The sequence below is a fragment of the Pseudomonas sp. GV085 genome, from assembly GCF_003050925.1.
In the GTDB taxonomy this organism is placed as follows: Bacteria; Pseudomonadota; Gammaproteobacteria; order Pseudomonadales; family Pseudomonadaceae; genus Aquipseudomonas.
The window spans coordinates 339,280-394,964 of the sequence record NZ_QAOV01000005.1 but is presented as its reverse complement, the minus strand read 5'-3'; the positions used below and the strand labels follow the sequence as shown (position 1 = coordinate 394,964).

Genomic DNA, 55,685 nt, shown 5'->3' with positions numbered 1-55,685 from the left:
AGAGAGATCACCATGCTCGAAAGTTGTCAGAATGCTCAGGAACGCTGGGGTGGAGTGCACCTGCTGATCGATCGCTGGTTGCAGGAGCGCAAAGAGCTGATCGATGCATACGACAAGCTCGGTGCCGATCCAGAGGCACTGTCCACGAATCGCAAGCCATTGCAGGAGTTCTGCGGCGTGCTGGTCGATTATGTATCGGCCGGGCATTTCGAGATCTACGAACAGCTGACGGGGGAGGCCAAGGCCTTCAACGACAAGCGTGGACTGGAGCTCGCCGAGACCATCTACCCGCGCATCGATGTCATCACTGAAAAGCTGCTTGCGTTCAATGACCTTTGCGACGAAGGCAAATGCGTTGCGCAGAAGTTCAAGGAACTGGGTGGCCTGTTGCACGAACGCTTCGAACTGGAAGACTGCCTGATCGAAGTGCTGCACACAGCCCACAAGGAAGTCGATTCGGTTCAGGCCTGAAGCACTTCCTGCAAGACCCCGAAACGGCGTGCCAAGGCACGCCGTTTTTCATTTCCACTGTCAGTTGGTTGCGCCACGCAATTCAACCTCGAACACCAATGGGGTGAACGGTGCGATCACGTCGCCGGCACCGTCGGCGCCATAGGCTTGGGCCGATGGAATCACCAGTCGCCATTTCGCCCCGACCGGCATGTTTTGCATTGCGCTGCGCCATCCGGCGATCACGCTGTCGAGACTGAACCATTGTGGCTGGCTGTTCTGATCGAACACCGTGCCATCGGGCAAGCGACCGATGTACAGCACCTGCACTTTGCCGTTCGGTCCGGCCTTGGCACCAGTGCCTGGCGTCAACTCCTTCAGCAGCACGCCATCAGCCAGTTCGCGCACGCCGGGCCTGGCTTTTTCTGTGGCGAGAAAACGCTGTTCCTTTTCCAGCGCCATTTCGCTTTGCGGCTCGGCTGACTGCATGGCGATCCGGGCTTCATGCTCGGTCAATATCTGCTGGATCTGCTCGTCCTTCAGCGCCAGCGGTTTGCCCTGATAGGCCTGCTGCAATCCTTCGACCAGTGCCTTAAGTTGCAGGTCGGGAGCCTCCTGGTGCAAGCGTTCGCCAAGGCTTGCGCCCAGGCTGTAAGCGAGATCACGGGCTTCATTTTCCTGCGTTTTTTCGGCGGACTGGGCCACCGAAAAAAACACGCACAGCGATAAAAAAAGGTAGCGCGACATGGGCACTCTCCGACCTGAATTGCGGGCGATTATGCCAGTGAGAATGCACGCAACGGTGAGCTGCTTTTGCGTCGAGGCAGAAGTTTTTCGATCCTTTGCAACGCGGGGCTTTCGATAGTGTCAACATGCCCTAGCGGCGGTTGCAGCAGAGGTCTAGTATGAGCCGCACTCACTTCAGCCAGGAGGTAAACCATGTCGGCCACCAAGAAGCCAGTAAACACTCCATTGCACCTGCTCCAACAACTCTCGAGCAGCCTGCTCGAGCATCTGGAAACCGCTTGTTCCGAAGCCTTGGCTGATGCTGAAAAACTGCTCGCCAAACTGGAAAAGCAGCGCGGAAAAGCGCAAGAAAAACTGCACAAATCCCGCACCAAATTGCAGGACGCTGCGGCAGCCGGAAAAGCCAAGGCACAAGCCAAGGCCAAGGACGCAGTGGTCGACCTTGAAGAGCTGCTCGATGCCCTCAAGGATCGTCAATCGGAAACCCGCGGCTACATTCTGCAACTCAAGCGCGATGCTCAGGAAAGCCTGAAACTGGCCCAGGGCGTCGGTCGTGTACAAGAGGCTGTCGGCAAGGCGTTGTCCCTGCGTGCAGCCAAACCTGCTGCGGCACCTGCGAAGAAAGCCGCTGCCAAACCGGCTGCTGCAAAAGCACCGGCCAGGCCTGCTGCTGCAAAACCGGCAGCTGCCAAACCAGTAGCGAAAACTGCCGCAGCCAAACCGGCTGCGAGAAAACCGGCTGCTGCCAGCGCCGCAAAACCTGCAGCTAAAACCACGGCTGCCAAACCAGCCGCTGCACGACCTGCCGCTGCAAAAGCCGCTGCTGCCAAACCAGCGGTGACTAGAACCGCCGCTGCAAAACCGGCTGCAAAACCAGCCGCTAAACCCGCTGCCCGTACCGCTGCTGCGAAACCTGCTGCCAAGCCGGCTGCAAAACCTGTCGCTGCAAAACCAGCAGCCAAAACAGCAGCCAAAACAGCAGCCAAGCCGGCTGCAAAACCTGCGGTAAAAGCGGCTGCAAAACCAGCCGCAAAACCAGCTACCGCAAAACCAGCCGCTGCCAAACCGGCAGCTGCCAAACCGGCAGCTGCAAAACCAGCGGCCAAACCTGCGGTGAAAAAACCGGTTGCCGCCAAGCCAGCCACAGCATCGGTTGCCAAGCCAGTCGCTCCGGCTGCTCCAGCAGCACCTCCCTCGACAACCGCGCCAGCGCCAACGCCTGCCGCAACTTCGAGCGCTGTAACCACCCCAACCAGCGCTTCCTAAGTGCCGGTTACCGCGACGCGCAGCTGATGCAGCGCGTCGCGGTGCAGGTGGGCGGCCTCAGCCGCCGCACCTTCCAGCCAGGCCGGTAGATCGGTCTCGGCATTTTGCGGCCAACTCTGCGCCGCTCTCTCCAGCCGCAACAACAGATGCCGTTCGGCTTCCAGCTCCAGTGCCTTCACTTGTTCACGCAGGGTATGCAATCCGGCGTCTTCCGAGGCTGCGGTTTTCCATTGCGTACGCAAGGCCCGTAACGGCCGCACGACATCGGCTTCCCAGGCGACGGCCACGCTACGCAGTTGCTGCAAGCGCTGTTCATCGCAGGCCACACCTCGCTGTCCCAGCCACGCACAGCACAGCAACAGGCACACATTGACTCCCGCCGACTGCAATTGCAGGCATGCCTGCTCAACGCCCGGGCGGGCGTAAATGGTCAGGGAAAAGCTCCACAGGTCAGAGGACATAGTGCTACTCGCGCCAGTTGCGAGCGAAGCTGGTAGACTCCGCCGCCATTATGATTCGACTTCAGAACCTGACTTTACAGCGTGGCCCGCAACGTCTGCTAGAAGACGCCGAGCTGACGCTGCACGCCGGCCAGAAAGCCGGCCTCATCGGTGCCAATGGCGCCGGCAAATCGAGCCTGTTCGCCTTGCTTCGGGGCGAACTGCACCCGGACTCGGGTGATTGCTTCCTGCCGGCCGACTGGCGTATCGCCCACATGCGCCAGGAGGTCGACACCCTCGAACGCCTGGCGGTCGACTACGTGCTCGATGGCGACCTGCGCCTGCGCCAGGTGCAACGCGACCTGGCGGCAGCCGAAGCGACCCATGACGGTGCCGCACAGGCCCGCCTGCACTCCGAACTCGACAGCGCCGACGGTTACACCGCCGATGCCCGGGCGCGCAAGTTGCTGGCCGGTCTCGGGTTCACCAATGAGCAGATGGATCGTCAGGTCGGGGATTTCTCCGGTGGCTGGCGGATGCGTCTGAACCTGGCGCAGGCCTTGATGTGCCCATCGGACCTGCTGCTGCTCGACGAACCGACCAACCACCTGGACCTCGACGCCATCATCTGGCTTGAGGAATGGCTCAAGAGCTATCCGGGCACCCTGATGCTGATCTCCCACGACCGCGACTTCCTCGATGCCGTGGTCGATCACGTGGCCCACGTCGATCAGCGCAAGATCACCCTGTACCGCGGTGGCTACAGCGCCTTCGAGCGCGCCCGTGCCGAACGTCTGGCCCAGCAACAGCAGGCCTACGAGAAGCAGCAGGTGCAACGTGCGCACATGGAAAGCTACATCGCCCGCTTCAAGGCCCAGGCCACCAAGGCCCGTCAGGCCCAGAGCCGGATCAAGGCACTGGAGCGGATGGAAGAGCTGACCGCGGCCCACGTCGACTCGCCGTTCGATTTTGTCTTCCGTGAATCACAGAAAATCTCCAGCCCGCTGATCGACCTGTCCGATGCCCGTCTGGGTTACGGCGACAAAGCCGTGTTGGAGAAGGTCAAGCTGCAACTGACCCCGGGTGCGCGGATCGGTCTGCTCGGACCTAACGGCGCTGGTAAATCGACTTTAATCAAGAACCTCGCCGGTGAGCTCTCGCCATTGGCCGGGCGCTTGACCCGTGGCGAGAACACCGTGGTCGGTTACTTCGCCCAGCATCAACTCGATTCTCTGGATTCCAAGGCCAGCCCGTTGCTGCACTTGCAGCGTCTGGCACCGACCGAGCGCGAGCAGACCTTGCGCGACTTCCTCGGCGGCTTCGACTTCCGCGGCGCACGAATCGACGAGCCGGTGTTGAATTTCTCTGGTGGCGAGAAGGCGCGCCTGGCTTTGGCATTGATTGCCTGGGACCGGCCGAACCTGCTGCTGCTCGACGAACCGACCAACCACCTGGACCTGGAAATGCGTCTGGCGCTGACCATGGCCCTGCAGGAATTCAGTGGTGCGGTACTGGTGGTCTCCCACGACCGGCATTTGCTCAAAAGCACCACCGACAATTTCTATCTGGTGGCGGACGGCAAGGTCGAAGAGTTCGATGGCGACCTGGAGGACTACACCCGTTGGCTGGTGGACTACCGTCAGCGCAATGCACCGGTCAGCAACACCCCAGTCAACCCGGACAAGACCGACAAGAAAGCCCAGCGTCAGGCCGCTGCTGCGTTGCGCCAGCAACTGGCACCGCACAAGCGTGAAGCTGACAAGCTTGAAACCGAGCTGGGCAAGCTCCACGAGAAGCTGGCGAAAATCGATGCCAGCCTCGGCGACAGTGAAATCTACGAACCGGCACGCAAGAACGACTTGCGTGATCTGCTGGCCGAACAGGCCAAACTGAAGGTGCGTGAGGCGCAACTGGAAGAAGCGTGGATGGAAGCCCTGGAATTGCTGGAAAGCATGCAGGCGGAGCTGGAGGCGCTGTCCTGATGGACGCCTTCAAGCTGCCGTTGCCGGCGGTGTGGGTCGAGCCGATCTGGCTTGGCGTGCAAATCCTGCTGATCCTGCTCGCCGGTTACTTCGCCCAGCGCTTTGTTGCCAAATGCCTGACTCGTCTCGGTGAGCGCTACCCGTTTCCGCCGCAGTTGCTGATGCCGCTGCGCGGGGGCCTGCGCTGGCTGATCATGGGCAGTGCGTTGATTTTCGTGCTGGAGCGCCTCGGGGTTTCGGCCACGGTGCTCTGGACCGCGTTATCCGGTTTTGTCGCGGTCGCGGCGGTGGCGTTTTTCGCCATGTGGAGCGTGCTGTCGAACCTGCTGTGCGCGATCCTGATCTTTACCGTCGGCCCGTTCCGCATCGGTGACGTGGTCGAGCTGGTGGACACCACTGACAAGCCCGGTGTCAAAGGTCGGGTGGTGGCGATCAATCTGCTTTACACCACGCTGATCGAGGCCGAAGAACTCGGCACTGGCAGCGCCATGGTGCAAGTGCCTAATAGTCTGTTCTTCCAGCGTTCTGTTCGGCGCTGGCGCGGCACGGATGTGTTTCCTTCCAGCGGGTTTGAAAAGTAGTAAGCCAGTTCAAGATCTTTGCTTTTGGCTGTTGGCAGTCGCCATGTCCTGTAAAAAATCGGTAGTCATCCAATCAAAGCCGCATTAGCTTAGACATCTGTCATGAGTCTGAGTCGAGGTGTGAAATGGAGCTTCAAACATGGCTGGCTTTTTTTGCCGCCTGCTGGGTGATCAGCCTGTCCCCCGGTGCCGGCGCCATTGCGTCGATGTCCAGCGGTCTGCAATACGGATTCTGGCGCGGCTACTGGAACGCCCTGGGTCTGCAATTGGGCCTTGCAGTGCAGATCGCCATTGTCGGCGCCGGTGTGGGCGCGATTCTGACGGCGTCGGCCACAGCCTTCTATGCGATCAAATGGTTCGGCGTGGCGTACCTGGTCTACCTCGCGATCAAGCAATGGCGTGCGCTGCCCAGCGATATGAGCGATGACGCGGCTGTGCGTCAGATCGGCAAGCCTCTGGCCCTAGTGTTCCGTGGTTTTCTGGTGAACATCAGTAACCCCAAGGCGCTGGTGTTCATGCTGGCGGTGTTGCCGCAGTTCATCGACCCCCATGCTCCACTGCTGATTCAGTATCTGGTGATCGGCGTGACCATGATCTGCGTCGACTTGATCGTCATGGCTGGCTACACCGGTCTGGCGTCCAGGGTGCTGCGTCTGCTGCGCACACCGAAACAGCAAAAACGCATGAATCGGACCTTTGCCGGACTGTTCATCGGTGCGGCAGCATTCATGGCGACGCTGCGCAAAGCTGCGATCTAAGCTCGCGGAAATCCAGGAGGGCGACCCATGAGGTCGCCTTTTTCATTGGTGTATCAATACCTTGGAGAACCCGTGATTTCACCGGAAGTCCCGACAATGCTTGAGCGAAACCCGTTGGGCGTTAACAATATGTAACTTCGTTTTTCCAACTGAGATTCATTCATGATTGCCCCCTCCCGTTTGCTGGCTTGGTTGCTGCTGCCGCTGTTCGCGGCGTGCAGCGTTCAACTGCTGGCCGCCCCTGCCGAAGGTGCGCCGCAGGCGCTGCACTTGCTCGATTACATCGGCGCGGATTACCCGGACACGGTGCAGGCGGGCAGCATCACGGACCAGGCCGGATTTCGCGCGCAGCAAGAGTCGGTCAAGACGCTGGGAAGCCTGATGGCGGCCATGCCGGCCAATCCGGAAAAAGCCGCGCTGGAGCAAAGCCTGACCGCGCTGGGCAATTCCATCGGCGCCCGTCAGGACGGTGCTGATGTCACTCGCCAGGCCCGGCAACTCGGTGCAAAGCTGGCCGTGGCCTATGAAGTCAGCCAGGCCCCGGTCATTACGCCGGACCCGGCGCGTGGCGCGCCGCTGTACGCTCAGCATTGCTCGGTCTGCCATGGCGATACAGGGGCCGGCGAGGGCCCGGCGGGCGTCGGCATGACGCCACCGCCTTCCAATCTGCGTGACACCACACGACTGGATCGACTGAGCCTCTACGCGATCTACAGTACCTTGGGCTTGGGCGTCGAAGGGACTGACATGCCGGCCTTTGCCGATCAACTGGATGATCGTCAGCGTTGGGACTTGGCCACCTATATCGCCAGCTTCAGTGTTGACCCGACGACGGCCAAGGCTGAAAAGACCTACGGCATCGCCGACCTGGCTCGTCAGACCCCGGCTGAAGTGCTGGCCGCCGAAGGTCCGCAAGCCGCCGCGACCTTCCGTGCCCAGCGGGCGCAACCGCCGCAGGTCAAGCGTGGCCCGGCGCAACTGCTCGACTACACCGCAGCCACTCTGGACAAGAGCATCGCGGCGTATCGTGCCGGTGAGCATGATCAGGCTTATGACTTATCCGTAGCGGCGTATCTGGAAGGCTTCGAGCTGGTTGAGAGCTCGCTGGATAACATTGACGCCAACGTACGTAAAGACACTGAAAAATCCCTGATGGCCTACCGTCAGTCGTTGCAAGATGGCCTGCCGGTGAGCGAGGTCGAGCAGCGCCTGAACGTCGCCAAGGCCAAGTTGAAGGCATCGGCCGGCCTGTTGGGCAACGAGGGTTTGAGCTGGTCGCTGAGTTACATTTCCGGCCTGCTGATTCTGCTGCGTGAAGGTCTGGAAGCGATTCTGGTGCTGGCGGCGATCCTGGCTTTCCTGCGCAACACGGGTCAACAGGCGGCGGTGCGCAGTGTCAACGCCGGTTGGGGGTTGGCGTTTCTGGCGGGGCTGGGTACCTGGGCGCTGGCAGCCTATGTGATCGATGTCAGCGGTTCGCAGCGCGAATTGCTGGAAGGCGCGACGGCGTTGTTTGCCAGTGTCATGGTGTTGTGGCTGGGTGTGTGGATGCATGACCGTCGTCACGCGGCGGCCTGGCAGGATTACATCAAGACCAGCCTGGTGGGTGGCGGTGGGCGTTTCGGCTTTGCGACCCTGGCGTTTTTCTCGGTGTATCGCGAACTGTTCGAAGTGATTCTGTTCTACGAAACCCTGTGGTTGCAGGCAGGTCCGGCGGGGCATAACGCGGTGCTGGCCGGTGGGGCCACGGCGCTGGTGCTGCTGGTCGGCCTGGCCTGGGTGATTTTGCGCGGTTCGGCGAAGCTGCCGCTGGCGCTGTTCTTCAGCATCAACGCCGGTCTTTTGTGCGCCTTGTCGGTGGTGTTTGCCGGGCATGGCGTGAAAGCGCTGCAAGAAGCCGGGATCTTCGGCACTCGACCGGTGCCGTTCTTTGACTTTGAATGGTTGGGGATCCATGCCGATGCGTATTCGCTGAGTGCCCAGGCTGTGGCGATCATTGCGATTGTCGTGTTGTATGGCCGTAGCCGGGTGGTTGAGAAGCAGCGGGTGCAGGTTTCTTAAAAGGCATTCGCTTCGCTCACTTTCGCGGGCAAGCCACGCTCCCACAGGTTTAGCGTTAACCTGTGGGAGCGTGGCTTGCCCGCGATTCTTTTTGGAAGAGGAAAAACCGATGCGTGTGTGGATCGATGCCGATGCCTGTCCGCGGGCAGCCAAGGATCTGGTGGTGAAGTTCGCCCTCAAGCGCCAGTTCGAAGTGGTGCTGGTGGCCGGACAGCCGCAGACCAAGCCGGGGCTGGCACTGGTCAAGTTGATCGTGGTGCCGAGCGGTCCGGATGCGGCGGACGATTATCTGGTGGAACACGCGGTGCCCGGTGAGCTGGTGATTTGCAGCGATGTGCCGCTGGCCGATCGTCTGGTGAAGAAGGGCGTGGCGGCGCTCGATCCGCGGGGCAAGGAGTTTGATGCGCAGAACATGGGAGAACGGCTGGCGGTGCGCAACCTGTTCACCGATTTGCGCGAACAGGGGCAAATGGGTGGGGGGCCAGCGCCGTTCGGCGACCGTGAGAAGCAGGCGTTTGCCAATGCGCTGGACCGGATTTTGACCAGGTTATCCCGCAACGTCTGAACAGATCGCAGCCTGCGGCAGCTCCTACAGGTATACACCGCCCCCTTGTAGGAGCTGCCGCAGGCTGCGATCTTTTGATCTTGTTTTTACGCGTCGTCTTCGTGGGTCAGTTCCAATACCCGGTCGACCAGCTTGTTGATCCCCGACGCCGCTTCACTGATCGATTGCGCCAGCATGTAAGCCGGTGTGCTCACCAGTTTGCGTGCCTTGTCCTCGACGATGTCACTGACCGCGCAATCGGCATGGGTGGCGCCCATTTTGTTCATCGCGGCAGCGGTGTCGGTGTCATTGCCGATGGTGCAGGTGACGCCGGGGCCGTAGATCTTTGCCGCCAGGGCAGGTGAGATACACATCAACCCCACCGGCTTGCCGGCCTCGGCAAAGGCTTCGGTCAGTGCCAGGACATCCGGTTGAACGGTGCAGCCAGCGCCTTCGATGGCGAAGTTGGACAGGTTCTTGGCCGAGCCGAAGCCGCCGGGCACGATCAGCGCATCGAACTCATCGACGTTCGCGTCACGGATATCCTTGATGTTGCCCCGGGCTATCCGTGCCGATTCCACCAGCACGTTGCGCGATTCAGGCATTTCTTCGCCAGTCAGGTGATTGATCACATGCAACTGCGCGATGTTCGGTGCGAAACACTGCACCTGGGCACCGCGCTGGTCCAGGCGCAGCAGGGTGATGACGCTCTCGTGGAGCTCGGCGCCGTCGTACACGCCACAACCGGAAAGGATCACTGCAACTTTTTTGCTCATGGGCTTTTCTCCAGATTCATGGCGTTAAATGTCCACTAATTTGTCACTCGTTGCCATAGGGTTAATTCACGGCTACACATAGCATCTGTCCTCAAGATTCCGGTCAGGGCGCGTCATGGACTTCATTCTGTATGCGGTGCCGTTTTTCTTTGTGCTGATCGCCGTCGAACTGCTGGCCGACCGTTGGCGCGGGGTCAGTAATTATCGGGTGGCGGACGCGATCAACAGCATCAGCACCGGCGTGCTGTCGACCACCACGGGGCTGCTGACCAAAGGCGTGGGGCTGGTGACCTACGCGTTCGCCCTCAAGTACCTGGCGCTGTTCGAACTGTCGGTCGACAGTGTGTGGGTCTGGGTGTTCGCTTTTGTCTTCTATGACTTCTGCTACTACTGGCTGCACCGCATGGGCCACGAGCGCAACATCCTCTGGGCCGCCCATTCGGTGCATCACCAGAGTGAGGACTACAACCTGTCCACGGCGTTGCGCCAGACCAGTACCGGATTCCTGCTGAGCTGGATCTTCTATCTGCCGATGGCGGTATTCGGCGTGCCGCTGCTGATGTTCGTCAGCGTCGCGGCGCTGAACCTGCTCTACCAGTTCTGGGTGCACACCCGGCACATTCCCAAGCTTGGCTGGTTCGAATGGTTCTTTGTCACGCCGTCCAATCATCGGGCTCACCATGCACAGAATGCTCTCTACATGGATCGCAACTACGGCGGCGTGTTCATTATTTGGGACCGTCTGTTCGGCTCGTTCCAGGAAGAAGACGACAACGAGCCAGTGATTTTCGGTGTGACCACGCCGCTGGCGAGCTGGAATCCTGTGTGGGCAAACGTGCAGTTCTACGCGCAGTTGTGGGCAGATGCACGGCGTACCGAAAGCACCTGGGACAAGCTGCGGATCTGGTTCATGCGCACCGGCTGGCGCCCGGCGGACGTGGCGGCCAAATACCCGATGAACAAGCCGGACCTGAACCAGTTCCGCAAATTCGAGGTGCCGCTGGACGGACGTCAGCAGCTCTACGTCTTGTTGCAGTTCTGCGCCTACGTCGCGCTGGGCAGCTACTTGATGAATCTTGAGCCGAAGCTGCCGGTCGCCGCCCTGATGTTGGGTTGGGGGGCGGTGGCGTTCGGTCTGTTTGTGCTGGGCGTGGCCCTGGAGAGTCGCCCGTGGGCGTTGAAGCTGGAGTGGGCGCGGCTGGCGTCGAATCTGCCATTGGTATGGCTGGCCCCGATGGTGGGGTTGTGGCCGGCCAGCGCGGTGGGCTGGGTCGGCCTGCTCAGTTACAGCCTGTTGAGCGGCATCGGTCTCTACTGTTGCAGAAACCGCATTACTCGATTGGCGTCGTAGGGCCTTCGATTTTTGTTCGTTCGGCCTTCATGGCTTGCTCGTCGGCGTAGACCTGCTTGGCCAGGCGGGCATTCTTGAAGCGCCGGCGCAGCCATAGCACGAAGCCCAGGACCAGCAGGGCGCCGAGTACCCAGAGTTCGTACTTCTTCACACTGCCGAGCATGCCTTCGAGCACCGCGCCGAAATGGTACGCGGCCGCCGCCAATGCGGCGGCCCAGATCGCCGCGCCAATGCCGTTGAGCAGCAGGTAGCGGCCCGGCGGATAGCCCGACAACCCGATGGCCACCGGCATGACCGTGCGCAAGCCGTAGACGAAGCGGAAGCTCAATACCCAGATGTCCGGGTGCCTGCGAATGTGTTCCAGCGCCCGGTCACCCATCATCTGCCAGCGCGGTTTGCGCGCCAGCAGCTTGCGACCGTGCTTGCGTCCCAGGAAGTACCACAGTTGGTCGCCGGCATAGCTGCCGAAGAAGGCCACGACCACCACCAGGTTGATGTCCATGTATCCACGGAACGCGAGGAAGCCTGCGAGTACCAGAATGGTTTCGCCTTCGAAGAACGTGCCTAGAAAAAGGGCAAAGTAGCCGAAGTCATGCAGAAATTGTTGGAGCATTGTCTGGGTGCTGGCGAAATGAACGCGCAGCCTAACCCTTCGGACACATTCAGGAAAGTGTCCAAATGTGTCTCGACGTGAACATTTCCTACAACGACAATGGAATGCGGCTACCTGTCGCAGCGTGCACATAACTGTCACACGTTCGTCATAATGGCCGCTTATAACTGTCACGCTCGCACGTCTGCGGGCTCAGGAGTCTGCCGTGAGCTTTACCCCCGCCAATCGTTTGTTCCCCGCAACCCGCCTGCGCCGCAACCGTCGTGATGACTTCTCGCGTCGTTTGGTCCGTGAAAATGTCCTGACCGTCGATGACCTGATCCTGCCGGTATTCGTGCTGGACGGTGAAAACCGTCGCGAAGCGGTGGCCTCGATGCCGGGTGTCGAACGCCTGACCATCGACCTGTTGCTGGAAGAGGCGGCCAAGTGGGTCGAGCTGGGGATTCCGGCGCTGGCGCTGTTCCCGGTAACACCCTCGCAGCTCAAGTCGCTGGACGCCGCCGAAGCGTGGAACCCAGAAGGCATCGCCCAACGCGCGACCCGTGCGCTGCGTGCGCAATTCCCTGAGCTGGGCGTGATCACCGACGTCGCCCTGGACCCGTTCACCACCCACGGCCAGGACGGCATTCTTGATGAAGAAGGCTACGTGCAGAACGACATCACCGTCGACGCACTGGTCAGGCAAGCCCTGTCCCACGCCGAAGCCGGCGCCCAGGTCGTGGCGCCATCGGACATGATGGACGGCCGCATCCAGGCGATCCGCGAAGCCCTCGAGGTGGCCGGTCACGTCAACGTGCGGATCATGGCCTACTCGGCCAAGTACGCCAGCGCCTATTACGGCCCGTTCCGCGATGCAGTCGGTTCGGCGCTGAACCTGGGCAAGGCCAACAAGGCCTCCTATCAGATGGACCCGGCCAACAGCAACGAAGCCCTGCACGAAGTGGCGGCGGACTTGTCAGAAGGTGCAGACATGGTCATGGTCAAGCCAGGCATGCCGTACCTGGACATCCTGTGCCGGGTAAAAGAAGAATTCAAAGTGCCGACGTTTGTTTATCAAGTCAGCGGCGAATACGCCATGCACATGGCGGCGATCCAGAATGGCTGGTTGAGCGAAGGGGTTATCCTCGAGTCCCTGACCGCTTTCAAACGTGCAGGGGCTGATGGCATCCTGACGTACTTTGCCGTTCGTGCCGCTCAATTGTTACGAGAGCAAAAATAGCCCTCCCAGGAACATTCGATGAATACCGAAGTGCTCACTGAAGTTGCCGTAAAAGACGCTCAACCTGTGGTGGAGCAAGTCGACGAGACCCCGCCGGAGCTGGAGCCAGCTCCGCCCGCAGCGGTCGTCGAAACCGCTACGCCAGCGCCAGCGCCAGCGGTGGCCATTCCCGGTCTGGATGACAGCAGCCTGTACATCCACCGCGAGCTCTCGCAACTGCAGTTCAATATCCGCGTGCTGGAGCAGGCGCTGGACGAGTCCTACCCGTTGCTGGAGCGGCTGAAGTTTCTGCTGATCTTCTCCAGCAACCTGGACGAGTTCTTCGAAATTCGTGTCGCCGGCCTGAAGAAGCAGATCACTTTCGCCCGTGAACAGGCTGGCGCCGATGGTCTGCAGCCGCACCAGGCCCTGGCGCGCATCAGTGAGCTGGTTCACGGTCACGTCGATCGTCAGTACGCAATCCTCAATGACATTCTGTTGCCGGAGCTGGAAAAGCATCAGGTCCGCTTCATCCGTCGCCGCAATTGGACGACCAAGCTCAAAACCTGGGTCCGCCGCTATTTCCGCGACGAGATCGCCCCGATCATCACCCCGATCGGCCTCGACCCGACGCACCCGTTCCCGTTGCTGGTGAACAAGAGTCTGAACTTCATCGTCGAACTCGAAGGTATCGATGCGTTCGGTCGCGACTCCGGCCTTGCGATTATCCCGGCACCGCGTCTGCTGCCGCGCATCATCAAGGTGCCGGAAGAAGTCGGCGGCGCAGGCGACAACTATGTGTTCCTGTCGTCGATGATCCACGCCCATGCCGATGACCTGTTCCAGGGCATGAAGGTCAAGGGCTGCTACCAGTTCCGCCTGACCCGGAACGCCGACCTGGCGCTGGACTCCGAAGATGTAGAAGACCTGGCCCGTGCCTTGCGCGGCGAGCTGTTCTCCCGGCGCTATGGCGATGCGGTACGTCTGGAAGTGGCTGATACCTGCCCGAAACACCTGTCCGACTACCTGCTCAAGCAATTCAACCTGAGCGAGTCGGAGTTGTATCAGGTCAACGGTCCGGTGAACCTGACGCGGCTGTTCAGCATCACCGGCCTGGACAGTCAGCGCGAGCTGCAATACCTGCCGTTCACCCCGCAGATCCCGAAACTGCTGCAGAACAGCGAGAACATTTTCAGCGTGATCAGCAAGCAGGACATCCTGCTGCTGCACCCGTTCGAGTCGTTCACCCCGGTGGTCGACCTGCTGCGTCAGGCTGCCAAGGATCCGCACGTGTTGGCGGTGCGCCAGACGCTGTATCGCTCCGGCGCCAACTCGGAAATCGTCGATGCGCTGGTGGATGCTGCGCGTAACGGCAAGGAGGTCACCGCGGTGATCGAACTGCGTGCGCGGTTCGACGAAGAATCCAACCTGCAACTGGCCAGCCGTCTGCAAGCGGCCGGTGCGGTGGTGATCTATGGCGTGGTCGGCTTCAAGACTCATGCCAAGATGATGCTGATCCTGCGTCGAGAGGCGGGCGAAATCGTGCGTTACGCGCACCTCGGCACGGGCAACTACCACGCCGGCAACGCCCGCCTGTACACCGACTACAGCCTGCTGACTTCCGACGACGCTTTGTGCGAAGACGTCGGCAAACTGTTCAGTCAGTTGATCGGCATGGGCAAGACGCTGCGCATGAAGAAATTGCTGCACGCGCCGTTTACCCTGAAAAAGGGCATGCTCGACATGATTGCCCGCGAAACCCAGTTCGCCCTCGACGGCAAACCGGCGCATATCATCGCCAAATTCAACTCGCTGACCGATCCGAAGATCATCCGCGCGCTGTACAAGGCCAGCCAGTCAGGCGTGCGCATCGATCTGGTGGTGCGTGGCATGTGCTGCCTGCGGCCGGGTATCACTGGGGTTTCCCACAACATCCACGTGCGTTCGATCATTGGCCGCTTCCTGGAACACACCCGGGTCTTCTACTTCCTCAACGGCGGCGACGAGCAGATGTTCCTGTCCAGTGCAGACTGGATGGAGCGCAACCTCGACAAGCGCGTCGAGACTTGCTTCCCGGTGGAAGGCAAGAAGCTGATCATGCGGGTCAAGAAAGAGCTGGAGATGTATCTGACCGATAACACCCACAGCTGGAGCCTGCAGTCGGACGGTCGTTACGTCCGTAACACACCGACCGGCAACCAGAACCCGCGCAGTGCCCAGGCGACATTGCTGGAGCGTTTGGGCAGCCCGATCCTGGCTGTTCGTTAACGCAGCGACCCTAAAAAGGGCGATCCATATGGATCGCCCTTTTTTTTGTATCAACGCGGTCCCCTGTAGGAGCGAGCTTGCTCCGGGCGGCGCTCCGACGAAAAACGTGAGGGCAACGCGTATCCAGATAACACGCGTTATCGTTAGCCTCCATCGCGAGCAAGCTCGCTCCTACAGGGGGGAATCAGCGTGCGTTCAGCACAATATCGACGCGAGTGAGCCATTCCGCTTCGATGGCGAAGTCGGCCTGGGTCAGCTGGTTTTCGTCCAGCCAGTTCTCCGGGAACACCACTTCCAGGCTATTGCCATAGGCGTTCAGTACCACCTGGGGCATTTGCTGGGTGCCACGGATGTGGTGGAACAGGATCGCAAAGCGCAGCAGCACGCACAGGCGAATCAGCTTGATGCCGTCGTCGCCGAAATCGGCGAACTTGTCTTTGGGAATATTGCGGCGGTGGCCGCGCACCAGTAGCGCGAGCATCAACTGGTCTTCGCGGGAGAACCCGGCGAGGTCGGAGTGCTCGATCAGGTAGGCGCCGTGCTTGTGGTACTGATAGTGAGCAATGTCCAGGCCCACTTCATGGACCTTGGCCGCCCAGCCGAGCAGTTCGCGCCAGACGCCGTCTTCCAGATCCCAGTCCGCGGCCACCTGATCGAACGCATGCAGCGCCTTGCGCTCGACCCGTACCGCTTGCTCTTGATCGACGTGGTAGCGCTCCATCAGCGAAGTGAGGGTGCGCTCGCGCACGTCCTCGTGATGATGGCGGCCCAGCAGGTCATAGAGTACGCCTTCGCGCAGGGCGCCTTCGCAGTGATCCATGCGTTGCAGCTCGAGGGCGTCGAAGATCGCTTCGAGGATCGCCAGGCCGGCGGGGAAAATCGCCCGGCGATCCGGTTTGATTCCTTCGAAATCGATTTTCTCGACGTCACCGAGCTTGATCAGTTTGCGCTTGAGCCAGGCCAGGCCTTCGGCATTGACCTCGCCGGTGCCGTGACCGCCAGCCTTCAACGCCAGACCGATGGCGCGGATGGTGCCCGAGGAGCCGATGGCTTCATCCCAGGTCAGGCGGTGCAAGGCGTGCTCGATGCTCATGATCTCCAGCCGCGCCGCGGTGTACGCCTGGGCGTAACGGGCCGGGGTGATCTTGCCGTCCTTGAAATAGCGCTGGGTGTAACTGACGCAACCCATCTGCAGGCTTTCGCGCAGCAGCGGTTCGAAGCGCTGGCCAATGATGAACTCAGTACTGCCGCCGCCGATGTCGGCCACCAGGCGCTTGCCCGGGGTATCGGCGAGGGTGTGGGACACGCCGAGGTAGATCAGGCGCGCTTCTTCACGACCGGAAATGACTTCCACCGGGTGGCCGAGGATTTCTTCAGCGCGACGGATGAATTCGGCGCGGTTGCGAGCTTCACGCAAGGCGTTGGTGCCGACGATGCGAACGGCGCCGGTGGGCATACCGCTGATCAGTTGGGCGAAGCGCTTGAGGCAGTCGAGCCCGCGCTGCATCGATTCTTCGTTGAGATGGCGCTCTTCGTCGATGCCGGCGGCCAGCTGAACCTTCTCCCCGAGACGTTCGAGAATACGGATCTCGCCGTTCTGGGCCTTGGCCACGACCATGTGAAAGCTGTTGGAGCCCAGGTCGATTGCGGCGATCAGGGACAGATTCTTGGCTTGGGATTGCGGCATGGTCAGGGGTCTCGGTCGATAACCTCGACATCGTGCCACGATCAAAGGCTGCCGCCAACGCGTAGGTGACCGCTTCGCGGTCAATCGCGAGCAGGCTCGCTCCCACAGGGGCCCAGGTTGCCTCTAATCCCACGACCGACACACAACCAATGTAGGAGCGAGCCTGCTCGCGATGACGGCCTGAGCGGCGCCGAAAATCTTTCAGGCCACAGACTCAACCGTCCCGATGAAATTCGCCAGCTCCGCCGTCTGCGGATTGGCGAACAACACCTTCGGATCGCCTGTTTCATGCACCTTGCCCTGGTGCATGAACACCAACTTGTCCCCAACCTCCCGTGCGAAGCGCATTTCGTGGGTGACCATGATCAGCGTCATGCCTTCCCTGGCCAGTTGCCGAACCACGCTCAGCACTTCATTGACCAGCTCCGGGTCCAGGGCTGAGGTGATTTCATCGCACAGCAGCACTTTCGGCGACATCGCCAGGGCACGGGCAATCGCCACCCGCTGTTGCTGCCCGCCGGACAGTCGATCCGGGAAGGCATCGAATTTCTCCCCCAGCCCGACCCGCTCCAGCATCTGCCGCGCCAGTTCGGCGGCCTTGGCTTTTGGTGCTTTCTGCACCACTTGCGGCGCGAGCATGACGTTCTCGCCCACGGTCAGGTGCGGGAACAGGTTGAACTGTTGGAACACCATGCCGACTTTCTGCCGCAGGCTGCGCAGGTCGGCGCGGGCGGCGTCCAGGTACTCGCCGTCGACTTCGATCACGCCGTCGTTGATCGACTCCAGGCCGTTGAGGGTGCGCAGCAAGGTCGATTTGCCCGAACCGCTGCGGCCGATGATCGCCACCACCTGGCCTTCCTCGACACTCAGGTCGATGCCTTTGAGCACATGGTGATCGCCGTAGTATTTATGCAGGGCGGAAATTCTAAGCAGAGGCATGCAGTCTCCTTTCCAGGTAGCGCGCACTGAGCGACAAGGGATAACAGAGCAGGAAATAGCCGAGAGCGACGAGGCCGTAGACCATGAAGGGTTCGAAGGTGGCGTTGGCGAGCATGCCGCCAGTCTTGGTCAATTCGGTGAAACCGATGATCGAGGTAACGGCGGTGCCTTTGACCACTTGCACGGAGAAGCCCACAGTCGGCGCCACGGCGATACGCAGGGCTTGTGGCAGGATCACGTAGCGCAGTTGCTCCAGCGGGTTCAGCGCCAGGCTCGATGAGGCTTCCCACTGGCCGTTGGGAATCGACTCGACGCAACCGCGCCAGATCTCCGCCAGGTAAGCGCTGGTGAACAGCGTCAGAGCGATCGCCGCCGCCATCCACGGCGAAATCTCCACACCGGCCAGCGCCACGCCAAAAAACACCAGGAACAGCTGCATCAACAGCGGCGTGCCCTGGAACAGTTCGATGTAAGTACGAGCGAAACTGCGCGGCAGGGATTTATCCGAGATGCGCATGACCATGATCAGCAAGCCGATCAATCCGCCGCCAATGAACGCCACCAGCGACAGCGCCAGCGTCCATTGCAGGCCGGTGAGCAGGTTGCGCACGATGTCCCAGAAGGTGAAATCGCTCATTGGCTGTTCCTCGCGATAAACCGATGCCCGATCCAGTTCAGCAATTGGCGGATCAGCAGCGCCATGCACAGATAGAGCAGCGTGGTCAGGGCATAGGTTTCAAAGGCCCGGAAGTTGCGCGATTGAATGAAGTTGGCCGCGAAGCTCAGCTCTTCAGTGGCAATCTGTGAACACACCGCCGAGCCGAGCATCACGATGATGATCTGGCTGCTCAGGGCTGGCCAGACCTTACCCAGCGCCGGCAGCAGCACCACGTGACGAAAGGCTTCGAAACGTGTCATCGCCAACGCCGCCGCGGCTTCCAACTGACCCCGGGGGATCGCCTGGATGCCAGCACGGATAATCTCGGTCGAATAGGCGCCGAGGTTGATGACCATCGCCAGCACCGCCGCCTGCCATTCGGAAATCTGCATGCCCAGGGACGGCAAACCGAAGAAGATGAAAAACAACTGCACCAGAAATGGTGTGTTGCGGATCGACTCGACATAGACCGCGAAAATCCCCGCGAAAGGCCGGATGTTCCACGCTCGCACCAGCGCCCCGACGATGCCCAGGCCCACCCCAAGCACCGCGCCGATGGCTGTCAGCTCAAGGGTGAACAATGCACCGCGCAGCAACAGGTCGGTGTTGTTCACCACCGGCAGGAAATCGAACTGATAAGCCATAAAACGTCTCCAGCGCGCCGAATCAGAGATCGGCCGGCAGCGGTTCTTTCAGCCAGGTGAGGGCGTTTTTCTCCAGTGCGCCGTCGCTCTTGGCGGTGACGAGGATCTGGTTGACCTTATCCAGCAGCGCCGGCTCGTTCTTGTTAACACCGATGTAGACCGGCGAATCCTTGAGCTTCACCTTCAGCGCCGGTACGCGTTTCGGACTTTTCTCGCTGATCGCCACCATCACCACGTTACCGCTGGCGATCAGGTCGACCTGGCCCGCCAGATACGCGGCGATGGTCGAGTTGTTGTCTTCGAAGCGCTTGATGGTCACACCTTCGGGGGCGACCTTGGTCAGCTCGATGTCTTCGATGGCACCGCGGGTGACGCTGATGGTCTTGCCCTTGAGATCGTCCAGACCTTTGATGCTGGCGTCTGGCGGACCGAATACAGCGAGGTAAAACGGCGCGTAGGCGCGGGAGAAGTCGATGACTTTTTCGCGCTCCGGGTTCTTGCCGAGGCTGGAGATCACCAGGTCGACCTTGCCGGTGGTGAGGAACGGGATGCGGTTGGTGCTGTTGACCGGCGTCAGTTCGAGTTTGACCTTGAGCTGGTCGGCCAGCAGTTTCGCGGTGTCGATGTCGAGTCCCCGGGGTTGCATGTCCGGGCCGACCGAGCCGAAGGGCGGGAAGTCCTGGGGCACGGCGACCTTGAGGACTCCGCGCTTGACCACATCGTCCAGACCGTCGGCGTGGGCGGGGACCTGGCTCAGCAGCAGGCTGGCAAACAGGATAGCGAGGAGGGCGCGGTAACGCTGGGTCATGGCAAATCTCCGGATCGGTGAGCAGTGATTTCTGCGGATCGACAGAGCATGGGCCATGCCAACTTAGGGTTTTGAGGGCGCCAGGGCGCGGTTTTGCTGGTGTCGAACGGTCTTACTGGTCTGAACAGTCAGGTTGTATTTCGCACCCCGATAGCGCAGCCAGGAAAATTGCCGAACCCCCATGGGGCACGACTTGCCGGGCGTCGTGAATAGCTTTACAACTGGGCGCACATTGTCCTGGTTCGTTTGGAAAACCATGAATTCGATCTCCCGTGCCGTACCTGAAGTGGCGCTGCAGGCCATCCGCAAACTGATTACCGAGCAGGGCTTCGGGCCGGGGGATGCCTTGCCCTCGCAACGGGAACTGGCGGTGCAATTGGGGGTTAGTCGGGCATCGTTGCGCGAGGCGTTGTCATCATTGAGTGCGCTGGGCGTGATCAGCATCCAGCCGGGCAAAGGCGTGTTCGTGCAGGCGCCGGTGGAGCTGCCGCGAGGCGAGGCAGCGCCAGGCTGGCCGTTCGCGGCGCAGGCTTCGCCGCTGGATATCTTCCAGTTGCGCTACGCGCTGGAGGGGTTTGCCGCGGGGCTGGCGGCCGTGACCTTGAGCACCGATGAACTCGATGCGCTGGAGGACAATGTCGCCGCCATGCGCAACGAACTGAAAGCAGCCGATTTCGAAGCGGCGGCGCGGCTGGACTTTGAATTCCACCGACGCATCCTGCTGGCCAGCGGCAATCAGGCGATGCTGAGTATCCTGACTGCCAGTGCCGACATCTTCCTGGAGAGTCAGAAGCTACCGTTCATCCGGGCCGAGCGGGCCATGGAAACCTGGCAGGAACACCGCAAGATCCTTCGTGCGCTGGCTCGCCGAGCCTCTGGCGCCGCGCAGAAAGCCATGCGCGAGCATGTGCGTAACGCGGCGTTGCGCACTGGAATCGCCTTCGTCGCTCCCGCCACGGCGTGACCTGGGCTATACCCAAACTCATGGAACACCATAGCGAGACTCAATCAACTGCACCTTCCTGAACGAGGTAAGGACCGCTATGATGGGCCACGTTTTTTTGCTTACAACCCTGGAGAATTCCATGAGCAGCGATCTTATCAAACACGTTAGCGACGCTAGCTTCGAGGCCGAAGTACTCAAGGCTGAAGGCGCTGTACTGGTCGATTACTGGGCTGAATGGTGCGGCCCTTGCAAAATGATCGCTCCTGTTCTGGACGAAATTGCCGAGACCTACAAAGGCAAGCTGACCGTTGCCAAGCTGAACATCGACGAAAACCAGGAAACCCCGGCCAAGCATGGCGTGCGCGGTATCCCGACCCTGATGCTGTTCAAGAACGGCAACGTTGAAGCGACCAAGGTCGGCGCACTGTCGAAATCGCAACTGGCTGCCTTCCTCGACGCCAACATCTAAGCGTCGCAGCAAAGTGTCCTGAAAAAGCCCCGCAAATAGCGGGGCTTTTTGCGTATTCAGGGCTAGACGCTCCTAAACTCAGGTGGTACATTCGGCCCCGCACTGGTTTCTCCATTGCCCCCTGCTAGCCGTCGCCGACGCACTCCTTTTCGAATAAGTACGCGATCCTGTCGCCTTCTCTGCGGCGCGGCCTCATTAAGCCAAAAGCTTAATTTCCCCCCTCCATAAATGATTACGTCATTCCTATATGAATCTGACTGAACTCAAGCAAAAGCCGATTACCGAACTGCTCGAATTGGCCGAACAGATGGGCATAGAAAATATGGCCCGTTCGCGCAAGCAGGACGTGATTTTCTCCCTGCTCAAGAAGCACGCGAAAAGCGGTGAGGAAATCTCCGGTGATGGCGTGCTGGAGATCCTCCAGGACGGCTTCGGCTTCCTGCGCTCCGCTGACGCTTCCTATCTCGCCGGTCCAGACGATATCTATGTCTCGCCGAGCCAGATCCGTCGTTTCAACTTGCGCACCGGTGACACCATCGTTGGCAAGATCCGCCCTCCAAAGGAAGGCGAGCGTTATTTCGCGCTGCTCAAGGTCGACACCATCAACTTCGACCGTCCGGAAAACGCGAAAAACAAGATTCTCTTCGAGAACCTGACCCCGCTGTTCCCGACCGTGCGCATGAAGATGGAAGCCGGCAACGGTTCCACCGAAGACTTGACCGGTCGTGTCATCGACCTGTGCGCCCCGATCGGCAAAGGCCAGCGCGGTCTGATCGTTGCACCGCCGAAAGCCGGCAAGACGATCATGCTGCAGAACATTGCCGCGAACATCGCGCGTAACAATCCTGAAGTTCATCTGATCGTGCTGCTGATCGATGAGCGTCCGGAAGAAGTAACCGAAATGCAGCGCACCGTGCGCGGCGAAGTGGTTGCCTCGACGTTCGACGAGCCGCCAACCCGCCACGTGCAGGTTGCCGAAATGGTGATCGAGAAGGCCAAGCGCCTGGTCGAGCACAAGAAGGACGTGGTGATCCTGCTCGACTCCATCACTCGTCTGGCTCGCGCCTACAACACCGTGATCCCGAGCTCCGGCAAAGTGCTCACCGGTGGTGTCGATGCCCACGCCCTGGAGAAACCGAAACGTTTCTTCGGCGCTGCGCGGAACATCGAAGAAGGCGGCTCGCTGACCATCATCGCCACCGCGCTGGTAGAAACCGGCTCGAAGATGGACGAAGTGATCTACGAAGAATTCAAAGGCACCGGCAACATGGAACTGCCGCTGGATCGTCGTATCGCTGAAAAGCGCGTGTTCCCGGCCATCAACATCAACCGTTCCGGCACCCGCCGCGAAGAGTTGCTGACCGCCGACGACGAGCTGCAGCGCATGTGGATTCTGCGCAAGCTACTGCATCCGATGGATGAAATCGCTGCCATCGAGTTCCTGGTCGACAAGCTGAAAACGACCAAGACCAACGATGAGTTCTTCCTGTCGATGAAGCGCAAGTAAGTCGAGCAGGCACAAAAAGCCGGGGAAACCCGGCTTTTTGCTATCCGATTTTTGATCAGGTGGCAGTTCGTGGTTCTGAACCGAAGGGTTCGGCGCTAAACTGCCTGCCCCGAACGCCACGGCCAACACGAGGCTCACGCATGCAGTATCGCGACTTGCGCGACTTTATCAGCGGCCTGGAACAGCGCGGTGAACTCAAGCGCATCCAGGTTCCGGTGTCCCCAGTACTGGAAATGACCGAGGTCTGTGACCGCACTTTGCGCGCCAAGGGGCCAGCCCTGCTTTTCGAAAAACCCACCGGTTACGACATTCCCGTGCTCGGCAACCTGTTTGGCACCCCCGAGCGCGTGGCGCTGGGCATGGGCGCCGAGGCGGTCAGCGAACTGCGCGAAATCGGCAAGCTGCTGGCGTTCCTCAAGGAACCCGAGCCACCGAAAGGTCTGAAGGATGCCTGGTCCAAGCTGCCGATTTTCCGCAAGATCATTTCGATGGCGCCGAAAGTCGTCAAGGACGCGGTGTGCCAGGAAGTGGTCATCGAAGGCGACGACGTCGACCTGGCCATGTTGCCGGTGCAGACCTGCTGGCCGGGCGACGTTGGCCCGTTGATCACCTGGGGCCTGACCGTCACCAAAGGCCCGAACAAGGATCGCCAGAACCTCGGCATCTATCGTCAGCAAGTGATCGGTCGCAACAAGGTCATCATGCGCTGGCTGAGCCACCGTGGCGGCGCGCTGGATTACCGCGAATGGTGCGAGAAGCATCCCGGCCAGCCGTTCCCGGTATCCGTGGCATTGGGCGCGGACCCAGCGACCATCCTTGGTGCCGTGACCCCGGTTCCCGACAGCCTTTCCGAATACGCTTTCGCCGGCCTGTTGCGCGGTAACCGCACCGAGCTGGTGAAATGCCGCGGCAATGACCTGCAAGTGCCGGCCACCGCCGAAATCATCCTCGAAGGCGTGATCCATCCGGGCGAAATGGCCGATGAAGGCCCGTACGGCGACCACACCGGTTACTACAACGAGGTCGACAGCTTCCCGGTGTTCACTGTCGAGCGCATCACTCACCGGATCAAACCGATCTACCACAGCACCTACACCGGCCGTCCACCGGACGAGCCGGCGATTCTCGGCGTTGCGCTGAACGAGGTGTTCGTGCCGATCCTGCAGAAGCAGTTCCCGGAGATCACCGATTTCTACTTGCCGCCCGAAGGCTGCTCGTACCGCATGGCCATCGTGACCATGAAGAAGTCGTATCCGGGCCACGCCAAGCGGGTAATGCTGGGTGTCTGGTCGTTTTTACGACAGTTCATGTACACCAAGTTCGTTATCGTCACCGACGACGATATCAACGCCCGGGACTGGAACGACGTGATCTGGGCCATCACCACGCGCATGGACCCCAAGCGCGACACGGTGATGATCGACAACACGCCGATCGACTACCTGGACTTCGCTTCGCCGGTGTCCGGCCTGGGTTCGAAAATGGGCCTCGATGCCACACATAAATGGCCGGGCGAAACCACCCGCGAGTGGGGCAGGGTCATCGTCAAGGACGATGCCGTGACCCAGCGGATCGATGCCATCTGGAATCAGTTAGGAATAGATTGATGCGTGTAACCTTGCAGCCCTCCGGAGCAGTGCTTGAGATATTGCCCGGCGAGCGGATTCTCGATGGCGCACGCCGTCTGGGCTACGAATGCCCGCAAAGCTGCCGCAACGGCAATTGCCACGTGTGCGCCGCGCTGCTGGTGGAAGGGCGGGTCGAGCAGGCCGGCAATGTGCGTGATCATGGCGAGTTCTACACTTGCATAGCGGAGCCGCTGGAAGACTGCATCGTGCTGTGGGATGGCGTGCTCGCCTTGGGAGAACTGCCGGTGCGCAGCGTGTCGTGTCAGGTCATTGAGTGCAAGGACGTGGGCGGCGACACCTGGCGCGTGCGTCTGCGGGCTCCGGCCGGTAAACCGCCGCGCTACCACGCCGGTCAGTACCTGATGATCGAACGCGAGAGCGGCGAAAAGTCCGCCTTCTCCCTCGCCTCGGCACCGCATGCGGGACGCGACCTGGAAATCCACGTACTGGCGCGTGAATCCAGTGCGCTGGGTCTGATCGAACAGCTTCAGCGCAACAGCATGGTGCGGGTCGAGTTGCCGTTTGGCGATACCCATCTGGAAGAGTTGCCGGACGGTCCTCTCGTGCTGATCGCCGCTGGCACCGGCATGGGCCAGATCCATGGCCTGATCGAACATTGCCGGGCCTCGGGTTTCAAACATCCGGTGCACCTGTATTGGGGCGTGCGTCGTCCAGAAGACTTTTATCAAGTCGAGCATTGGGACGAATGGCTGAAGCTGCCCAATCTGTTCCTGCACAAGGTCGTCAGCGATCAATGCAACTGGGAAGGGCGTTGCGGCATGTTGCATGAAGCGGTCTGTGAAGACTTCCCTGACCTCAAGCCGCTGCACGTGTACGCCAGCGGCTCTCCGGCCATGGTCTACGGCACGCTGGATGCGCTGGTGGAAGCGGGAATGGATGCGCATCAGATGCGTGCCGACGTTTTTGCCTACGCGCCACGCTCGTAGGTCAGCGCGGGATCAGAAGCGCACGCCAGTGGTCACCATGGCGGCGTTGAAGCCGAGCAACACCAGCTCGGCTGCCACCGGACCGTAATGTGCGCCCAGTGAGGGGATGATCACCGGTGCGACCCCGAAGCGATTCAGGGGGATCTTGTCCTTATGTTTGCCACGGTAGCCTTCCAGCAGGCCGCCCGTGAATTTGATATACACGGGATAGGAGGCGCTTTCGTAGCGTTTACCCGCGTAGGCATAGTGTGAGCGTTGACTGTACGAATTGCGAAAAGTGGCAGCGCCAAACAGCCGGTCGGACGCGTCGATACGTTCAAGACCAATCAGATCCTGATTGTTGTTGTGCCTGGGGTCGGGCGAATAGTGCTTCGTATAAACACTGGTCTGCAAATACCAGGAGCCGGTGTCCTTTGAGTTTGCGGGCTGTGCCAGCGCCAATGGCGCCAAGGCCATCGACAGCACTGCGTAAAACCATGGTTTTTTCATTGGCGGCCCCCTGTAAAGGCAGTCTGGCTTGCGCCTGTGTGGCCGTTATACGCGACGCTCGATGGGGGCCAGAAGGCGGTAAATCTGAAGGGGGAGTAGGACGTTTCTGATAAGCGGCTTTATTCCCGGAGGGACTCAATGCTTATGCATATTTCATTCTGGTATTTAAGATATTTGCAAAATGACATTAGGGTATATAAACAGTCAGGCAAACGTCCTTTATCACTTTTCGTTTTACCTTTACTGCTATATGTTCTATTACATTAATAGTGCATTACATTTTGTAATGCTTGCGGGGCCGAACAACTGTTGCCATGAGCGCCATTGAATCTGCTTTTTTGAATCTGGCTTACCCTCCGCGGCTCGATCTGGGGCCGCAGCTCACTCACGAACAACTGCTCAGCTCGATGCAATTGACCATGGCGCGCCACAAGGGCGGGCCGGTCTGGTTGTTTGCGTATGGTTCGCTGATCTGGCGCCCTGAATGCACGGCGGTTGAGCGGGTTCGCGGCCGGGTGCATGGTTACCATCGCGGGTTGTACCTGTGGTCCCACGAACATCGCGGCACACCGGAAATGCCCGGCCTGGTGTTTGGCCTGGATCGCGGCGGTTCTTGCAGCGGTTTCGCCTATCGCTTGCCCGAAGAGCAACTCGAAGCATCGCTTTACGCACTTTGGCAGCGCGAGATGCCATTCCCTTCCTACCGCCCGCACTGGCTCAACTGCCGTCTCGAAGATGGCAGCCAGGTACAGGCATTGGGCTTTGTGCTGGAGCGACACCTGCCCAGCTATGCCGGCAACTTGCCGGACCATGTGCTGAGCCATGTGTTTGAAAACGCCTGCGGGCGCTACGGCAGCACTCGCGATTATGTCGAGCAGACCGCGCACGCCCTGCGCAGCCACGCCATGCCAGACCGGAATCTGGAGGCGCGGCTCAAGCGCTGTAAGTCAAAGGCCGATCAAGCGAGCGCTTCGCGGCCCTGACTGGCGATCTGTTTGTGTCGTAGCGTCGGGGCCAGGAAGGCCATCGCCAACAGGCAGGCGCCGACCAGTAACACGAAACCGCCGTCCCAACCGAAATGGTCCACGGTGTAGCCCATCGCTGCACTGGCCGCGACCGAACCGCCCAAGTAACCGAACAGCCCGGTAAAGCCTGCCGCCGTACCGGCAGCTTTCTTCGGAGCCAGTTCCAGCGCCTGCAGGCCGATCAGCATCACCGGGCCGTAGATCAGGAAGCCAATGGAAAGCAGCGCGATCATGTCGACCATCGGATTGCCGGCCGGGTTGAGCCAGTAAACCAGCGTCGCGACCGTCACCAGCGCCATGAACACCATGCCGGTCAGGCCACGGTTGCCACGGAAGATCTTGTCCGACATCCAGCCGCACAGCAGCGTGCCCGGGATACCTGCCCACTCGTAGAAGAAATACGCCCACGAAGTTTTGTCTACGGTGAAACCCTTGGCTTCCTTGAGGTAGGTCGGTGCCCAGTCCAGCACGCCGTAGCGCAGCAGATAGACAAAGACGTTGGCCATGGCGATGTACCAGAGCATTTTGTTGCGCAGCACGTATTTGACGAAGATTTCCTTGGCGCTGAATTCCTCTTCGTGGCTGGCGTCGTAGCCTTCCGGGTAGTCGTTCTTGTACTGCTCGATCGGCGGCAGGCCAACCGATTGCGGGGTGTCGCGCATGGTCACAAAGGCAAACACCGCCACTGCCAGCGCCACTGCAGCCGGCACGTAGAACGCGGCGTGCCAGTCATTGAACAGGCCCATGCCGATCAGGAACAACGGACCGATCAGGCCACCGCCGACGTTGTGTGCCACGTTCCACACGGACACCACGCCGCCACGTTCCTTCTGTGACCACCAGTGCACCATGGTCCGGCCGCTCGGTGGCCAACCCATGCCCTGCGCCCAGCCGTTGATGAACAGCAGAATGAACATCATGGTCACGCTGGACGTTGCCCAGGGCGCGAAACCGAAAATGAACATCACCCCGGCCGACACCAGCAGGCCGAACGGCAGGAAGAAGCGCGGGTTAGAGCGGTCGGACACCAGGCCCATGAGGAACTTCGACAGGCCGTAGGCAATCGCGATGGCGGACATCGCCAGACCCAGCTGACCACGGGAGTAGCCCTCATCGATCAGGTACGGCATGGCCAGGGAGAAGTTTTTGCGCAGCAGGTAGTAACCGGCATAGCCAAAGAAGATGCCGGCGAAAATCTGCCAGCGCAGGCGTCGGTAGGTGCTGTCTATTTTGTCTTCAGGCAATGGAGCCTGATGTACGGCAGGACGAAAGAAAGCAAACATTCAAGAGCTCCAGATTTCTTGTTTTGACTGCGGATACGAATATTACAGTTTCGTTACCGAAAATATCATCGGTTCTCATCGGCAAAACAGCGGAAATGTTGGAAGTCGCGTGTTCCTTTATGAACATGTCGCTCAGATGTAAGTGAAGGACGCTGTAGGAAACGTTACTTTCGCGGCTTCCTACGGGTTTTCGGGGGGTTGTAAGGCGGGTTTTGGGAAAGTTCTTTCGTGAATAGCAGAGCAAGCTGATTTTGATAGTTTCAGTGGTTCTTTAAAGTCCTGTGAGTGGCCGGCGAGGCCAATCTCGTCAGGATGGGTGACTCAATGAAATCTGTAATAGCGCTTTTTTTGCTTTTAGCCCCCGCGATTATTTTTGCCGACTTCAAACTTGAGCCGGACTATTCCCCGCACGCAGATTTTCCAATTGAGCATTTCGATGGTCAAAGGAAGGTTTTGGCCAAGGTTTCTTATACCGTCAGTAATGACGGTTCGGTCAGCGAGGTGGAGATTGAGAACGCTACGAACCCAAAGTTCGGTGAGTCAGTCAGGAAGGCAATGATGCAATGGCGGTTCAAGCCTTGGCCTCTTGAGGGCAATCCTGAAACCGTTCGCTACGAAAGCGTTTTCGTTCGAACGCTCGATATGGGCTTGTATCAAGCCTACAAGAAGAAAGTCGGTGGGCTGCGTTGCAGTCAGTTGAATGAAGAAGTCGCAAAATTTCGAATTCAACACCCAAGGAAGGCATTGAGAGAAATGCCGTTGTTTACCGAAACACTCGTTGCGTTAGGTCTGGTTTCAAGCATACCGGCGCAGGAATTCACACATGAGCAGTCTATGCGATGGAGCACGGTTCTGGGCGGTGCCTTTCCGCGAGCAATCGGTGCTTGTCAGAAGAATCCTGATGGCACGTACTTGGACGCACTTCCCGAGTCGTTGAGTAGTCGATTCAAAGCTTGACCTTGTTGCGCTGTATTGCGGAATGAATCTGCTATCGATTCACTCCGCAATAGAAGTTCTCAGCGAACCTGCACCACCACTTTCCCGACCGCTTTACGCTGACCAAGATCATTGATCGCCTGCGCCGCATTGCTCAGCGGATACACCTGCGACACCAGCGGCGTCAATTTGCCTTCGGCAAACCAGCCGAACAGTTGCTGGAAGTTCGCCGCGTTGTCTTGCGGCTGACGTTGGGCGAACGAGCCCCAGAACACGCCGAGCACCGCCGCGCCCTTGAGCAGTGCCAGGTTCACCGGCAATTCGGGAATGCGCCCGCTGGCGAAGCCGACCACCAGCAGACGGCCGTTCCAGGCGATGGCGCGGATGGCCTGGTCGAACAGGTCGCCGCCGACTGGATCGTAGATCACGTCAGCGCCCTGGCCGTCGGTCAGGCGCTTGATTTCGTCTTTCAGGCTGGTTTCGCTGTAGTTGATCAGTTCGTCGGCGCCGGCGGCCTTGGCCACGGCGAGTTTCTCTGCGCTGCTGGCTGCGGCGATCACCCGGGCGCCCATGGCTTTGCCGATTTCCACCGCGGCCAGGCCGACACCGCCGGAGGCGCCAAGCACCAGCAGGGTTTCGCCCTGTTGCAGGTTGCCGCGCTGCTTCAGGGCGTGCATCGAGGTGCCGTAGGTCATGCTGAAGGCGGCGGCAGTGTTGAAGTCCATGGACGGCGGGATCGGCAACACGTTGTAGCCCGGCACGGCGACCTGTTCGGCAAAGCTGCCCCAGCCGGTCAGGGCCATGACCCGATCACCGACTTTCAAGTGGCTGACCTTTTCGCCCACGGCGCTGACCACACCGGACGCTTCGCCACCCGGAGAGAACGGGAAGGGCGGCTTGAACTGGTATTTGCCCTCGATGATCAACGTGTCGGGGAAGTTGACCCCGGCGGCGTGCACGTCCAGCAGGATTTCATTCTTCTTCGCGACAGGACTGGCGACGTCTTCCAGCACCAGCGATTCGGCAGGGCCGAAGGCTTTGCACAGCACGGCTTTCATCAGGGCTATTCCTTTGGGAGTGATGGCCGATAAGTGTAGGTGTGTGAGTTGATGGGTCAACGAGCATGCCTGGCCCTGATAGTCAGCCATAAGCTTGTGCTGGCGTGACGGGTCGTTATGCCAGGCCGCAAACCGGATAAGGAGCGAATTTTGAAAGCGTGGATCATTTTGATGCTGGCCCTGTCTTTGCCTGTGACAGCAGTGGCCGAAGAAGCCAAAGAGGATGCAGCCCCGAAGGTCAGTTACATCACCCTGAGCCCGCCGTTCGTGGGTAACTACGGGCTGGACGGCACGCCGAAACTGAAGGTCTACAAGGCCGATGTGGCGTTGCGGGTGACCGGTGACGAGGCGGCCAAAGCGGTGAAGGCCAATGAGCCTTTGATCCGCAATCAATTGGTCGCGCTGTTCGCCCAGCAGACTACCGAGACGATGAACAACGTCGAGGCCAAGGAAAAGCTGCGTCAGGAAGCGCTGAAGCAGACCCAGCAAGTGATGAACGACGAAACCGGTAAGCCGGTGGTTGAGGATCTGTTGTTCAACAACCTGATCATCCAGTAATGCTGGATTCTGTAGGAGCTGGCTTGTCGGGTCGCCGCATCGCAGCGATAGCGCCCTCAAGACCGCCATCGCCGGCAAGCCGGCTCCTACAGAGGCATCTCAACGCAGTGCAATCACCGCCGCCCACTGCTCCGGGGTCACCGGCATCACCGACAGCCGCGAACCTTTCTGCACCAGCGGCAACTCGGCCAGCGCCGTCTGCTGCTTCAGGTAATCCAGTTTCAGCACCCGGGCAAAGGTCTCGACATGCGCGACATCGATCGCGCTCCAGGCATTTTTGTCCGGGGTGGCCTTCGGGTCAAAATAATGGCTCTGCGGCTCCAGTGCCGTCGGGTCCGAATACGCGGCTTCGACAATTTTTCCGATTCCGGCAATACCAGGCTCGGGGCAGCTGGAATGATAGAAAAAGAACTCGTCCCCCACGGCCATAGCCCGCAGGAAATTGCGTGCCTGATAGTTGCGAACCCCGTCCCAGCGCGCTTTGCCGAGCTTTTCCAGTCCTTTGATCGAGAGTTCGTCGGGCTCGGATTTCATCAGCCAATAGGCCATGTCTGTTGCTCCTTGCGAGGTGATTGAGCAGCTTGTCGGCGATTTTATGACAAACCGACAGTCGGTTGACGTCAGCATTTGCGCAGCGGTTCACGTTGTCGCAAAATGCCGGCCTTTAAAGCTTGACGCTGCTGCACGGCCTACAAACGGAAACCGCTGCTGTCATCGTGTAGATATGCCTTTGGGGGGTAATCGATGAAACGCAAACCGGATTTACTATGGATTCTGGTCATTTTGTTTGGCCTTGGCGTCGTGACCACTGGCTATGCCCAAAGCCTGTGGGCCAGCAAGACCGATGCACCAGTCGAGCTCGCCCAATTGCAGCAACAGTCGACAGCCTTCAAACGCTGATCCTGTTGCCTCGGCGTCGCTGATCGAAGTGGCGCCTACCCTGCGTAATACCAGGCCTTGTCCGTCACCGTTCCTTGCAGCGGCACATCCCAGCTTGCCTGAGCCAATCGCTCCACCTTCTGACATTCATGGGCAAGCCCCAACAGCGTCGGCTTGCGCCAGTCGTTTCGTCGCGCCAGATAGGCCAGGCTCCGATCATAGAAACCGCCGCCCATCCCCAGGCGTCCGCCGACATCGTCAAACCCCACCAAGGGCAACAACACCAGGTCCAGTGCCCAGATCTTGCGTTGCCGGGCGAGGTTGGCCCGTGGCTCGAGAATACGAAAGCGGTTGGGTTTGAGCTTTTCCCCGGGCCGGATGCGCTGGAACACCATTTTGGTTCGCGGCCAGGCGCTCAGGACCGGCAGATAGGTGGCCTTGCCTCGACGCTGTGCGGCACGCAGCAACAGGCGCGGATCGATTTCACCGTCGGTCGGCAGGTAGAGCGAGATGTGTTTGGCGCGGCGGAACAGCGGTTGCTGGGCCAATTGCTTGTACAGCCCGCGAGCGGCCTGGCGCTGCTGGCTGGGGGTCAGTGCGCGGCGGGCCTTGCGCAGCATGCGTCGAAGTTGCGGGCGGGGGAGCAGCGCAGGTTCGGTCATGTATTCGGGCTTCAACAATGCGGATACGTGAAGCGTACCCGTAAAAACGCCAATGCCGGTATCAAAACCGGCATTGGACTGGAAATCAGGCTCCCCGAATGTGCCGCTGTCGACTTAGCCCTTGAACCCGAAAGTTCAAGGTGGAAGATGCAGTAGGCTTTAAGGCTTTCCGTCTAGCGGACATGCACACCAGCCCAACGTGCAACCTCCAGGGTATAGCAAATCGGCTCAGGGACATCGCCAACTGGCAAGCACCCCAGGGAGTGAGGGGATTATACCGCAAGCGGCGGCGCGAATCAGCCCTTGGTGACGTCCGGATCGGTGGCGAGCACCAGATCGACGCGATCGAGCAGGTCACGCACCTGTTCGCGGGTCGAGCCGCTGGCCTGGATATCCGGGCGTTCTTCCTTGTGCAGCAGGTCGTGGGTGATGTTCAGCGCTGCCATCACGGCGATACGGTCGGCGCCGATGACTTTGCCGCTGCTGCGGATCTCGCGCATTTTGCCGTCCAGATAACGGGCTGCGCTGATCAGATTACTGCGCTCTTCCTGAGGGCAGATGATCGAATACTCTTTGTCGAGGATCTGCACGGTGACGCTATTGCTTGAACTCATGAGTCTTGCTCCAGGGCCTTGAGGCGCGAAATCATCGATTCGACCTTACGCCGGGCGATTTCGTTTTTTTCAATGAGGTGCGCGCGTTCTTCGCGCCAGGTCTTTTCCTGAGCTAGTAAGAGTCCGTTTTGACTCTTTAGTTGCTCGACTCGGGTAATCAGCAGCTCGAGTCTGGCCATCAGCGCTTGCAGGTCGGTGTCTTCCATTGTCTTCACTGTCTGATGGGTGTTGGACTGTAGGAGCGAGCTTGCTCGCGATGAACATGAGAACGCCGCGGGGTGTCAGGTACCCAGCGTTATCGTTGACGACCATCGCGAGCGAGCTCGCTCCTACAGGGGTAGTCGATGTAGGATACAAGGCCTTCATTCTAGACATAGCGCCGTCTGGCGCCTAGCTGCCCATGACCATTCAGAATTCCCCGTACCAAGCCTTCGCCACCCTGCTGACTTCCAGCGGTCACAACGTCTCGCCAGCTGAGCTGCACGGCCTGTTGCTCGGCCGCAGCTGCGCCGGCGCCGGTTTCGACGCCGAAGGCTGGCTGATCGACGCCGCCGAACTGCTCGAAACCGAGCCGCAGGACAACGTTCGCAACGCCCTGATCGGCCTGCAAGAGATGGTCAAGGGCGAGCTCACCGGCGATGACGTGACCGTCGTTCTGTTGCTGCCGACCGACGACGCCCCACTCACCGAGCGTGCCGCCGCACTGGGCCAGTGGTGCCAGGGTTTCCTCAGCGGTTTCGGCCTGAATTGCCGTGACAGCAGCATGCTGAGCACCGAGGCCACCGAAGTGCTGCAGGATCTGGCGGCCATTTCCCAGGTGCAAGACGCGCTGGAAGAGTCCGAAGACGGCGAGAGCGACTATATGGAAGTCATGGAGTACCTGCGCGTCGCACCGCTGCTGCTGTTCTCCGAGACCAAAAAAGACGTGCCGGCCGCCGCCAAACCGTCTCTGCACTAATCGTTTGCCAGGGAACGCCATCTGCCCATGATCCACATCCCGAAATCGGAATACAGCCGTCGCCGCAAGGCCCTGATGGCGCAGATGGAACCCAACAGCATCGCCATCCTGCCCGCCGCCGCGGTGGCCATTCGCAACCGCGACGTCGAGCACGTTTACCGTCAGGACAGCGACTTCCAGTACCTCAGCGGTTTTCCCGAGCCGCAGGCGGTGCTGGTGTTGATGCCGGGGCGTGTGCATGGCGAATACATTCTGTTCTGTCGTGAACGCAACGCCGAGCGCGAGCTGTGGGATGGCCTGCGTGCCGGGCAGGAAGGCGCGATCCGCGATTTCGGCGCCGACGACGCCTTTCCGATCACCGATATCGACGACATCCTGCCGGGCCTGATCGAAGGCCGTGACCGGGTGTATTCGGCCATGGGCAGCAACCCTGAGTTCGACCGCCACCTGATGGAGTGGATCAATGTGATCCGCTCCAAGGCCAACCTCGGTGCCCAGCCGCCGAACGAATTCGTTGCCCTGGATCATCTGCTGCACGACATGCGCCTGTATAAATCGGCGGCAGAAGTGAAAGTGATGCGCGAGGCGGCGCGGATTTCCGCCCAGGCGCACGTGCGGGCAATGCAGGCCTGTCGCGCCGGGTTGCACGAATTCAGCCTGGAAGCCGAGCTCGATTACGAATTCCGCAAGGGCGGGGCGAAGATGCCGGCCTATGGGTCGATCGTCGCGGCGGGGCGCAACAGTTGCATCCTGCATTACCAGCAGAATGACGCGCTGCTCAAGGACGGTGATCTGGTGCTGATCGACGCCGGTTGCGAGATCGACTGCTACGCCAGCGACATCACCCGGACCTTTCCGGTCAGCGGCAAGTATTCAGCGGAACAGAAAGCGATTTACGAATTGGTGCTGGCTTCCCAGGAGGCTGCCTTTGCCGAAATCGCCCCGAACAAACACTGGAATCAGGCGCATGAGGCCACGGTCCGGGTCATCACGGCCGGGCTGGTCAAGCTGGGGCTGCTGCGGGGCGACGTCGAAGAACTGATCGCCAGCGAAGCCTACAAAGCGTTTTACATGCACCGCGCCGGCCATTGGCTGGGCCTGGATGTGCATGACGTCGGCGAATACAAGGTCGGCGGCGAATGGCGCGTGCTGGAAGTCGGCATGGCGCTGACCGTGGAGCCGGGGATCTATATCGCTGCGGACAATCAGAGCGTGGCGAAGAAATGGCGCGGCATTGGCGTGCGCATCGAGGACGACGTAGTGGTCACCAAAACCGGCTGTGAAATATTGACGAACGGCGTGCCGAAAACCGTCGCCGAGATCGAGGCCCTGATGGCCGCCGCGCGGACACAAGCGGCATGAGTCGAGTCAATCTGGCAATCATCGGTGGCGGGCTGGTCGGTGCGAGTCTGGCGCTGGCCCTGCAAGCTGGAGCCAAGGCCCGGGGCTGGAAGATCGTGCTGATCGAACCGTTCGCCCCCGGCGACACGTATCAACCGAGTTACGACGCCCGTTCTTCGGCGTTGTCCTTCGGCTCCCGGCAAATTTATCAACGGCTGGGCGTCTGGCAGGAAGTCTCCCGCCGCGCCGAGCCGATCAAGCAGATTCATGTTTCCGACCGTGGGCGCTTCTCGACGGCGCGGTTGTCGGCGATGGAAGAGGGCGTTCCTGCGCTGGGTTATGTCGTTGAAAACGCCTGGCTCGGCCAATGCCTGTGGCAAGGCCTGGACAAGGACGTGATCAGTTGGCGCTGCCCGGCGGAAGTCACTCGCATGGAGCCGCTGACCGACGGCTACCGCCTGACCCTCAATGATGAAACCACCCTGGAATGCGACCTCGCGGTGCTCGCCGATGGTGGCCGCTCCGGCCTGCGCGAGCAATTGGGGATCGGCATCCGCAAGCGTCCGTACAACCAGAGCGCGCTGATCGCCAACATCACCCCGAGCGAAGCCCACAACGGCATGGCTTTCGAGCGTTTCACCGACGAAGGCCCGATGGCGTTGCTGCCACTGCCGGAAAACCGCTGCGCACTGGTCTGGACCCGCCTGGGCATGGACGCGCAACGCCTGGCGGCCCTCGATGAGCGCAGCTTCCTCAGTGAATTGCAGGGCGTATTCGGTTATCGCCTCGGCGCGTTGAAGCAGGTCGGTGCGCGGCATCTGTATCCGCTGACACTGGTTGAGGCTGAAGAACAGGTGCGCTCGCATTTGGCGATTCTCGGCAACGCGGCACACAGCCTGCATCCGATTGCCGGCCAAGGGTTCAATCTGTCCTTGCGCGATGCCCAGGCCCTGGCCGATGCCTTGCTCGCCAGCGAAAAACCGTTGGGCGACTTCGCCACGTTGCAGGCCTATCGCGAACACCAGCGTCTCGATCAGGACCTCACCGTGGGTTTCTCCGATCAGGTCACGCGCCTGTTCGGCAGTACCCAGCCGCTGGTATCCCTGGGGCGCAACATCGGACTGCTCGGCCTCGACCTGTTGCCACCGGCCAAACGCTGGTTTGCCCGACAGGCGATGGGTCTGGGTACGCGACCGGATGCGTAACGGGTCGATCCGCCGGTTCGGCAAGGCGCGATTGATAAAAATACCTGCCGCAATTGCAGGTCGACATTCATGACGACGCCGGCCACTTGGTGGCGCGGGTCGGGAAAACCCTTTACGTGCGGCTCAAGCCGCAAGAGAGACAGGCTTAAAGCATGGAAATGCGCGCAGATCTGCTGATTGTCGGGGCCGGAATGGTCGGCAGCGCCCTGGCGCTGGCGTTGCAGGACAGCGGGCTGGAAGTCCTGCTGCTGGACGGCAGCCCCATGAGTGTCAAACCGTTCAACGCTCAGGCTGCTTTTGAGCCGCGGGTGAGCGCCCTGTCGGCCGCGAGCCAGCGGATTCTCGAACGCCTGGGCGTCTGGGATGGCATCGCCGGGCGGCGCAGCAGCCCCTACACCGACATGCAGGTCTGGGATGGCAGTGGCACTGGGCAAATCCATTTTTCGGCGGCCAGCGTGCATGCCGAGGTGCTGGGGCATATCGTCGAAAACCGCGTGGTCCAGGATGCCTTGCTCGAGCGCCTGCACGACTGCGACCTGGGGTTGCTGGCCAATGCGCGACTGGAACAGATGCGCCACTCCGGCGATGACTGGCTGCTGACCCTGGCCGATGGCCGCACCCTGCGTGCTCCACTGGTGATCGCAGCGGATGGCGCCAACTCGGCGGTGCGGCGCCTGGCCGGGGTCGCGACCCGCGAATGGGATTATCTGCACCATGCCATCGTCACCAGCGTACGTTGCACCAAACCGCATCAAATGACGGCCTGGCAGCGCTTCACCGACAACGGTCCGTTGGCGTTTCTGCCCCTTGAGCGCGATGGCCAACAGGATTGGTGTTCGATCGTCTGGTCGACCACGCCCGGCGAAGCCGAACGCCTGATGGCGATGGATGACCAGGGTTTCTGCAAGGAACTGGAGCGCGCCTTTGAAGGTCGACTCGGCGAAGTACTGAGCGCCGACCCGCGCCTGTGTGTGCCCCTGCGCCAGCGACATGCCAAGCGTTATGTGGCGCAAGGCCTGGCGTTGATCGGCGACGCGGCCCACACCATTCACCCGTTGGCCGGGCAGGGGGTGAATCTCGGGTTCCTCGATGCCGCCGTGCTGGCCGAAGTGTTGCTGCAAGCGGCAACACGAGGCGAACGTCTGGCGGATGTGAAAGTCCTCAGTCGTTACGAGCGTCGGCGCATGCCTCACAACCTGGCACTTATGGCGGCGATGGAAGGCTTCGAGCGCTTGTTCCAGGCCGATCCGTTGCCGGTGCGCTGGTTGCGTAATACCGGGTTGAAAATGGTTGAGAAGATGCCGGAAGCCAAGGCTTTGTTCGTGCGTGAAGCGCTGGGGTTGACCGGAGATTTGCCGGCGCTCGCCAAGGCCTGATTTTTGTTGAGGCTGCCGGCGAGGTTCCCGTGTAGGAGCTGCCGCAGGCTGCGATCTTTTGATCTTACTCTTCAACATCAAAAGATCGCAGCCTGCGGCAGCTCCTACATGGAATGCGGTAAATTTTAACGCCTGTGCAACATCCGGTAACTCCTCCACAGCCAGGTTCGATTGAGAAGCTAAATGTGAGTCCTTATCATTTGTCCTCATTTTCAATCGAGGGACCGCTCCCATGTTGGCACCAAAGCGTCTACTGACCGCACTGGCCCTGACCCTGATCGGCAGCACCGCCGCCCAGGCTGCTGACGAGGTGGTGGTCTACTCCTCGCGTATCGACGAGCTGATCAAGCCAGTCTTCGATGCCTACACCGCCAAGACCGGCGTGAAGGTGAAGTTCATCACTGACAAGGAAGCGCCACTGATGCAGCGGCTCAAGGCCGAGGGTGCGAATACGCCGGCCGACCTGCTGCTGACCGTCGATGCCGGCAACCTCTGGCAAGCCGAGCAGATGGGCATCCTCCAGCCGTTCACCTCGAAAACCATCGACACCAACATTCCGCTGCAGTACCGGGCAGCCTCTCATGCCTGGACTGGCCTGAGCCTGCGAGCGCGGACCATCGCCTACTCCACTGACCGGGTGAAGCCGGGCGAACTGACCACCTACGAAGCGCTGGCCGACAAGCAATGGGAAGGCCGCCTGTGCCTGCGCACGGCGAAGAAGGTCTACAACCAGTCCCTGACCGCGACCATGATCGAAGTGCACGGCGCCGAGAAGACCGAGGAAATCCTCAAGGGCTGGGTCAGGAACCTGTCCACTGACGTGTTCTCCGACGACACCGCCGTGCTGGAAGCGATCAACGCCGGCCAGTGCGACGTTGGTATCGTCAACACCTACTACTACGGCCGCCTGCACAAGCAGAAGCCAGATCTGCCGGTGAAACTGTTCTGGCCGAACCAGGCTGACCGTGGCGTACACGTCAACCTGTCTGGTATCGGCCTGACACAACACGCGCCGCACCCGGAAGCGGCCAAGGCCCTGGTGGAGTGGATGACCACCCCTGAAGCGCAGAAAATCTTTGCCGACGTGAACCAGGAGTTCCCGGCGAACCCTGCGGTTGCTCCTTCTGAGGAAGTGGCGGCCTGGGGCAAGTTCATTGCCGATACCTTGCCGGTGGAAATTGCCGGCAAGCGCCAGGCTGAGGCGATTCGTATGATGGATCGGGCTGGCTGGAACTGAGCCTGCTGTTTTAAAGGTCAAAAGATCGCAGCCTTCGGCAGCTCCTACAGGTTGATCACCAACCCAATGTAGGAGCTGCCGAAGGCTGCGATCTTTTTGTGCTTTCTCTACACTTCAAAATTTCGCGAGAGCTTTTCCTTGGCCCATCCCGCCCAACGCCGCTGGTATCCCGTCGTCTTCGCCATTGCTGCGCTGGTCCTGTTGCCCCTGAGCGTCCTGCTGCTTTCCTGGCAAACCATCGACACTCAAATCTGGTCCCACTTGTGGGACACGCAGATGCCGCGCCTGCTGGGCAATACCCTGACGCTGGTGCTCGGTGTCGGTGCGGGTGTCACCCTGCTGGGCGTCAGCCTCGCCTGGCTGACCAGCCTCTGTGAATTCCCCGGCAGGCGCTGGCTCGATTGGGCGCTGATGCTGCCCTTCGCGATACCGGCCTACGTGCTGGCGTTCGTGTTTGTCGGCCTGCTGGATTTCGCCGGGCCCGTGCAAAGCCTGCTGCGCGAATGGTTCGGTAGTGGTCTGCGACTGCCGCGCGTGCGCTCCACGGGCGGGGTGATTGTGGTGCTGGTACTGGTTTTCTATCCCTATGTATATCTGCTGGCCCGCACGGCCTTCCTCGCCCAGGGCAAAGGCTTGATGGAAGCCGCGCGGGTCCTTGGCCAATCGCCCTGGCAAGCGTTCTGGCGGGTGGCAATGCCCATGGCGCGGCCGGCCATCGGTGCGGGCGTGGCATTGGCGTTGATGGAAACCCTGGCGGACTTCGGCGCAGTGTCGGTGTTCAACTTCGATACCTTCACCACCGCCATCTACAAGACCTGGTACGGTTTCTTCAGCCTGTCTTCCGCCGCGCAACTGGCCAGCCTGTTGCTGCTGGTGGTAATGCTCCTGCTCTACGGCGAGCGGCGTGCCCGTGGGGCGAACCGGGCGAGCAACGAACGACCACGGGTCAAGGCGCTATACCACCTGCGAGGTGTCAAGGCACTGGCAGCCGTGACATGGTGCGGGCTGGTATTTGCCTGTGCCTTTGTCATTCCAATGCTGCAACTGATGGTGTGGTTCTGGCAGCGTGGGCGCTTCGATCTCGACGAGCGCTACACCGGGTTGATCGTTCATACCTTGTATTTGGGGGCGATGGCGGCGTTGATCACCGTCAGCGTTGCCTTGTTACTGGCATTTGCCCGACGACTGGCGCCCACCCGGGTCATTCGCTCCGGGGTCAGTCTGGCCAACCTGGGTTACGCCTTGCCCGGTTCGGTGCTGGCGGTGTCGATCATGCTGGCGTTCAGTTACCTGGATCGCGAACTGGTGATCCCGCTTTCGAGCTGGCTCGGTGGCGTGGGCAAGCCGCTGCTGCTGGGCAGTCTGTCAGCGTTGTTGCTGGCCTATCTGGTGCGCTTCATTGCGGTGGCCTACGGGCCTCTGGAAAGCAGCCTGGCACGTATACGGCCATCTTTGCCCGAAGCGGCACGTAGCCTGGGCGTCAGTGGGCCACGACTGTTTTTCAAAGTGTATCTACCGTTGTTGTTACCCGGCACGCTGAGCGCCGCGCTGCTGGTGTTCGTCGATGTGCTCAAGGAAATGCCCGCAACCTTGCTGATGCGCCCGTTTGGCTGGGACACGCTGGCGGTGCGAATCTTCGAAATGACCAGCGAAGGCGAATGGGCGCGGGCGTCTTTGCCGGCATTGACCCTGGTGTTGGTCGGGCTGTTACCGGTCATCGGATTGATTCGGCGTTCAGCACATCGAAACAGCTAGGTGTCAGTCCTACACCTTGCGGCTACAATGCGCGGCATTCGGTGCGGTCCGTCTGACAGACCAGGCAGCTGAAATCGGCTGAAGGCCCTTGTTTCAAGGCATTCAGTCCGTGCAGCACCTGCCCGCACCTTCGCCACGCCCGGAAGGAGAAACCCATGGGACAGCGTACGCCTCTGTATGACCTTCATCTCGCACTTGGCGCGAAGATGGTCGATTTTGGCGGTTGGGACATGCCTCTGCATTATGGATCGCAGGTCGAGGAGCACCACCAGGTACGCCGCGATTGCGGTGTCTTCGATGTATCCCACATGACCGTGATCGACGTCGGCGGCGCCCAGGCCAAAGCCTGGCTCCAGCATTTGCTGGCCAATGATGTCGAACGCCTGCACAGCCCCGGCCGTGCGTTGTACAGCACCATGCTCAACGAGCAAGGCGGGATCGTCGACGACATGATCGTCTACCGTCTCGATGCGGGTTATCGCCTGGTGGTCAACGCCTCCACCCGCGATCAGGACATAGCCTGGATGCAAGCGCATCTCGACGGTTTCGACGTACAACTCAGCGAACGTTCCGAGTTGGCGATGCTGGCCATCCAGGGCCCTCATGCCCGGCAAAAAATTGCCGAGCTGGTCAACCAGTCCCGCGGCAACCTGATCCAGCTCCTCAAGCCCTTCGAAGGCCTGTCCGATGGTGACTGGTTCATCGCGCGTACCGGTTATACCGGCGAAGACGGCCTGGAAATCATTCTGCCGGCCGATCAGGCGCCAGGCTTTTTCAACGATCTGGTCGGTGCCGGGATTTCTCCCATAGGCCTTGGCGCGCGGGATACCTTGCGGGTCGAAGCCGGCATGAACCTTTACGGTCAGGACATCCAGCAAGATGTTTCACCATTGGCCTCCAATATGACCTGGACCATCGCCTGGGAGCCTGCCACTCGGCAGTTCATCGGGCGCAAGGCCCTGGAAGCCGAAAAGGCCGCCGGTGTGCAGTACAAACTGGTCGGTCTGGTCCTTGAGGAGCGCGGGGTTTTGCGTGCTCATCAGGTGGTCCGTATCGCCGATGTTGGCGAAGGGGAGATCACCAGTGGTAGTTTCTCTCCTACGCTAAGCAAGTCGATTGCACTGGCGCGCGTGCCGATGGCTACTGCCGACCGCGCTGAAGTGGAAATCCGTGGCAAGTGGTACCCGGTCCGGGTGGTCAAACCGACCTTCGTACGTCACGGCAAAACCTTGATCTAACCTTTTCTGGCGGGCATGCCCGCCGACCCTTTTCCTGAGGACACAGAACATGAGCGATATCCCTGCCGAACTGCGTTTTGCCGAAAGTCACGAATGGGCACGTCTGGAAGCCGATGGCACCGTCACCGTGGGCATCAGCGATCACGCGCAGGAAGCGCTGGGTGATGTGGTGTTCGTCGAGCTGACTGAAGTCGGCAACGTGTTTGCTGCCGGTGATCAGTCGGGTGTCGTTGAATCGGTCAAAGCCGCTTCCGACATCTACTCCCCGATTGCCGGTGAAGTGATCGCGGTCAACGAAGAACTGAGCGCTTCACCGGAACTGCTCAACAGCGACCCGTACGGCGCGTGGATCTTCAAGCTCAAGCCAGGCAACGCTGCAGACCTGGAAAAACTGCTGGATGCCGCCGGCTACAAGGCTGCCATCGGCGAGTAATGCTCGCCCCGTAGGAGGGGCCGAAGGCTGCGATCTTTTGATCTTGTTTTTAAAATCAAAAGATCGCAGCCTTCGGCAGCTCCTACAAAGGCCGAATCAAGGCTGAGTCAAGATCGCAAGACGGCCTTCACGGCCGCCACCGAACGCTCGACATCGGCTTTGCTCATCGCCGTGAACATCGGCAGCGAGACAATCAGCCGACCGACCCGTTCGGCGACCGGGAACATGCCTGCCTTGAATCCGCGCTCGCGGTAAAGGCTCAACAGGTGAATCGGCGGGTAGTGATAGCCGATCCCGACACCCAATGCCTGCATCTGCTCCATGAAAGTCGCCCGCGCCGGTTTGCCGTCCGTTCGTTCCGGTAATACCAGCTGGAACAAATGCCAATTGCTTTGGGTGAAGTCCGCCGGAGGCAATTGCGCACCGTACTGCGCTTCGAAATCCTCGCCAAAGCAGGCGAAATAGTGCCGGGCGAGGTCACGGCGATGAGCGGTAATGGTTTCGATATGAGCAAATTGCCCCAGGCCAATGGCCGCGGCGACGTCGGTCATGTTGAATTTGCCACCCAGCACGTCGACGTCCAGGCCATCGAAGCCGTTGCGGGTAACGCCCTGCAGCCGGTACTTCTCTGCCAGCCGTACTTCTTCGGCCGTATTGAGCACCAGGCAACCGCCCTCTGAGGAGGTGACGTTTTTGTTCGCCTGGAAGCTGAAGGACACGAAATCACCGGTCGAGCCAATACGCTGGCCGTTCCAGCTGGAGCCCAGCGCCTGGGCTGCATCTTCGACGATCCGCAGGCCGTGCTTTTTCGCCAGGGCGTACAACCGCGTCATGTCCACCGGCAACCCGGCGAGGTACACCGGGATGATGGCTTTGGTGCGGGGGGTAATTGCCGCTTCCAGTTGATCCAGATCGATGTTGCGGGTCACCGGGTCGATGTCGGCAAACACCGGGGTGGCGCCGACTTCCAGGATGACGTTGGCGGTGGCCACCCAGGAAATCGGCGTAGTGATCACTTCATCGCCCGGCCCGACCCCGGCAATGCGCAAGGCGATTTCCATGGTGCAGGTGCCGGAATTGAAGGTGCGTACCGGGCGCCCGCCGAAATACTCCGAAAGTTGCGCTTCGAAGGCCTGGACCTTGGGGCCGCTGGTGATCCAGCCTGAGCGCAATACGTCGCCGACAGCGGCAATCGTGGCTTCATCGATGGTGGGTTTGGAAAACGGCAGGAAAGGCAGTTGGCTCATGGATACAGTCACCCGATCAGCGGACATTAGGTAGGCGTCGGACATGATGATCCGGATTGGCTGACGGCGCCACGTCATCCACGCGGATATCGACTGCTATGCTGGTTTGACCGTGTTGCATCGACGTTGAGCGCCAGTCAAGAGAGAGCCCGTCATGTCCAAGATGCCGTCCCTGAGCCAGTTACGCGACCCCAATACCTTTCTGCGCCGCCACCTCGGACCCGATGCCGCCGAGCAACAGGCAATGCTCGACAGCCTCGGTCTGGGCAGCCGGGTTGAATTGATCGAGCAAACGGTGCCGCCGGGCATCCGCCTCAACCGGGCGCTGGACCTGCCCCCGGCACTCGATGAGGAGGCCGCACTGGCCAAGCTGCGAGGTTATGCCGAGCAGAATCAGGTCTGGACCAGCCTGATCGGCATGGGCTACCACGGCACCCTCACACCAGCGGTCATTGTGCGTAACGTGCTGGAAAATCCCGGTTGGTACACCGCGTATACACCCTATCAACCGGAGATCGCCCAAGGGCGGCTCGAGGCGCTGCTGAACTTCCAGCAACTGACCATCGATCTGACCGGTCTGGAACTGGCCAACGCCTCACTGCTCGATGAAGCCACCGCCGCGGCGGAGGCCATGGCTCTGGCCAAGCGGGTCGCCAAGTCCAAAAGCAACCTGTTCTTTGTCGACGAAAACTGCCACCCGCAAACCATTTCCGTGGTGCAGACCCGCGCTGAAGGTTTCGGCTTCGAGTTGATCGTCGATGCTGTGGATAACTTGAAGCAACACCAGGTGTTCGGCGCGCTGCTGCAATACCCCGACACCCACGGCGAGATCCACGACCTGCGGCCGATGATCGATCACCTGCACGCGCAACAGGCCCTGGCCTGTGTCGCCACGGATTTGCTGAGCCTGTTGTTGCTGACCCCGCCAGGTGAACTGGGCGCCGATGTGGTGTTCGGCTCGTCCCAGCGATTTGGCGTGCCTATGGGTTATGGCGGGCCGCACGCGGCATTTTTTGCCAGCCGCGACGAATACAAGCGAGCGATTCCCGGGCGGATCATCGGTGTTTCAAAAGATGCGCGGGGCAACACCGCCCTGCGCATGGCCCTGCAAACCCGCGAGCAACACATCCGCCGGGAGAAGGCCAACTCCAATATCTGCACGGCCCAGGTGCTGCTGGCCAATATCGCCAGTTTCTATGCGGTCTACCACGGCCCGGAAGGGCTCAAGCGGATCGCCCAGCGGGTTCATCGGCTGACCTGCATCCTTGCCGCCGGGCTTGAGCGCAACGGTATCACCCGGCTCAACCGGCACTTCTTCGACACCCTGACACTGGAGGTTGGCGGAGCCCAGACCGCGATCATCGAAAGTGCCCGGGCCGCACAGATCAACCTGCGCATTCTCGGGCGCGGCCAACTGGGCTTGAGCCTCGACGAGGCCTGTGACGAAGGCACCGTGGCGAAGCTGTTCGACGTGTTCCTGGGGGCCGATCACGGGCTCAGCATCGAGGACCTGGATGCCGAAGTCTTGCCTGGCGGAATTCCCGAAGGGCTGGCGCGAACCTCGCCTTATCTGCGCCATCCGGTGTTCAGCGCCCATCACAGCGAAACCGAGATGCTGCGCTACCTCAAGCAACTGGAAAACAAGGACCTGGCGCTCAACCAATCGATGATCCCGCTGGGCTCCTGCACCATGAAGCTCAACGCTACCAGCGAGATGATCCCGATCACCTGGCCGCAGTTCGCCAACCTGCACCCGTTCGTGCCCAAGGAACAGGCCGCCGGTTACGGGCTGATGATCGAAGAACTGGAACGCTGGCTGTGCGCGATCACCGGTTTCGATGCGGTCTGCATGCAGCCCAACTCCGGCGCCCAGGGCGAATACGCCGGGCTGCTGGCGATCCGCAAATATCATGAGAGCCGTCAACAGGGTGAGCGCGACATTTGCCTGATTCCTTCGTCGGCTCACGGCACCAATCCTGCGTCGGCGCAAATGGCCGGGATGCGCGTGGTGATCGTCGAGTGTGACGAGGCGGGCAACGTCGACCTCGATGACCTCAAGGAAAAAGCCGCGCAGGCGGCAGATAAACTTGCCTGCCTGATGGCGACCTATCCTTCGACCCATGGTGTGTATGAGGAAGGTATCAGCGAAATCTGTGAAGTGATCCACCAGCACGGCGGTCAGGTGTACATGGATGGCGCCAACCTCAACGCTCAGGTCGGGCTGGCGCGGCCGGCCGATATTGGCGCCGATGTCTCGCACATGAACCTGCACAAGACCTTCTGTATTCCCCATGGTGGCGGTGGGCCGGGCATGGGGCCGATCGGGGTACGGGCGCATCTGGCGCCGTTCGTGGCCAACCATCCGGTGGTGCTGATCGATGGACCGCACCCGCAAAATGGCGCCGTCAGTGCAGCGCCCTGGGGCAGCGCAAGCATTCTGCCGATCAGTTGGATGTACATCGCCATGATGGGGCCGCAATTGGCGGATGCCAGCGAAGTGGCGATCCTGGCTGCGAATTACCTGGCGCGGCATTTGTCCGGTGCCTTCCCGGTGCTCTACACCGGGCGCAACGAGCGAGTGGCGCACGAATGTATTCTCGACCTGCGGCCGCTCAAGGTGTTGACCGGTATCACCGAAGAGGACGTCGCCAAGCGCCTGATGGACTACGGCTTCCATGCCCCGACCATGTCGTTTCCGGTACCGGGGACGCTGATGGTCGAGCCGACCGAAAGTGAATCGAAGGCGGAACTGGACCGGTTCATCGGGGCGATGCTGAGCATCCGCGCGGAAATCAACGAGGTGCAGAACGGTAACTGGCCGGCTGAAGAAAACCCGTTGAAAGGTGCGCCGCATACGTTGGCCGATATTACTGGCGTGTGGGAGCGGCCGTACAGCATTGTGCAAGCGGTGACGCCGGACGCGCACACCAAGGCTCACAAGTATTGGCCGGTAGTGAACCGGGTGGACAATGTGTATGGGGACCGGAACCTGTTTTGTGCGTGTGTGCCGGTGGATGAATACCGCTGACATTTCAGGGTGCACATAACCCCCTGTGGGAGCGAGCCTGCTCGCTCCCACAGGGGTATCAGTGAGCATGGGATTTGTGTTCGCAAGGCAAAAAAATGCCGCCCCGTTGAGCGGCATTTTTCATTCGCTACGCTTACTCCGAAGCCAGGGCATTCTTCGCCAGGATGGCGTTCGCCAGTTCCATGTCCGTGGCTTGCAGGCCAGGGTTTTCAGCGCGGACTTTCTGCATGGCCGCTTCCAGGTACGGACCGCGGATACCGCCATCACTGGCGACGAAGCTGCTGGCATCGTCCTGGGCCGCGACGACCAGCTTGTTATCCTTGGATGTCAGATAGCTCGAACCGGTGGTTGCACCGGACGTAAGAATGTTACGCCAAAAAGTATCGGCCATCGCCGAACCGACAGGCAGGGACAACAGCGCGACGGTAGCGACAGCAAGTTTGAAACGCATGACAGGGTGACTCCACTGGGTTGACTACGCCGTTGGATTGCCAACCCCCCTATCGAGTTCCGTGGCTGCCTATTCCGCTGCTTCGACCAGCAGGATCGCGCCTTGCTGGCCGACCACCCGCACGCGGCTGCCAATGGCAGTGTCCGGCCCGCGGGCCATCCACACGCCGTCGGCTACCTTGATTTTGCCGCGACCGTTGACAATCGCTTCATGCACCACGAAGGTTTTGCCGATCAGTTCCTGGCCGCGCAGATTCAGGTGCGGCTGATCGCTCGGGCGCGCCGCCGTGCGCTGACGCCGCCACCAGTAAAACGCGGTGGCGATCGACAGCAGGCCGAACAATAGAAACTGCCATTCCCAGGACAGGCCCGGCAGGAAGAAGGTCAAGACGCCCACGATCGCTGCCGCCATGCCGATCCACAACAGGTAGCCGCCGGCGCCGAACACTTCAAGAATCAACAGCACCGTGCCCAGCGCCAACCAGTCCCAGAACGAAAGGTGCTGCAAAAATGCCCACATGGCGCGCCTCAGGCTTTCTTGTTATCGAAAGTGGCCTTGACGATTTCGCCAATGCCGCCCACCGCACCGATCATCGAACTGGCCTCTAGCGGCATCAGGATCACTTTGCTGTTGTTGGCCGAAGACAACTTGCCCAGCGCATCGATGTACTTCTGCGCCACGAAATAGTTGATCGCCTGCACGTTGCCGCTGGCGATGGCTTCGGACACCACTTTGGTCGCCTGGGCTTCTGCCGCGGCTTGCCGCTCGCGGGCTTCGGCCTCCAGGAAGGCGGCCTGGCGACTGCCTTCGGCTTCGAGAATCTGCGCCTGCTTCTTGCCTTCGGCGGTCAGGATCGCTGCGGCACGCAGGCCTTCGGCCTCGAGGATCTGGGCACGCTTGATCCGTTCGGCTTTCATCTGCCCCGACATCGCCGCCATCAGGTCGGCGGGCGGGCTGATGTCCTTGATCTCGATCCGGGTGATCTTGATGCCCCACGGCGCGGTTGCTTCATCGACGGTGCGCAGCAGTTTTTCGTTGATGCCGTCACGCTGGCTGAGCATGGCGTCGAGTTCCATCGAGCCGAGCACCGTACGGATGTTGGTTTGCAGCAGGTTGCGGATGGCATGTTCGAGGTTGTTCACCTCGTAGGCCGCCTGGGCCGTATTGACCACCTGGAAGAAACACACGGCGTCGATTTGCACCGTGGCGTTGTCGGAGGTGATGACTTCCTGCGGCGGAATATCCAGCACGCTTTCCATCACATTCATCTTGCGGCCGATGCGGTCCATGACCGGAATGATGACGTTCAACCCCGGCTTGAGCGTGTTGGTGTAGCGCCCGAAACGTTCGACGGTCCATTCAAAGCCCTGGGGCACGACCTTGAAACCCATGAACAGAATGGCGACCACCAGGCCGACAAAAAGCAAAAGCACACTACCGATCTGCATAACGATTCCTTGTTGATGTGTGGATCTGTGGAGTTGCAATGGCTGGAGTGTAGCGGTGCCGATGCCGGATAAGTACAGCCGGGCTCAGCTCTGCTCGCTCTGGGGTGTTACGCGCAGAACCTCCTCGATGGTCGTCAACCCGGCGGCGACCTTTTGCGCCCCCGACAGGCGCAGGCTGCGCATGCCTTCCTTGAACGCCTGGCGCCGAACGGCCAGCAGATCGGTGTCGGGACTGATCAGCGCTTTGAGGCTGTCGCTGAGCTGCATGATTTCGTAGACCCCGGCGCGACCGTGATAACCGGTGTCGCGGCATTCCACGCAACCGATGGCACGCTGGGCATTGGCCGGCAATGGTGCTTGCCAGGGCCGGGTCAGGGTTTGCCAGTCGTCTTCGCCCAGCGTCAGCGGCGCCTTGCAGTGCGGGCACAGAGTTCGCACCAGGCGCTGGGCCATGATGCCGAGCACCGTGGCCTTGATCAGGTAGTGCGGTACGCCGAGCTCCAGCAGGCGGCTGATGGCGCTGGGCGCATCGTTGGTGTGCAGGGTCGACAGCACCAGGTGCCCGGTGAGTGCAGCCTGGATCGCCATCTCCGCGGTTTCGAGGTCGCGGATCTCGCCAATCATGATGATGTCCGGGTCTTGCCGCATCAGCGCGCGCACGCCGGCGGCAAAGGTCAGGTCGATGTTGTGCTGGACCTGCATCTGGTTGAACGCCGGCTCGACCATTTCAATCGGGTCTTCGATGGTGCAGAGGTTGACCTCCGACGTCGCCAGTTTTTTCAGGGTGGTGTAGAGGGTAGTGGTCTTGCCCGAACCCGTCGGCCCGGTGACGAGGATGATGCCGTGGGGCTGGCGGGTCATGTCCTGCCAGCGGCGCAGGTCGTCGGCGGAAAAACCAAGCTGGTCGAAGTCCTTTAGCAGGACTTCCGGGTCGAAGATCCGCATGACCATTTTTTCGCCGAAGGCCGTGGGCAGTGTCGATAAACGCAGTTCGACTTCGCCGCCGTCCGGGGTCTTGGTTTTCACTCGGCCGTCCTGGGGTTTGCGTTTCTCCGCGACGTTCATGCGCCCCAGGGTTTTCAGGCGACTGACGATGGCCACGGTGACCTGGGGCGGGAATTGATAGACGTTGTGCAGCACGCCGTCGATGCGAAAGCGCACTGTGCCTTGCTCGCGCCGGGGTTCGATGTGGATGTCGCTGGCGCGTTGCTGGAACGCGTACTGGAACAACCAGTCGACGATGTTGACGATGTGTGCGTCGTTGGCGTCCGGCTCCTGGTCGCTGGCGCCGAGGTTGAGCAGTTGTTCGAAATTGCCGAGGGTACTGACTTGCGGATCGGCGCTGTTCGCCCCGGTGACCGACTTGGCCAGGCGGAAGAATTCGACGCTCAAGCGCTGGATGTCCACCGGGTTGGCCACCACGCGCTTGATCGGCAATTTGAGCACGTGGGTCAAGTCAGCCTCCCAGCCGCTGACATAAGGCTGGGCGCTGGCCACGGTCACCGCATCGCGGTCGATCGCTACCGCGAGGATCTTGTGGCGCTGGGCGAAGGCATAGGACATCAGCGGGGTCACGGCCGCGACGTTGATTTTCAACGGATCGATGCGCAGGTAAGGTTGACCGGCCTGCCGGGACAGCCACAGGGTCAGGCTTTCGAGGTCCAGCGTTTTGCCGGGGCGGCTGAGATCGTCCAGCTGTTGGCTGGCGATGAACTCCAGCGGATGCATCTGGCCATGGGTGGCGTTGCGGCGGCGGGCATTGAGCGCGTGTTCGGCCGAATCCTGGCTGATAAAGCCTTGGGCGACGAGTTCGCGCAGCACATCATTGAGATCCAGCCAGCGGTCCTGAAGGGCGATATGTACGGACATGCGGGCTCCTTTTGAACGACAGTGCGCAAAGGATAGCCGTGGCCCGGCTGACCGCTGGGCCACTACCCGACGAAGCCGTTTCGGAGTTTTTCAACCCGCCGCTTGAACCGCTTCGGTCCAGGCAGAATCAGCTTCTTGCAGCTTCACCGAGCAGACGCTGATCAGGTTACGAAGTTTTTCCGCAATCACTTGCGCACGGTGCCAGCTCAAACCGTCGATGACGATCTCGATGGCCAGCCAGTCGTCCTGGCGCTGCGCGTTGACCTGTTCCGGGGTGAGCAATTGCAAGGCGAACAAATTGAGGGCGCGACACAGCAGGTCCGGCTCTGCTTCGGCCTGCATTTGATAGCGAACCCGGCGGTGGGCGTTGCCGACGTTCCAGACATCGGCGCGGGCAGGTGGGGTGTTCACGGCTTCGAGATACGGCATGGTCTGGCTCCAAAATCATTGGAGAAATGTTTACATCCTATGCCGGGTATTTCTTCTCTATGATTGGCTTTATTACAGAAATGAAGAATCAATCAATTCACTTGTTACTCGGTTAATGGATTTTTTATGCAAAGCGAGCTGGACAGCTACGACCGCAAGATCCTCGCCTTGCTGCAAGAGGATGCCTCGCTTTCCAGCGCACAGATCGCCGAGCAGGTGGGGCTCTCGCAGTCGCCGTGCTGGCGGCGGATTCAGCGGATGAAAGAGGAGGGCATCATTCGCGGCCAGGTAACCTTGCTCGACCGCAAGAAAATCGGCCTGAACACGCAGATCTTCGCGCAGGTGAAACTCAATGCCCACGGGCGTTCGAACTTCACCGAATTCACCGAGGCGATTCGCGGCTTTCCGGAGGTGCTGGAGTGTCATGTGCTGATGGGGGCAGTGGATTTCTTGTTGCGGATTGTCACGGCGGACATCGAGGCCTACGAGCGCTTCTTCTTTGAGAAGCTGTCGATGGTGCCGGGGATTCAGGAGGTCAATTCGATCGTGGCGTTGTCGGAAATCAAGTCGACGACCAGTTTGCCGGTGGTGCGATAAAGCAAAAAAGATCGCAGCCTGCGGCAGCTCCTACATTCGGATGGAGTACACCCGTAGGAGCTGGCGAAGCCTGCGATCTTTTCAGGATTACAAACGCAACAGCATCTTCCAGGCACGGTTCTGATACACCGCAATCGCCTGCTGCTTGCGCGCATCCAGGACTTCGTCGGTGATCGATTCGTTGGCCAGTTGCGCCAGTTTGTTCAGCTCGCCGTACAGGCGATCCATTTCCGGGATCTCCAGCACGTTACGCGCATGGTGCAGCCAGACCTGGATGCGTTCGATGCGCGGCAGTTGTTCGGCCAGGTCTTCCGGTTGTTGCTGGTAGCGCTGCAATTGCAACGAAGTGGCTTCCTCGCCCAGCAGGCGCGGCAACCAGCTGCCCAGTTGCGCAGCGCCCTGGCGATTGCCACGGGTGTTGCGGTCGGCGGCCCAGGTGCGGGCCAGCAGCCAGCGCGAGGTGGTCAGGGAGAACAGGCCCCAGCGCGGGTCTTCGAGTTCTTCGAGGAACTGCTCGGGTGCGGCTTTGCGCACGTCTTCATCTTCCAGGCCGGCCTGGACCAGCGGGCGCCAGTCTTCCAGCAAGGCATCGAGGGCGATACGCAGGTCGTGGGTCGACTGACGCGGAGCGGCCTGGCCCAGGCTACTGATCAGCGCGCGCATTTCCGCGAGGTTTTCGACCCAGTCCTGCAACAGGCGCCAGTGACCATTGAAGCGATACTGTTCGGCCAAACGCTGGCTGCTGCCCAGCAAATGCCAGCTCAGCGCGGCGAACGCGTCGTCCAGCGGCGTTTCGGCGGTGATCTGCGGCGCCGGCAGGCTCAACGAGTAACTGTGGGCGTCGTACAGGCGATAACCGCGCTCGGCCTTGCTGATGTCGCACGGCATCAAAGCCAGTTTCTCGGCCAGCTCGGCGGCCAGTTCCAGCAACGCAGCCGGCTCGCCTTCGCGCAGTTCCAGTTCCAGCTCGCAGATTTCTTCTTTCTGCTTGCCGACCACGACGTGACCCAGGTCCAGCGCGGCTTCGATGACCACTTTGGTCTTGCCGCGGCCCCAGGCGATTTCCGCCCGTTCGCGGACGAAGTCGGTGGTGAAGATCGGCTTCAGGGTTTTCTTGTCAAGCTCGGCCAGTTCCTCGGGCCAGCATTCGCCGTCGAGTTTCTTCAGGTCGAGCTTGGCTTTGGGCAGGTTCCAGTCGTACTCGTTACGTACCGACAAACCGGCGACGCTCTGGCCGCGGGTCTTGAGGGTCTGAATCACGTCGTCGCCATCCTTGCGCAGGCGCAGTGCGACTTTGGCCTGGGCCAGGTCGCGCTCGGGCGTGTCGAAGTACTGGTTCATCAACTCACGGCGTTCCCAGCCACTTTTGTTGCGTTTTTTCAGTAATGGGTGCTCGCGCAGAGCGGCGAGGGTTTCGCGGCTGACGCGGAGTTTGATTTCGGTTTCTTTCTGCATGGCCGGAAAATCCAGGATCGGGAGCGCAGCCGGGGGAATGTGTGGCTGCCAAGGTCGTGCAGTGTACAGGACTCAAGGTTAGTGCGCGCCGAGACGGTTTATTCCTGTCATCGGTTGGTTCTATGATGGACTTCAATTCGGGTGCCGGGAGTCAGCGATGCCATTGCCGTCGATGAAAGAACAATTCGCTGCGTTGATCGCTGCACCGTCGGTCAGTTGTACCCAACCCAGTCTCGATCAAAGCAACGGCCCGGTCATCGACCTGCTGGCGGCGTGGCTCGGTGAGCTGGGTTTTACCTGCGAGATCCAGCAAGTCAGCCCGGGCAAGTTCAACCTGCTGGCCAGTTTCGGTTCCGGTCCCGGCGGTCTGGTGCTGGCCGGGCACAGCGACACCGTGCCGTTCGACGGTGCGCTGTGGCAAACCGACCCGTTGAAGCTGACTGAAGTCGACGGTCGCTGGGTCGGCCTGGGCAGTTGCGACATGAAGGGTTTTTTCGCCCTGGCGATCGAGGCGGTCAAACCGCTGCTCGACCAACCGTTCAAACAACCGTTGCTGATTCTCGCCACCTGCGATGAAGAAAGCTCGATGTCCGGCGCCCGCGCGCTGGCCGAAGCGGGGCGACCGCTGGGGCGGGCGGCGGTGATTGGCGAGCCGACCGGGCTCAAGCCGATCCGCATGCACAAAGGCATCATGATGGAGCGCATCGACATCCTCGGGCAGAGCGGTCATTCCTCTGACCCGCGCCTGGGCCATAGCGCTCTGGAAGCCATGCACGATGCCATCGGTGAATTGCGTGGCCTGCGCTTGTTATGGCAGCGCGAATTCCGCAATCCTCAATTCGGCGTGCCGACACCAACGATGAATTTCGGCTGTATCCATGGCGGCGACAACCCCAACCGCATCTGCGGCCAGTGTTCGCTGGAATTCGATTTGCGGCCGTTACCCGGCATGGACCCCAAAGTCCTGCGCGCCGAGATCCTGCAGAAGCTCAAGCCGGTTGCCGAGCGGCATCAGGTCAAGATCGATTACGCGCCGCTGTTCCCCGAAGTGCCGCCGTTCGAGCAGGCAGAGGACGCCGAGTTGGTGCGCCTTGCCGAAAAGCTCACCGGTCACAGCGCCGAAGCAGTGGCGTTCGGCACCGAAGCACCTTATCTTCAGCGCCTTGGCTGTGAAACGCTGGTGCTTGGCCCGGGTGATATCGCCTGCGCCCATCAGCCGGGGGAATACCTCGAAATGTCACGTTTGCAGCCTACGGTGCATCTATTAAGGCAACTGATCGAACACTATTGCCTGACCCCGGCCCAAACTGCGCAAGACCTGTAGGAGCGAGCTTGCTCGCGATGGACTTCAACGATTACGCGATCTTTCTGAATGGACGCGTCGTCCTTGGGTTCATCGCGAGCAAGCTCGCTCCTGCACAGGGTCTGTGATTTGCCTGACAAGCCGTATAAATTGCCGGTACCCAAACCCGTATTCATGAGGAGAGCGCGCGTGTTGCCAAGCCTGTTCCGACGATAACCATCAGCCCGCTGTGCGTTTTCAGTTTCGCCCTTTTTTCGGCTGCTATTTATTACAGGCCCAGGTTCATGCCCGAATACGTCAATTGGCTTCGTCACGCTTCGCCTTACATCAACGCCCACCGCGATTGTACTTTTGTCGTCATGCTGCCCGGCGACGGCGTTGAACACCCGAACTTCGGCAATATCGTCCACGACCTGGTGCTGTTGCACAGCCTGGGTGTGCGTCTGGTGCTGGTTCACGGTTCCCGCCCGCAAATCGAAGCGCGCCTCGCTGCCCGTGGCCTGACCCCGCATTACCACCACGGCCTGCGCATTACCGATGCCGCGACCCTGGAGTGCGTGATCGACGCGGTCGGCCAGTTGCGCATTGCCATTGAGGCTCGCCTGTCGATGGACATGGCTTCGTCACCGATGCAGGGCTCACGCCTGCGGGTGGCCAGCGGCAACCTGGTGACGGCACGCCCGATCGGCGTGCTCGAAGGCGTCGACTATCACCACACCGGCGAAGTGCGCCGGGTCGACCGCAAGGGCATCAACCGTCTGCTGGACGAGCGCTCCATCGTGTTGCTGTCGCCGCTGGGCTATTCGCCGACCGGGGAGATTTTCAACCTCGCTTGCGAAGACGTCGCCACGCGCGCGGCCATCGATCTGGGCGCGGACAAGCTGCTGCTGTTCGGCGCTGACCTGGGCCTGATCGACGAACACGGGCGCCTGGTGCGTGAACTGCGTCCGCAGCAAGTGCCAGCGCATCTGCAACGGCTGGGCAGCAACTATCAGGCAGAATTGCTCGATGCCGCGGCCGAAGCTTGCCGTGGCGGCGTGGCTCGTAGCCATATCGTCAGTTACGCCGAAGACGGTGCACTTTTGACCGAGCTGTTCACCCGCGACGGTGGCGGCACCCTGGTCGCCCAGGAACAGTTCGAAGTGGTGCGCGAAGCGGCCATTGAAGACGTCGGTGGTTTGCTGGACTTGATCAGTCCGCTGGAAGAGCAGGGCATCCTGGTGCGCCGTTCCCGTGAGGTGCTGGAGCGCGAAATCGAGCAGTTCAGTGTGGTTGAACGCGAAGGCATGATCATCGCCTGTGCGGCGCTGTACCAAATCGCCGATTCGGACGCGGGCGAGCTGGCGTGCCTGGCGGTGAATCCGGAGTACCGCCATGGCGGTCGCGGCGATGAACTGCTGGAACGCATTGAAAACCGCGCGCGGGCTCAGGGGTTGAAAACCTTGTTCGTCCTCACCACCCGCACCGCGCACTGGTTCCGCGAACGTGGTTTCGAACCCAGCAGCGTCGACCGGCTACCGTCGGCGCGGGCGTCGCTGTACAA

54 protein-coding genes, 1 other RNA gene and 1 pseudogene (1 of these 56 running past the window's edge) are annotated in these 55,685 nt (G+C 60.6%); 32 read left to right on the top strand and 24 right to left on the bottom strand.

Annotation, left to right across the window (positions count from 1 at the left end):
* Positions 1–12 precede the first annotated feature (12 nt).
* Positions 13–471 (top strand): sigma D regulator, encoded by a 459-nt coding sequence (gene rsd / locus C8K63_RS13670; protein ID WP_108217192.1) that lies wholly within the window; start codon positions 13–15, stop codon positions 469–471.
* A gap of 60 nt (positions 472–531) precedes the next feature.
* Here the strand turns inward: rsd and C8K63_RS13665 are convergent, their stop codons facing one another.
* Positions 532–1,197: an FKBP-type peptidyl-prolyl cis-trans isomerase gene (locus C8K63_RS13665; protein ID WP_108217191.1), complete on the bottom strand. Its 666-nt coding sequence runs from the start codon at positions 1,195–1,197 to the stop codon at positions 532–534.
* A 192-nt stretch (positions 1,198–1,389) separates the two neighbouring features.
* Between C8K63_RS13665 and C8K63_RS30620 the strand changes: the two genes are divergently transcribed.
* Positions 1,390–2,463, top strand: a complete 1,074-nt coding sequence (locus C8K63_RS30620) for an AlgP family protein (protein WP_108217190.1) — start codon at positions 1,390–1,392, stop codon at positions 2,461–2,463.
* On the opposite strand, the gene C8K63_RS13655 is transcribed toward C8K63_RS30620, so the two are convergent.
* Positions 2,460–2,924, bottom strand: a complete 465-nt coding sequence (locus C8K63_RS13655; RefSeq protein ID WP_108217189.1) for a TIGR02444 family protein — start codon at positions 2,922–2,924, stop codon at positions 2,460–2,462. The genes C8K63_RS30620 and C8K63_RS13655 overlap by 4 nt on opposite strands.
* A gap of 50 nt (positions 2,925–2,974) precedes the next feature.
* Between C8K63_RS13655 and C8K63_RS13650 the strand changes: the two genes are divergently transcribed.
* The 5 genes from C8K63_RS13650 (at position 2,975) to C8K63_RS13630 (ending at position 8,850) form a co-directional block, all read left to right on the top strand.
* A complete protein-coding gene (locus C8K63_RS13650; RefSeq protein WP_108217188.1) occupies positions 2,975–4,885 on the top strand; it encodes an ATP-binding cassette domain-containing protein in 1,911 nt (636 codons plus the stop codon).
* Complete coding sequence (locus tag C8K63_RS13645; protein ID WP_108217187.1) at positions 4,885–5,466, top strand: mechanosensitive ion channel family protein; 582 nt, start codon at positions 4,885–4,887, stop codon at positions 5,464–5,466. The genes C8K63_RS13650 and C8K63_RS13645 overlap by 1 nt, the downstream gene beginning before the upstream one ends.
* Before the next feature lie 125 nt (positions 5,467–5,591).
* Entirely contained in the window at positions 5,592–6,224 is a 633-nt protein-coding gene (rhtB, locus tag C8K63_RS13640) for a homoserine/homoserine lactone efflux protein (protein WP_108217186.1), read from the top strand.
* A 162-nt stretch (positions 6,225–6,386) separates the two neighbouring features.
* The gene (locus C8K63_RS13635; protein WP_108217185.1) at positions 6,387–8,285 is read left to right on the top strand and encodes an FTR1 family protein; all 1,899 of its coding nucleotides are present in this window, start codon (positions 6,387–6,389) and stop codon (positions 8,283–8,285) included.
* A gap of 109 nt (positions 8,286–8,394) precedes the next feature.
* Positions 8,395–8,850, top strand: coding sequence for a YaiI/YqxD family protein (locus C8K63_RS13630; RefSeq protein WP_108217184.1), 456 nt, complete (start codon positions 8,395–8,397; stop codon positions 8,848–8,850).
* Between the two features lie 86 nt (positions 8,851–8,936).
* Here the strand turns inward: C8K63_RS13630 and elbB are convergent, their stop codons facing one another.
* Complete coding sequence (elbB, locus tag C8K63_RS13625) at positions 8,937–9,605, bottom strand: isoprenoid biosynthesis glyoxalase ElbB (protein ID WP_108217183.1); 669 nt, start codon at positions 9,603–9,605, stop codon at positions 8,937–8,939.
* Positions 9,606–9,720: 115 nt separating this feature from the next.
* Here elbB and C8K63_RS13620 point away from each other — a divergent pair, with 115 nt between their 5' ends.
* Positions 9,721–10,956, top strand: coding sequence for a sterol desaturase family protein (locus tag C8K63_RS13620; RefSeq protein WP_108217182.1), 1,236 nt, complete (start codon positions 9,721–9,723; stop codon positions 10,954–10,956).
* Here the strand turns inward: C8K63_RS13620 and C8K63_RS13615 are convergent.
* Positions 10,937–11,569, bottom strand: a complete 633-nt coding sequence (locus tag C8K63_RS13615; RefSeq protein WP_108217181.1) for a DedA family protein — start codon at positions 11,567–11,569, stop codon at positions 10,937–10,939. The genes C8K63_RS13620 and C8K63_RS13615 overlap by 20 nt on opposite strands.
* Before the next feature lie 205 nt (positions 11,570–11,774).
* Here C8K63_RS13615 and hemB point away from each other — a divergent pair, with 205 nt between their 5' ends.
* Entirely contained in the window at positions 11,775–12,788 is a 1,014-nt protein-coding gene (gene hemB, locus C8K63_RS13610) for a porphobilinogen synthase (protein ID WP_108217180.1), read from the top strand.
* Positions 12,789–12,806: 18 nt separating this feature from the next.
* Positions 12,807–15,035: a polyphosphate kinase 1 gene (gene ppk1 / locus C8K63_RS13605; protein ID WP_108217179.1), complete on the top strand. Its 2,229-nt coding sequence runs from the start codon at positions 12,807–12,809 to the stop codon at positions 15,033–15,035.
* A 184-nt stretch (positions 15,036–15,219) separates the two neighbouring features.
* Here the strand turns inward: ppk1 and ppx are convergent, their stop codons facing one another.
* The 5 genes from ppx to C8K63_RS13580 form a co-directional block, all read right to left on the bottom strand.
* Positions 15,220–16,722: an exopolyphosphatase gene (ppx, locus tag C8K63_RS13600; protein ID WP_108217178.1), complete on the bottom strand. Its 1,503-nt coding sequence runs from the start codon at positions 16,720–16,722 to the stop codon at positions 15,220–15,222.
* 201 nt (positions 16,723–16,923) lie between these two features.
* Positions 16,924–17,661, bottom strand: a complete 738-nt coding sequence (locus C8K63_RS13595) for an amino acid ABC transporter ATP-binding protein (protein ID WP_108217177.1) — start codon at positions 17,659–17,661, stop codon at positions 16,924–16,926.
* On the bottom strand, positions 17,648–18,298 hold the full coding sequence (locus C8K63_RS13590) for an amino acid ABC transporter permease (RefSeq protein ID WP_108217176.1): 651 nt from the start codon (positions 18,296–18,298) through the stop codon (positions 17,648–17,650). Before C8K63_RS13590 ends, C8K63_RS13595 begins: the two co-directional genes overlap by 14 nt.
* On the bottom strand, positions 18,295–18,963 hold the full coding sequence (locus tag C8K63_RS13585) for an amino acid ABC transporter permease (protein WP_108217175.1): 669 nt from the start codon (positions 18,961–18,963) through the stop codon (positions 18,295–18,297). Before C8K63_RS13585 ends, C8K63_RS13590 begins: the two co-directional genes overlap by 4 nt.
* A gap of 22 nt (positions 18,964–18,985) precedes the next feature.
* Entirely contained in the window at positions 18,986–19,771 is a 786-nt protein-coding gene (locus tag C8K63_RS13580) for a transporter substrate-binding domain-containing protein (RefSeq protein WP_108217174.1), read from the bottom strand.
* A 256-nt stretch (positions 19,772–20,027) separates the two neighbouring features.
* Here C8K63_RS13580 and C8K63_RS13575 point away from each other — a divergent pair, with 256 nt between their 5' ends.
* The 5 genes from C8K63_RS13575 to C8K63_RS13555 all read left to right on the top strand — a co-directional run bounded on the left by C8K63_RS13575 (position 20,028) and on the right by C8K63_RS13555 (position 25,268).
* Positions 20,028–20,735 (top strand): FadR/GntR family transcriptional regulator, encoded by a 708-nt coding sequence (locus tag C8K63_RS13575; RefSeq protein ID WP_108217173.1) that lies wholly within the window; start codon positions 20,028–20,030, stop codon positions 20,733–20,735.
* Between the two features lie 121 nt (positions 20,736–20,856).
* On the top strand, positions 20,857–21,186 hold the full coding sequence (gene trxA, locus C8K63_RS13570) for a thioredoxin TrxA (protein ID WP_108217172.1): 330 nt from the start codon (positions 20,857–20,859) through the stop codon (positions 21,184–21,186).
* A gap of 247 nt (positions 21,187–21,433) precedes the next feature.
* Entirely contained in the window at positions 21,434–22,693 is a 1,260-nt protein-coding gene (gene rho, locus C8K63_RS13565) for a transcription termination factor Rho (protein WP_057712815.1), read from the top strand.
* A gap of 140 nt (positions 22,694–22,833) precedes the next feature.
* Positions 22,834–24,300: a 4-hydroxy-3-polyprenylbenzoate decarboxylase gene (ubiD, locus tag C8K63_RS13560; RefSeq protein WP_108217171.1), complete on the top strand. Its 1,467-nt coding sequence runs from the start codon at positions 22,834–22,836 to the stop codon at positions 24,298–24,300.
* Positions 24,300–25,268 (top strand): CDP-6-deoxy-delta-3,4-glucoseen reductase, encoded by a 969-nt coding sequence (locus tag C8K63_RS13555; protein ID WP_108217170.1) that lies wholly within the window; start codon positions 24,300–24,302, stop codon positions 25,266–25,268. The genes ubiD and C8K63_RS13555 overlap by 1 nt, the downstream gene beginning before the upstream one ends.
* A gap of 12 nt (positions 25,269–25,280) precedes the next feature.
* On the opposite strand, the gene C8K63_RS13550 is transcribed toward C8K63_RS13555, so the two are convergent.
* Positions 25,281–25,757 carry a sn-glycerol-3-phosphate transporter gene (locus tag C8K63_RS13550; protein ID WP_108217169.1) on the bottom strand — a complete coding sequence of 159 codons (477 nt, stop codon included), beginning with the start codon at positions 25,755–25,757 and terminating at the stop codon, positions 25,281–25,283.
* A 314-nt stretch (positions 25,758–26,071) separates the two neighbouring features.
* On the opposite strand from C8K63_RS13550, the gene C8K63_RS13545 reads away from it, so the two are divergent.
* Complete coding sequence (locus C8K63_RS13545; RefSeq protein WP_108217168.1) at positions 26,072–26,740, top strand: gamma-glutamylcyclotransferase; 669 nt, start codon at positions 26,072–26,074, stop codon at positions 26,738–26,740.
* On the opposite strand, the gene glpT is transcribed toward C8K63_RS13545, so the two are convergent.
* Positions 26,716–28,065 carry a glycerol-3-phosphate transporter gene (gene glpT / locus C8K63_RS13540; RefSeq protein WP_108217167.1) on the bottom strand — a complete coding sequence of 450 codons (1,350 nt, stop codon included), beginning with the start codon at positions 28,063–28,065 and terminating at the stop codon, positions 26,716–26,718. The two genes, C8K63_RS13545 and glpT, sit on opposite strands and share 25 nt — an antisense overlap.
* A 324-nt stretch (positions 28,066–28,389) precedes the next feature.
* Here glpT and C8K63_RS13535 point away from each other — a divergent pair, with 324 nt between their 5' ends.
* The gene (locus tag C8K63_RS13535; protein WP_158273939.1) at positions 28,390–29,022 is read left to right on the top strand and encodes an energy transducer TonB; all 633 of its coding nucleotides are present in this window, start codon (positions 28,390–28,392) and stop codon (positions 29,020–29,022) included.
* Between the two features lie 59 nt (positions 29,023–29,081).
* Here C8K63_RS13535 and C8K63_RS13530 read toward each other — a convergent pair whose 3' ends face one another.
* A complete protein-coding gene (locus C8K63_RS13530; protein ID WP_108217165.1) occupies positions 29,082–30,059 on the bottom strand; it encodes an NADPH:quinone oxidoreductase family protein in 978 nt (325 codons plus the stop codon).
* Positions 30,060–30,209: 150 nt separating this feature from the next.
* Here C8K63_RS13530 and C8K63_RS13525 point away from each other — a divergent pair, with 150 nt between their 5' ends.
* Entirely contained in the window at positions 30,210–30,617 is a 408-nt protein-coding gene (locus C8K63_RS13525) for a flagellar basal body-associated protein FliL (RefSeq protein WP_108217164.1), read from the top strand.
* A gap of 99 nt (positions 30,618–30,716) precedes the next feature.
* Here C8K63_RS13525 and C8K63_RS13520 read toward each other — a convergent pair whose 3' ends face one another.
* Positions 30,717–31,166, bottom strand: a complete 450-nt coding sequence (locus C8K63_RS13520) for an EVE domain-containing protein (RefSeq protein WP_108217163.1) — start codon at positions 31,164–31,166, stop codon at positions 30,717–30,719.
* Between the two features lie 195 nt (positions 31,167–31,361).
* On the opposite strand from C8K63_RS13520, the gene C8K63_RS30470 reads away from it, so the two are divergent.
* On the top strand, positions 31,362–31,517 hold the full coding sequence (locus tag C8K63_RS30470; RefSeq protein ID WP_007978897.1) for a hypothetical protein: 156 nt from the start codon (positions 31,362–31,364) through the stop codon (positions 31,515–31,517).
* Between the two features lie 35 nt (positions 31,518–31,552).
* Here C8K63_RS30470 and C8K63_RS13515 read toward each other — a convergent pair whose 3' ends face one another.
* The 4 genes from C8K63_RS13515 to C8K63_RS13500 all read right to left on the bottom strand — a co-directional run bounded on the left by C8K63_RS13515 (position 31,553) and on the right by C8K63_RS13500 (position 32,978).
* Positions 31,553–32,158 carry a 5-formyltetrahydrofolate cyclo-ligase gene (locus C8K63_RS13515; protein WP_108217254.1) on the bottom strand — a complete coding sequence of 202 codons (606 nt, stop codon included), beginning with the start codon at positions 32,156–32,158 and terminating at the stop codon, positions 31,553–31,555.
* An 87-nt stretch (positions 32,159–32,245) separates the two neighbouring features.
* Positions 32,246–32,424, bottom strand: a non-coding RNA gene (gene ssrS / locus C8K63_RS13510) — 6S RNA.
* Positions 32,425–32,454: 30 nt separating this feature from the next.
* The gene (locus C8K63_RS13505) at positions 32,455–32,772 is read right to left on the bottom strand and encodes a cell division protein ZapA (protein ID WP_039765346.1); all 318 of its coding nucleotides are present in this window, start codon (positions 32,770–32,772) and stop codon (positions 32,455–32,457) included.
* The gene (locus C8K63_RS13500) at positions 32,769–32,978 is read right to left on the bottom strand and encodes a TIGR02449 family protein (RefSeq protein WP_007982902.1); all 210 of its coding nucleotides are present in this window, start codon (positions 32,976–32,978) and stop codon (positions 32,769–32,771) included. Before C8K63_RS13500 ends, C8K63_RS13505 begins: the two co-directional genes overlap by 4 nt.
* A gap of 194 nt (positions 32,979–33,172) precedes the next feature.
* Here C8K63_RS13500 and C8K63_RS13495 point away from each other — a divergent pair, with 194 nt between their 5' ends.
* The 9 genes and pseudogenes from C8K63_RS13495 to gcvH all read left to right on the top strand — a co-directional run bounded on the left by C8K63_RS13495 (position 33,173) and on the right by gcvH (position 42,315).
* Positions 33,173–33,730, top strand: coding sequence for a YecA family protein (locus C8K63_RS13495; RefSeq protein ID WP_108217162.1), 558 nt, complete (start codon positions 33,173–33,175; stop codon positions 33,728–33,730).
* Between the two features lie 27 nt (positions 33,731–33,757).
* Complete coding sequence (gene pepP / locus C8K63_RS13490) at positions 33,758–35,092, top strand: Xaa-Pro aminopeptidase (RefSeq protein WP_108217161.1); 1,335 nt, start codon at positions 33,758–33,760, stop codon at positions 35,090–35,092.
* On the top strand, positions 35,089–36,276 hold the full coding sequence (gene ubiH, locus C8K63_RS13485; protein ID WP_108217160.1) for a 2-octaprenyl-6-methoxyphenyl hydroxylase: 1,188 nt from the start codon (positions 35,089–35,091) through the stop codon (positions 36,274–36,276). Before pepP ends, ubiH begins: the two co-directional genes overlap by 4 nt.
* Positions 36,277–36,314: 38 nt before the next feature.
* Positions 36,315–36,425: pseudogene (locus C8K63_RS13480) on the top strand (tetrameric acyl-CoA thioesterase); the annotation flags it as partial.
* Between the two features lie 9 nt (positions 36,426–36,434).
* The gene (locus C8K63_RS13475; protein ID WP_177413316.1) at positions 36,435–37,652 is read left to right on the top strand and encodes a 2-octaprenyl-3-methyl-6-methoxy-1,4-benzoquinol hydroxylase; all 1,218 of its coding nucleotides are present in this window, start codon (positions 36,435–36,437) and stop codon (positions 37,650–37,652) included.
* Between the two features lie 232 nt (positions 37,653–37,884).
* Positions 37,885–38,889, top strand: coding sequence for an extracellular solute-binding protein (locus tag C8K63_RS13470; protein ID WP_108217158.1), 1,005 nt, complete (start codon positions 37,885–37,887; stop codon positions 38,887–38,889).
* A gap of 138 nt (positions 38,890–39,027) precedes the next feature.
* Positions 39,028–40,644: an iron ABC transporter permease gene (locus C8K63_RS13465; RefSeq protein ID WP_108217157.1), complete on the top strand. Its 1,617-nt coding sequence runs from the start codon at positions 39,028–39,030 to the stop codon at positions 40,642–40,644.
* A gap of 155 nt (positions 40,645–40,799) precedes the next feature.
* A complete protein-coding gene (gcvT, locus tag C8K63_RS13460) occupies positions 40,800–41,882 on the top strand; it encodes a glycine cleavage system aminomethyltransferase GcvT (RefSeq protein ID WP_108217156.1) in 1,083 nt (360 codons plus the stop codon).
* Between the two features lie 49 nt (positions 41,883–41,931).
* Positions 41,932–42,315 carry a glycine cleavage system protein GcvH gene (gcvH, locus tag C8K63_RS13455; protein ID WP_108217155.1) on the top strand — a complete coding sequence of 128 codons (384 nt, stop codon included), beginning with the start codon at positions 41,932–41,934 and terminating at the stop codon, positions 42,313–42,315.
* Between the two features lie 107 nt (positions 42,316–42,422).
* Here gcvH and C8K63_RS13450 read toward each other — a convergent pair whose 3' ends face one another.
* On the bottom strand, positions 42,423–43,562 hold the full coding sequence (locus C8K63_RS13450) for a DegT/DnrJ/EryC1/StrS aminotransferase family protein (protein WP_108217154.1): 1,140 nt from the start codon (positions 43,560–43,562) through the stop codon (positions 42,423–42,425).
* A gap of 154 nt (positions 43,563–43,716) precedes the next feature.
* Here C8K63_RS13450 and gcvP point away from each other — a divergent pair, with 154 nt between their 5' ends.
* Complete coding sequence (gene gcvP, locus C8K63_RS13445; protein ID WP_108217153.1) at positions 43,717–46,590, top strand: aminomethyl-transferring glycine dehydrogenase; 2,874 nt, start codon at positions 43,717–43,719, stop codon at positions 46,588–46,590.
* Positions 46,591–46,723: 133 nt separating this feature from the next.
* Here the strand turns inward: gcvP and C8K63_RS13440 are convergent, their stop codons facing one another.
* The 5 genes from C8K63_RS13440 to C8K63_RS13420 form a co-directional block, all read right to left on the bottom strand.
* Positions 46,724–47,041, bottom strand: coding sequence for a DUF2388 domain-containing protein (locus C8K63_RS13440; protein ID WP_108217152.1), 318 nt, complete (start codon positions 47,039–47,041; stop codon positions 46,724–46,726).
* Between the two features lie 69 nt (positions 47,042–47,110).
* Positions 47,111–47,560: an NfeD family protein gene (locus C8K63_RS13435; RefSeq protein WP_108217151.1), complete on the bottom strand. Its 450-nt coding sequence runs from the start codon at positions 47,558–47,560 to the stop codon at positions 47,111–47,113.
* Positions 47,561–47,568: 8 nt separating this feature from the next.
* A complete protein-coding gene (locus C8K63_RS13430; protein WP_108217150.1) occupies positions 47,569–48,489 on the bottom strand; it encodes an SPFH domain-containing protein in 921 nt (306 codons plus the stop codon).
* Between the two features lie 84 nt (positions 48,490–48,573).
* Positions 48,574–50,358 (bottom strand): GspE/PulE family protein, encoded by a 1,785-nt coding sequence (locus C8K63_RS13425; protein ID WP_108217149.1) that lies wholly within the window; start codon positions 50,356–50,358, stop codon positions 48,574–48,576.
* 90 nt (positions 50,359–50,448) lie between these two features.
* Positions 50,449–50,787 carry a hypothetical protein gene (locus tag C8K63_RS13420; RefSeq protein WP_108217148.1) on the bottom strand — a complete coding sequence of 113 codons (339 nt, stop codon included), beginning with the start codon at positions 50,785–50,787 and terminating at the stop codon, positions 50,449–50,451.
* Between the two features lie 126 nt (positions 50,788–50,913).
* Between C8K63_RS13420 and C8K63_RS13415 the strand changes: the two genes are divergently transcribed.
* Positions 50,914–51,384, top strand: coding sequence for an Lrp/AsnC family transcriptional regulator (locus C8K63_RS13415; protein ID WP_108217147.1), 471 nt, complete (start codon positions 50,914–50,916; stop codon positions 51,382–51,384).
* An 87-nt stretch (positions 51,385–51,471) separates the two neighbouring features.
* Here the strand turns inward: C8K63_RS13415 and C8K63_RS13410 are convergent, their stop codons facing one another.
* Positions 51,472–52,839 carry an inorganic triphosphatase gene (locus C8K63_RS13410; RefSeq protein WP_108217146.1) on the bottom strand — a complete coding sequence of 456 codons (1,368 nt, stop codon included), beginning with the start codon at positions 52,837–52,839 and terminating at the stop codon, positions 51,472–51,474.
* 157 nt (positions 52,840–52,996) lie between these two features.
* Here C8K63_RS13410 and argE point away from each other — a divergent pair, with 157 nt between their 5' ends.
* Together argE and argA are read left to right on the top strand one after the other, a co-directional pair.
* On the top strand, positions 52,997–54,163 hold the full coding sequence (argE, locus tag C8K63_RS13405) for an acetylornithine deacetylase (RefSeq protein ID WP_108217145.1): 1,167 nt from the start codon (positions 52,997–52,999) through the stop codon (positions 54,161–54,163).
* A gap of 263 nt (positions 54,164–54,426) precedes the next feature.
* A protein-coding gene (argA, locus tag C8K63_RS13400) for an amino-acid N-acetyltransferase (protein ID WP_108217144.1) crosses the window boundary here: on the top strand, positions 54,427–55,685 show its 5' portion. It continues 40 nt past the right edge of the window; the window shows 1,259 of its 1,299 coding nt (coding positions 1–1,259); its start codon is at positions 54,427–54,429; the stop codon falls past the right edge of the window.

Coding starts and splice junctions, on each gene's coding strand:
- rsd (WP_108217192.1), top strand. CDS start 13: ATGCTCGAAAGTTGTCAGAATGCTCAGGAACGCTGGGGTGGAGTGCAC.
- C8K63_RS13665 (WP_108217191.1), bottom strand. CDS start 1,197: ATGTCGCGCTACCTTTTTTTATCGCTGTGCGTGTTTTTTTCGGTGGCC.
- C8K63_RS30620 (WP_108217190.1), top strand. CDS start 1,390: ATGTCGGCCACCAAGAAGCCAGTAAACACTCCATTGCACCTGCTCCAA.
- C8K63_RS13655 (WP_108217189.1), bottom strand. CDS start 2,924: ATGTCCTCTGACCTGTGGAGCTTTTCCCTGACCATTTACGCCCGCCCG.
- C8K63_RS13650 (WP_108217188.1), top strand. CDS start 2,975: ATGATTCGACTTCAGAACCTGACTTTACAGCGTGGCCCGCAACGTCTG.
- C8K63_RS13645 (WP_108217187.1), top strand. CDS start 4,885: ATGGACGCCTTCAAGCTGCCGTTGCCGGCGGTGTGGGTCGAGCCGATC.
- rhtB (WP_108217186.1), top strand. CDS start 5,592: ATGGAGCTTCAAACATGGCTGGCTTTTTTTGCCGCCTGCTGGGTGATC.
- C8K63_RS13635 (WP_108217185.1), top strand. CDS start 6,387: ATGATTGCCCCCTCCCGTTTGCTGGCTTGGTTGCTGCTGCCGCTGTTC.
- C8K63_RS13630 (WP_108217184.1), top strand. CDS start 8,395: ATGCGTGTGTGGATCGATGCCGATGCCTGTCCGCGGGCAGCCAAGGAT.
- elbB (WP_108217183.1), bottom strand. CDS start 9,605: ATGAGCAAAAAAGTTGCAGTGATCCTTTCCGGTTGTGGCGTGTACGAC.
- C8K63_RS13620 (WP_108217182.1), top strand. CDS start 9,721: ATGGACTTCATTCTGTATGCGGTGCCGTTTTTCTTTGTGCTGATCGCC.
- C8K63_RS13615 (WP_108217181.1), bottom strand. CDS start 11,569: ATGCTCCAACAATTTCTGCATGACTTCGGCTACTTTGCCCTTTTTCTA.
- ppk1 (WP_108217179.1), top strand. CDS start 12,807: ATGAATACCGAAGTGCTCACTGAAGTTGCCGTAAAAGACGCTCAACCT.
- ppx (WP_108217178.1), bottom strand. CDS start 16,722: ATGCCGCAATCCCAAGCCAAGAATCTGTCCCTGATCGCCGCAATCGAC.
- C8K63_RS13595 (WP_108217177.1), bottom strand. CDS start 17,661: ATGCCTCTGCTTAGAATTTCCGCCCTGCATAAATACTACGGCGATCAC.
- C8K63_RS13590 (WP_108217176.1), bottom strand. CDS start 18,298: ATGAGCGATTTCACCTTCTGGGACATCGTGCGCAACCTGCTCACCGGC.
- C8K63_RS13585 (WP_108217175.1), bottom strand. CDS start 18,963: ATGGCTTATCAGTTCGATTTCCTGCCGGTGGTGAACAACACCGACCTG.
- C8K63_RS13580 (WP_108217174.1), bottom strand. CDS start 19,771: ATGACCCAGCGTTACCGCGCCCTCCTCGCTATCCTGTTTGCCAGCCTG.
- C8K63_RS13575 (WP_108217173.1), top strand. CDS start 20,028: ATGAATTCGATCTCCCGTGCCGTACCTGAAGTGGCGCTGCAGGCCATC.
- trxA (WP_108217172.1), top strand. CDS start 20,857: ATGAGCAGCGATCTTATCAAACACGTTAGCGACGCTAGCTTCGAGGCC.
- rho (WP_057712815.1), top strand. CDS start 21,434: ATGAATCTGACTGAACTCAAGCAAAAGCCGATTACCGAACTGCTCGAA.
- ubiD (WP_108217171.1), top strand. CDS start 22,834: ATGCAGTATCGCGACTTGCGCGACTTTATCAGCGGCCTGGAACAGCGC.
- C8K63_RS13555 (WP_108217170.1), top strand. CDS start 24,300: ATGCGTGTAACCTTGCAGCCCTCCGGAGCAGTGCTTGAGATATTGCCC.
- C8K63_RS13550 (WP_108217169.1), bottom strand. CDS start 25,757: ATGAAAAAACCATGGTTTTACGCAGTGCTGTCGATGGCCTTGGCGCCA.
- C8K63_RS13545 (WP_108217168.1), top strand. CDS start 26,072: ATGAGCGCCATTGAATCTGCTTTTTTGAATCTGGCTTACCCTCCGCGG.
- glpT (WP_108217167.1), bottom strand. CDS start 28,065: ATGTTTGCTTTCTTTCGTCCTGCCGTACATCAGGCTCCATTGCCTGAA.
- C8K63_RS13535 (WP_158273939.1), top strand. CDS start 28,390: ATGAAATCTGTAATAGCGCTTTTTTTGCTTTTAGCCCCCGCGATTATT.
- C8K63_RS13530 (WP_108217165.1), bottom strand. CDS start 30,059: ATGAAAGCCGTGCTGTGCAAAGCCTTCGGCCCTGCCGAATCGCTGGTG.
- C8K63_RS13520 (WP_108217163.1), bottom strand. CDS start 31,166: ATGGCCTATTGGCTGATGAAATCCGAGCCCGACGAACTCTCGATCAAA.
- C8K63_RS30470 (WP_007978897.1), top strand. CDS start 31,362: ATGAAACGCAAACCGGATTTACTATGGATTCTGGTCATTTTGTTTGGC.
- C8K63_RS13515 (WP_108217254.1), bottom strand. CDS start 32,158: ATGACCGAACCTGCGCTGCTCCCCCGCCCGCAACTTCGACGCATGCTG.
- C8K63_RS13505 (WP_039765346.1), bottom strand. CDS start 32,772: ATGAGTTCAAGCAATAGCGTCACCGTGCAGATCCTCGACAAAGAGTAT.
- C8K63_RS13500 (WP_007982902.1), bottom strand. CDS start 32,978: ATGGAAGACACCGACCTGCAAGCGCTGATGGCCAGACTCGAGCTGCTG.
- C8K63_RS13495 (WP_108217162.1), top strand. CDS start 33,173: ATGACCATTCAGAATTCCCCGTACCAAGCCTTCGCCACCCTGCTGACT.
- pepP (WP_108217161.1), top strand. CDS start 33,758: ATGATCCACATCCCGAAATCGGAATACAGCCGTCGCCGCAAGGCCCTG.
- ubiH (WP_108217160.1), top strand. CDS start 35,089: ATGAGTCGAGTCAATCTGGCAATCATCGGTGGCGGGCTGGTCGGTGCG.
- C8K63_RS13475 (WP_177413316.1), top strand. CDS start 36,435: ATGCGCGCAGATCTGCTGATTGTCGGGGCCGGAATGGTCGGCAGCGCC.
- C8K63_RS13470 (WP_108217158.1), top strand. CDS start 37,885: ATGTTGGCACCAAAGCGTCTACTGACCGCACTGGCCCTGACCCTGATC.
- gcvT (WP_108217156.1), top strand. CDS start 40,800: ATGGGACAGCGTACGCCTCTGTATGACCTTCATCTCGCACTTGGCGCG.
- gcvH (WP_108217155.1), top strand. CDS start 41,932: ATGAGCGATATCCCTGCCGAACTGCGTTTTGCCGAAAGTCACGAATGG.
- C8K63_RS13450 (WP_108217154.1), bottom strand. CDS start 43,562: ATGAGCCAACTGCCTTTCCTGCCGTTTTCCAAACCCACCATCGATGAA.
- gcvP (WP_108217153.1), top strand. CDS start 43,717: ATGTCCAAGATGCCGTCCCTGAGCCAGTTACGCGACCCCAATACCTTT.
- C8K63_RS13440 (WP_108217152.1), bottom strand. CDS start 47,041: ATGCGTTTCAAACTTGCTGTCGCTACCGTCGCGCTGTTGTCCCTGCCT.
- C8K63_RS13435 (WP_108217151.1), bottom strand. CDS start 47,560: ATGTGGGCATTTTTGCAGCACCTTTCGTTCTGGGACTGGTTGGCGCTG.
- C8K63_RS13430 (WP_108217150.1), bottom strand. CDS start 48,489: ATGCAGATCGGTAGTGTGCTTTTGCTTTTTGTCGGCCTGGTGGTCGCC.
- C8K63_RS13425 (WP_108217149.1), bottom strand. CDS start 50,358: ATGTCCGTACATATCGCCCTTCAGGACCGCTGGCTGGATCTCAATGAT.
- C8K63_RS13420 (WP_108217148.1), bottom strand. CDS start 50,787: ATGCCGTATCTCGAAGCCGTGAACACCCCACCTGCCCGCGCCGATGTC.
- C8K63_RS13415 (WP_108217147.1), top strand. CDS start 50,914: ATGCAAAGCGAGCTGGACAGCTACGACCGCAAGATCCTCGCCTTGCTG.
- C8K63_RS13410 (WP_108217146.1), bottom strand. CDS start 52,839: ATGCAGAAAGAAACCGAAATCAAACTCCGCGTCAGCCGCGAAACCCTC.
- argE (WP_108217145.1), top strand. CDS start 52,997: ATGCCATTGCCGTCGATGAAAGAACAATTCGCTGCGTTGATCGCTGCA.